Annotated in this window: 50 protein-coding genes, 1 pseudogene and 1 riboswitch; of the genes and pseudogenes, 29 read left to right on the forward strand and 22 right to left on the reverse strand. The window is 72.1% G+C overall.

Annotated elements, in window-relative coordinates; genetic code table 11:
• Nucleotides 1-56: 56 nt before the first annotated feature.
• The 3 genes from trpD to ACSIH6_RS27625 all read right to left on the reverse strand — a co-directional run bounded on the left by trpD (nucleotide 57) and on the right by ACSIH6_RS27625 (nucleotide 1,817).
• Nucleotides 57-1,169 carry an anthranilate phosphoribosyltransferase gene (gene trpD, locus ACSIH6_RS27615; protein ID WP_150254802.1) on the reverse strand — a complete coding sequence of 371 codons (1,113 nt, stop codon included), beginning with the start codon at nucleotides 1,167-1,169 and terminating at the stop codon, nucleotides 57-59.
• Between the two features lie 67 nt (nucleotides 1,170-1,236).
• Nucleotides 1,237-1,374 (reverse strand): hypothetical protein, encoded by a 138-nt coding sequence (locus ACSIH6_RS27620; RefSeq protein ID WP_435111264.1) that lies wholly within the window; start codon nucleotides 1,372-1,374, stop codon nucleotides 1,237-1,239.
• A gap of 5 nt (nucleotides 1,375-1,379) precedes the next feature.
• Nucleotides 1,380-1,817, reverse strand: a complete 438-nt coding sequence (locus ACSIH6_RS27625; protein ID WP_435111265.1) for a hypothetical protein — start codon at nucleotides 1,815-1,817, stop codon at nucleotides 1,380-1,382.
• A gap of 481 nt (nucleotides 1,818-2,298) precedes the next feature.
• Between ACSIH6_RS27625 and ctaE the strand changes: the two genes are divergently transcribed.
• Genes ctaE through qcrB form a run of 4 tightly spaced genes read left to right on the forward strand, consistent with a single transcriptional unit; the run spans nucleotide 2,299 to nucleotide 6,660 of the window.
• Nucleotides 2,299-2,925: an aa3-type cytochrome oxidase subunit III gene (ctaE, locus tag ACSIH6_RS27630; RefSeq protein WP_013154151.1), complete on the forward strand. Its 627-nt coding sequence runs from the start codon at nucleotides 2,299-2,301 to the stop codon at nucleotides 2,923-2,925.
• A 17-nt stretch (nucleotides 2,926-2,942) separates the two neighbouring features.
• Nucleotides 2,943-3,878, forward strand: coding sequence for a cytochrome bc1 complex diheme cytochrome c subunit (gene qcrC, locus ACSIH6_RS27635; RefSeq protein ID WP_435111266.1), 936 nt, complete (start codon nucleotides 2,943-2,945; stop codon nucleotides 3,876-3,878).
• Nucleotides 3,871-4,992, forward strand: coding sequence for a cytochrome bc1 complex Rieske iron-sulfur subunit (gene qcrA, locus ACSIH6_RS27640; RefSeq protein WP_435111267.1), 1,122 nt, complete (start codon nucleotides 3,871-3,873; stop codon nucleotides 4,990-4,992). The genes qcrC and qcrA overlap by 8 nt, the downstream gene beginning before the upstream one ends.
• A 3-nt stretch (nucleotides 4,993-4,995) precedes the next feature.
• Nucleotides 4,996-6,660: a cytochrome bc1 complex cytochrome b subunit gene (gene qcrB / locus ACSIH6_RS27645; RefSeq protein WP_435111268.1), complete on the forward strand. Its 1,665-nt coding sequence runs from the start codon at nucleotides 4,996-4,998 to the stop codon at nucleotides 6,658-6,660.
• Between the two features lie 654 nt (nucleotides 6,661-7,314).
• Here the strand turns inward: qcrB and ACSIH6_RS27650 are convergent.
• On the reverse strand, nucleotides 7,315-9,108 hold the full coding sequence (locus tag ACSIH6_RS27650; RefSeq protein ID WP_435111269.1) for an AMP-dependent synthetase/ligase: 1,794 nt from the start codon (nucleotides 9,106-9,108) through the stop codon (nucleotides 7,315-7,317).
• A gap of 335 nt (nucleotides 9,109-9,443) precedes the next feature.
• On the opposite strand from ACSIH6_RS27650, the gene ACSIH6_RS27655 reads away from it, so the two are divergent.
• Both ACSIH6_RS27655 and ACSIH6_RS27660 read left to right on the forward strand, forming a co-directional pair.
• Nucleotides 9,444-9,878, forward strand: a complete 435-nt coding sequence (locus ACSIH6_RS27655; RefSeq protein ID WP_150254796.1) for a hypothetical protein — start codon at nucleotides 9,444-9,446, stop codon at nucleotides 9,876-9,878.
• A gap of 148 nt (nucleotides 9,879-10,026) precedes the next feature.
• Nucleotides 10,027-10,974, forward strand: a complete 948-nt coding sequence (locus ACSIH6_RS27660) for an ROK family glucokinase (RefSeq protein ID WP_435111270.1) — start codon at nucleotides 10,027-10,029, stop codon at nucleotides 10,972-10,974.
• Nucleotides 10,975-11,046: 72 nt separating this feature from the next.
• On the opposite strand, the gene ACSIH6_RS27665 is transcribed toward ACSIH6_RS27660, so the two are convergent.
• Complete coding sequence (locus ACSIH6_RS27665) at nucleotides 11,047-11,874, reverse strand: lysophospholipid acyltransferase family protein (protein WP_435111271.1); 828 nt, start codon at nucleotides 11,872-11,874, stop codon at nucleotides 11,047-11,049.
• 387 nt (nucleotides 11,875-12,261) lie between these two features.
• Here ACSIH6_RS27665 and ACSIH6_RS27670 point away from each other — a divergent pair, with 387 nt between their 5' ends.
• Genes ACSIH6_RS27670 through macS form a run of 3 tightly spaced genes read left to right on the forward strand, consistent with a single transcriptional unit; the run spans nucleotide 12,262 to nucleotide 15,242 of the window.
• On the forward strand, nucleotides 12,262-13,059 hold the full coding sequence (locus tag ACSIH6_RS27670) for an alpha/beta hydrolase (RefSeq protein ID WP_435111272.1): 798 nt from the start codon (nucleotides 12,262-12,264) through the stop codon (nucleotides 13,057-13,059).
• Nucleotides 13,056-13,976 carry a hypothetical protein gene (locus ACSIH6_RS27675; RefSeq protein WP_435111273.1) on the forward strand — a complete coding sequence of 307 codons (921 nt, stop codon included), beginning with the start codon at nucleotides 13,056-13,058 and terminating at the stop codon, nucleotides 13,974-13,976. Before ACSIH6_RS27670 ends, ACSIH6_RS27675 begins: the two co-directional genes overlap by 4 nt.
• Before the next feature lie 3 nt (nucleotides 13,977-13,979).
• The gene (gene macS / locus ACSIH6_RS27680; RefSeq protein WP_435111299.1) at nucleotides 13,980-15,242 is read left to right on the forward strand and encodes a MacS family sensor histidine kinase; all 1,263 of its coding nucleotides are present in this window, start codon (nucleotides 13,980-13,982) and stop codon (nucleotides 15,240-15,242) included.
• 13 nt (nucleotides 15,243-15,255) lie between these two features.
• On the opposite strand, the gene ACSIH6_RS27685 is transcribed toward macS, so the two are convergent.
• Nucleotides 15,256-15,897, reverse strand: a complete 642-nt coding sequence (locus tag ACSIH6_RS27685; RefSeq protein WP_435111274.1) for a molybdopterin-dependent oxidoreductase — start codon at nucleotides 15,895-15,897, stop codon at nucleotides 15,256-15,258.
• A 350-nt stretch (nucleotides 15,898-16,247) separates the two neighbouring features.
• On the opposite strand from ACSIH6_RS27685, the gene aroF reads away from it, so the two are divergent.
• On the forward strand, nucleotides 16,248-17,294 hold the full coding sequence (aroF, locus tag ACSIH6_RS27690; protein ID WP_435111275.1) for a 3-deoxy-7-phosphoheptulonate synthase: 1,047 nt from the start codon (nucleotides 16,248-16,250) through the stop codon (nucleotides 17,292-17,294).
• A gap of 77 nt (nucleotides 17,295-17,371) precedes the next feature.
• Here the strand turns inward: aroF and thiI are convergent, their stop codons facing one another.
• The 5 genes from thiI to ACSIH6_RS27715 form a co-directional block, all read right to left on the reverse strand.
• On the reverse strand, nucleotides 17,372-18,661 hold the full coding sequence (gene thiI / locus ACSIH6_RS27695; protein WP_435111276.1) for a tRNA uracil 4-sulfurtransferase ThiI: 1,290 nt from the start codon (nucleotides 18,659-18,661) through the stop codon (nucleotides 17,372-17,374).
• Between the two features lie 335 nt (nucleotides 18,662-18,996).
• A complete protein-coding gene (locus tag ACSIH6_RS27700; protein ID WP_061080932.1) occupies nucleotides 18,997-20,022 on the reverse strand; it encodes a 6-phosphofructokinase in 1,026 nt (341 codons plus the stop codon).
• A 187-nt stretch (nucleotides 20,023-20,209) separates the two neighbouring features.
• Nucleotides 20,210-20,866: a response regulator gene (locus ACSIH6_RS27705; RefSeq protein WP_435111277.1), complete on the reverse strand. Its 657-nt coding sequence runs from the start codon at nucleotides 20,864-20,866 to the stop codon at nucleotides 20,210-20,212.
• A gap of 246 nt (nucleotides 20,867-21,112) precedes the next feature.
• Complete coding sequence (pknB, locus tag ACSIH6_RS27710; RefSeq protein WP_435111278.1) at nucleotides 21,113-23,155, reverse strand: Stk1 family PASTA domain-containing Ser/Thr kinase; 2,043 nt, start codon at nucleotides 23,153-23,155, stop codon at nucleotides 21,113-21,115.
• Between the two features lie 441 nt (nucleotides 23,156-23,596).
• A complete protein-coding gene (locus tag ACSIH6_RS27715) occupies nucleotides 23,597-24,355 on the reverse strand; it encodes a thiazole synthase (RefSeq protein ID WP_435111279.1) in 759 nt (252 codons plus the stop codon).
• 119 nt (nucleotides 24,356-24,474) lie between these two features.
• Here ACSIH6_RS27715 and ACSIH6_RS27720 point away from each other — a divergent pair, with 119 nt between their 5' ends.
• The gene (locus ACSIH6_RS27720) at nucleotides 24,475-25,707 is read left to right on the forward strand and encodes an RNA-guided endonuclease InsQ/TnpB family protein (protein WP_435111280.1); all 1,233 of its coding nucleotides are present in this window, start codon (nucleotides 24,475-24,477) and stop codon (nucleotides 25,705-25,707) included.
• 45 nt (nucleotides 25,708-25,752) lie between these two features.
• On the opposite strand, the gene thiS is transcribed toward ACSIH6_RS27720, so the two are convergent.
• Both thiS and thiO read right to left on the reverse strand, forming a co-directional pair.
• Complete coding sequence (gene thiS / locus ACSIH6_RS27725) at nucleotides 25,753-25,959, reverse strand: sulfur carrier protein ThiS (protein WP_017565075.1); 207 nt, start codon at nucleotides 25,957-25,959, stop codon at nucleotides 25,753-25,755.
• Nucleotides 25,960-25,964: 5 nt separating this feature from the next.
• Nucleotides 25,965-27,176: a glycine oxidase ThiO gene (gene thiO, locus ACSIH6_RS27730; RefSeq protein WP_435111281.1), complete on the reverse strand. Its 1,212-nt coding sequence runs from the start codon at nucleotides 27,174-27,176 to the stop codon at nucleotides 25,965-25,967.
• Nucleotides 27,145-27,256, reverse strand: a riboswitch (TPP riboswitch). Its footprint overlaps the gene before it by 32 nt.
• An 82-nt stretch (nucleotides 27,257-27,338) precedes the next feature.
• Between thiO and ACSIH6_RS27735 the strand changes: the two genes are divergently transcribed.
• Nucleotides 27,339-27,692: an Rv2175c family DNA-binding protein gene (locus tag ACSIH6_RS27735; RefSeq protein WP_150254784.1), complete on the forward strand. Its 354-nt coding sequence runs from the start codon at nucleotides 27,339-27,341 to the stop codon at nucleotides 27,690-27,692.
• Between the two features lie 123 nt (nucleotides 27,693-27,815).
• Nucleotides 27,816-28,484 carry a thiamine phosphate synthase gene (gene thiE, locus ACSIH6_RS27740; protein WP_435111282.1) on the forward strand — a complete coding sequence of 223 codons (669 nt, stop codon included), beginning with the start codon at nucleotides 27,816-27,818 and terminating at the stop codon, nucleotides 28,482-28,484.
• A 36-nt stretch (nucleotides 28,485-28,520) separates the two neighbouring features.
• On the opposite strand, the gene ACSIH6_RS27745 is transcribed toward thiE, so the two are convergent.
• Nucleotides 28,521-29,288: an ABC transporter permease gene (locus ACSIH6_RS27745; RefSeq protein ID WP_435111283.1), complete on the reverse strand. Its 768-nt coding sequence runs from the start codon at nucleotides 29,286-29,288 to the stop codon at nucleotides 28,521-28,523.
• Entirely contained in the window at nucleotides 29,285-30,184 is a 900-nt protein-coding gene (locus tag ACSIH6_RS27750; protein ID WP_435111284.1) for an ATP-binding cassette domain-containing protein, read from the reverse strand. The genes ACSIH6_RS27745 and ACSIH6_RS27750 overlap by 4 nt, the downstream gene beginning before the upstream one ends.
• Before the next feature lie 109 nt (nucleotides 30,185-30,293).
• Between ACSIH6_RS27750 and ACSIH6_RS27755 the strand changes: the two genes are divergently transcribed.
• A complete protein-coding gene (locus ACSIH6_RS27755; protein WP_435111285.1) occupies nucleotides 30,294-31,055 on the forward strand; it encodes a TetR/AcrR family transcriptional regulator in 762 nt (253 codons plus the stop codon).
• On the opposite strand, the gene ACSIH6_RS27760 is transcribed toward ACSIH6_RS27755, so the two are convergent.
• The 4 genes from ACSIH6_RS27760 to ACSIH6_RS27775 all read right to left on the reverse strand — a co-directional run bounded on the left by ACSIH6_RS27760 (nucleotide 31,052) and on the right by ACSIH6_RS27775 (nucleotide 34,826).
• Nucleotides 31,052-31,195: a hypothetical protein gene (locus ACSIH6_RS27760; protein WP_435111286.1), complete on the reverse strand. Its 144-nt coding sequence runs from the start codon at nucleotides 31,193-31,195 to the stop codon at nucleotides 31,052-31,054. The two genes, ACSIH6_RS27755 and ACSIH6_RS27760, sit on opposite strands and share 4 nt — an antisense overlap.
• A 107-nt stretch (nucleotides 31,196-31,302) precedes the next feature.
• On the reverse strand, nucleotides 31,303-32,196 hold the full coding sequence (locus ACSIH6_RS27765) for an SDR family oxidoreductase (RefSeq protein WP_435111287.1): 894 nt from the start codon (nucleotides 32,194-32,196) through the stop codon (nucleotides 31,303-31,305).
• Between the two features lie 106 nt (nucleotides 32,197-32,302).
• Complete coding sequence (locus tag ACSIH6_RS27770) at nucleotides 32,303-33,628, reverse strand: DUF418 domain-containing protein (protein ID WP_435111288.1); 1,326 nt, start codon at nucleotides 33,626-33,628, stop codon at nucleotides 32,303-32,305.
• Between the two features lie 115 nt (nucleotides 33,629-33,743).
• A complete protein-coding gene (locus tag ACSIH6_RS27775) occupies nucleotides 33,744-34,826 on the reverse strand; it encodes a polyprenyl synthetase family protein (RefSeq protein WP_435111289.1) in 1,083 nt (360 codons plus the stop codon).
• A gap of 285 nt (nucleotides 34,827-35,111) precedes the next feature.
• Between ACSIH6_RS27775 and metF the strand changes: the two genes are divergently transcribed.
• Nucleotides 35,112-36,041 carry a methylenetetrahydrofolate reductase [NAD(P)H] gene (gene metF, locus ACSIH6_RS27780; protein ID WP_435111300.1) on the forward strand — a complete coding sequence of 310 codons (930 nt, stop codon included), beginning with the start codon at nucleotides 35,112-35,114 and terminating at the stop codon, nucleotides 36,039-36,041.
• On the opposite strand, the gene ACSIH6_RS27785 is transcribed toward metF, so the two are convergent.
• Both ACSIH6_RS27785 and bldD read right to left on the reverse strand, forming a co-directional pair.
• Nucleotides 35,953-36,567, reverse strand: coding sequence for a GNAT family N-acetyltransferase (locus tag ACSIH6_RS27785; RefSeq protein WP_435111290.1), 615 nt, complete (start codon nucleotides 36,565-36,567; stop codon nucleotides 35,953-35,955). The two genes, metF and ACSIH6_RS27785, sit on opposite strands and share 89 nt — an antisense overlap.
• 394 nt (nucleotides 36,568-36,961) lie before the next feature.
• A complete protein-coding gene (gene bldD, locus ACSIH6_RS27790) occupies nucleotides 36,962-37,456 on the reverse strand; it encodes a transcriptional regulator BldD (protein WP_013154123.1) in 495 nt (164 codons plus the stop codon).
• Nucleotides 37,457-37,955: 499 nt separating this feature from the next.
• Here bldD and pyrR point away from each other — a divergent pair, with 499 nt between their 5' ends.
• From pyrR to ACSIH6_RS27860, 14 genes are all read left to right on the forward strand, one after another.
• Entirely contained in the window at nucleotides 37,956-38,585 is a 630-nt protein-coding gene (gene pyrR, locus ACSIH6_RS27795; protein ID WP_435111291.1) for a bifunctional pyr operon transcriptional regulator/uracil phosphoribosyltransferase PyrR, read from the forward strand.
• Nucleotides 38,585-39,493 carry an aspartate carbamoyltransferase catalytic subunit gene (locus ACSIH6_RS27800; protein WP_435111292.1) on the forward strand — a complete coding sequence of 303 codons (909 nt, stop codon included), beginning with the start codon at nucleotides 38,585-38,587 and terminating at the stop codon, nucleotides 39,491-39,493. Before pyrR ends, ACSIH6_RS27800 begins: the two co-directional genes overlap by 1 nt.
• A 204-nt stretch (nucleotides 39,494-39,697) precedes the next feature.
• Nucleotides 39,698-40,999 (forward strand): dihydroorotase, encoded by a 1,302-nt coding sequence (locus ACSIH6_RS27805; RefSeq protein ID WP_435111293.1) that lies wholly within the window; start codon nucleotides 39,698-39,700, stop codon nucleotides 40,997-40,999.
• A 53-nt stretch (nucleotides 41,000-41,052) separates the two neighbouring features.
• On the forward strand, nucleotides 41,053-42,189 hold the full coding sequence (gene carA / locus ACSIH6_RS27810) for a glutamine-hydrolyzing carbamoyl-phosphate synthase small subunit (protein WP_435111301.1): 1,137 nt from the start codon (nucleotides 41,053-41,055) through the stop codon (nucleotides 42,187-42,189).
• A gap of 16 nt (nucleotides 42,190-42,205) precedes the next feature.
• Nucleotides 42,206-45,508 carry a carbamoyl-phosphate synthase large subunit gene (carB, locus tag ACSIH6_RS27815; protein ID WP_435111294.1) on the forward strand — a complete coding sequence of 1,101 codons (3,303 nt, stop codon included), beginning with the start codon at nucleotides 42,206-42,208 and terminating at the stop codon, nucleotides 45,506-45,508.
• Nucleotides 45,509-45,660: 152 nt separating this feature from the next.
• Nucleotides 45,661-46,560, forward strand: coding sequence for a dihydroorotate dehydrogenase electron transfer subunit (locus tag ACSIH6_RS27820; protein WP_435111295.1), 900 nt, complete (start codon nucleotides 45,661-45,663; stop codon nucleotides 46,558-46,560).
• 53 nt (nucleotides 46,561-46,613) lie between these two features.
• Nucleotides 46,614-47,555: a dihydroorotate dehydrogenase gene (locus tag ACSIH6_RS27825; protein WP_061080911.1), complete on the forward strand. Its 942-nt coding sequence runs from the start codon at nucleotides 46,614-46,616 to the stop codon at nucleotides 47,553-47,555.
• A 318-nt stretch (nucleotides 47,556-47,873) separates the two neighbouring features.
• The gene (gene pyrF / locus ACSIH6_RS27830) at nucleotides 47,874-48,590 is read left to right on the forward strand and encodes an orotidine-5'-phosphate decarboxylase (protein ID WP_435111296.1); all 717 of its coding nucleotides are present in this window, start codon (nucleotides 47,874-47,876) and stop codon (nucleotides 48,588-48,590) included.
• Between the two features lie 408 nt (nucleotides 48,591-48,998).
• The gene (gene mihF / locus ACSIH6_RS27835; protein WP_017565056.1) at nucleotides 48,999-49,322 is read left to right on the forward strand and encodes an integration host factor, actinobacterial type; all 324 of its coding nucleotides are present in this window, start codon (nucleotides 48,999-49,001) and stop codon (nucleotides 49,320-49,322) included.
• A 477-nt stretch (nucleotides 49,323-49,799) separates the two neighbouring features.
• Nucleotides 49,800-50,387, forward strand: coding sequence for a guanylate kinase (gene gmk, locus ACSIH6_RS27840; RefSeq protein WP_017565055.1), 588 nt, complete (start codon nucleotides 49,800-49,802; stop codon nucleotides 50,385-50,387).
• 120 nt (nucleotides 50,388-50,507) lie between these two features.
• The gene (rpoZ, locus tag ACSIH6_RS27845; protein WP_013154112.1) at nucleotides 50,508-50,774 is read left to right on the forward strand and encodes a DNA-directed RNA polymerase subunit omega; all 267 of its coding nucleotides are present in this window, start codon (nucleotides 50,508-50,510) and stop codon (nucleotides 50,772-50,774) included.
• 108 nt (nucleotides 50,775-50,882) lie between these two features.
• Nucleotides 50,883-52,076 carry a bifunctional phosphopantothenoylcysteine decarboxylase/phosphopantothenate--cysteine ligase CoaBC gene (gene coaBC, locus ACSIH6_RS27850; protein ID WP_435111302.1) on the forward strand — a complete coding sequence of 398 codons (1,194 nt, stop codon included), beginning with the start codon at nucleotides 50,883-50,885 and terminating at the stop codon, nucleotides 52,074-52,076.
• Between the two features lie 288 nt (nucleotides 52,077-52,364).
• Complete coding sequence (gene metK / locus ACSIH6_RS27855) at nucleotides 52,365-53,558, forward strand: methionine adenosyltransferase (protein ID WP_435111297.1); 1,194 nt, start codon at nucleotides 52,365-52,367, stop codon at nucleotides 53,556-53,558.
• A 177-nt stretch (nucleotides 53,559-53,735) separates the two neighbouring features.
• Nucleotides 53,736-54,539, forward strand: a complete 804-nt coding sequence (locus ACSIH6_RS27860) for a hypothetical protein (protein WP_435111298.1) — start codon at nucleotides 53,736-53,738, stop codon at nucleotides 54,537-54,539.
• A gap of 49 nt (nucleotides 54,540-54,588) precedes the next feature.
• Here ACSIH6_RS27860 and ACSIH6_RS27865 read toward each other — a convergent pair.
• Nucleotides 54,589-54,764: pseudogene (locus tag ACSIH6_RS27865) on the reverse strand (DUF349 domain-containing protein); the annotation flags it as partial.

The raw sequence follows: 54,764 nt of genomic DNA on the forward strand, positions 1-54,764 counted from the left end.
CCCCCCCCCCCCCCCCCCCCCCCCCCCCCCCCCCCCCCCCCGCCCCCGCTTCGCGCCTACAGCGCCTTGGCGTACTGCTGGCTGGTCTCCACCCAGCGCTCCAGCGCGCGCTCGGCGGCGCCGCTGTCCACCGCCGCCGCGGCCCGCTCGTAGCCGGTGCGCACCGCCTCCAGCAGGGAATCCCCGACTCCGTCCACGGCGGCCAGTGCGGCGCCCGCGTTGAGCAGCACGGCGTCGCGCACCGGGCCGGTGTGGCCCGCCAGCAGGTCGCGCACGGCCTGGGCGTTGAACCCGACGTCGCCGCCGCGCAGGTCCTCGGGCCGGGAGCGGGCGATGCCCAGGTCGGCCGGGTCGAGCGTCTCGCGCCGGGCCCCGCCGTCGCGCACCACCCACACCGTGGAGGTGGTCGTGGTGGTCAGCTCGTCCAGTCCGTCGTCGCCCCGGAACACCAGCGCCGAGGATCCGCGGCGGGCGAACACCCCGGCGATCACCTCGCACATGCGCTCGTCGAACACCCCGATGGCCGAGGTGGTGGGCTGGGCCGGGTTGGTCAGCGGGCCCAGGAAGTTGAACACCGTGGGCACCGCCAGCTCGCGGCGGGGCTTGGCGGTGAAGCGGAACGAGGGGTGGAAGACCGGGGCGAAGCAGAAGGCGATGCCCGCCTCCTCGGCCACCCGCACGGTCAGCTCCGGCGGCAGGTCCAGGACCACGCCCAGGCGCTCCAGCACGTCGGCGGTGCCGCAGGAGGAGGACGCCGCCCGGTTGCCGTGCTTGACCACGCGGGCGCCCGCGGCCGAGGCCACGATCGCCGCCATCGTCGACACGTTCACGGTGTGCGCGCGGTCGCCGCCGGTGCCGACGATGTCCAGGGTCGGGCCGGGGACGTGGATGCGCACGGCGTTGTCGAGCATGCCCCGGGCCAGCCCGGTCACCTCCGACACGCTCTCGCCCTTGGCGCGCAGCGCGATGGCGAACCCGGCGATCTGGGCGTCGGTCGCGGCCTCGGACATGATCTCGTTCATCGCCCACGCGGTGTCGTCGGCGCTCAGGGTCCGTCCGCCCAGCAGGGCGGTGATGAGGCTGGACCAGGTCCGCTCGGTGACGGCGGACCGCTCGTCGGAGCCCGCGGCTCCGGAGTCGGCGGGGGAGTTCGCGGCGGGGACGTTCATCTCGGTTGCTCCACGGTGAAGGAACGGGCACGGAGGGGCCTGGGCGCGGCGCGCGGGCGGACCGCCCTCAGGCGCTGGGAGGGAGGGGCGTGGCGTGCGTGCGCCATCGCCCGATGTCGGCGCCGTGGTGCAGGGCCGCGCCCACCGCGCGGCGGCGGCGCGGCTCCACGTCGCCGTGGTGCCCCGTTCCGAGACCGTGTCGCACCCGTGTCACCCGCTCAGGGCCGCGACCCGCTGGCGCATGAGCTCGGCCAGGGCCTCGGCGAGCGCGACGGGGTCGATCGGGTGGCTGACGACCTGCTCGGCCTGGGACCAGGTGGCCAGCCAGCCGTCGTCGCGCCGTCCCACCAGCAGCAGGACCGGCGGGCAGCGGTAGATCTCGTCCTTGACCTGGCGGCACAGGCCCATCCCGCCGACGGGGGAGGTCTCGCCGTCGAAGATGGCCACGTCCACGCGCGCGGCGGGGTCGGTGTCCTCCAGCCTGCGCAGGACCATGGGCGCGGTCGCGCACTCGACGAACTCCACGCGGGGGACGTCGAGGGCCGGGCGGCGGCCGACCGCCAGTCGCACCTGCTCGCGGGTGTCGGCGTTGTCGCTGTAGACCAGCACGCGCATCCTGGCACCCGTGTCCGTACCGCTGACCACCATCGCGCAACCGTCCCATCGCGTCTGTCCGCGGCCGCCGCCGTGGGGGTGCGGCCGAGGCGTTCGTTGGCTGTATGCCCTCTGACTGTATTGCCTCGCGGCCCCGCTGCACAGAAGCGGCCCGGAGACCGTGCCCTGCACTGAGACCTTCGACACCAAGGATGCCAGCACCCCGGGGCCGCTCGTTCACCCGCCCCCGGTCCGGCGTTATGCAACGGTGATGCTTTCGATGCCTGGGCGTTGACCGACGGAGGTTGAGGCGTCATCCGCGGGGGTACAGAAGGCCTCAGCCGCCCCGGATCGCGATTTTCGGTCCTCCCCGGTGCGCCACGGGGCCCGGCGGGGCCGCCAGGCCGCTACAGTAACGTCCCAGTCACGGCGAACAGGACGTCAGCGGCGTCGGGAGCACCTCGAGACGGTGCCGATCCGCCGCGTTACGGGGGGTCGGGTACGGCCCTCCGCGAGATGCCGTAATAATGCTCCCGTGGCGACAGCAACCGCGAACCCAAAATCAGCACCGACACCAGCACATGGTGCGGCAAAGCGTCCTGACCTGGTGAGCGTTGGCACCATCGTTTGGTTGGCCAACGAGCTCATGTTCTTCGCTGCGCTGTTCGCGATGTACTTCACCATCCGATCGGTGACCAACGGAAACCCCGACCTGGGGCAGTGGCCCGACACCCACCTGAACGTGCCGTGGGCGTCGGCCATCACCGTGGTCCTGGTGGCTTCCAGCTTCACCGCGCAGGCAGGCGTCTGGGCCGCCGAGCGCGGCGACGTCAAGAAGCTGCGCATGTGGTTCTTCATCACGTTCTTCATGGGCCTGTTCTTCGTCCTTGGACAGGCCTACGAGTACTACGAGCTCATCTTCCACGGGGGCCTGACTCTCCAGTCGAGCGCCTACGGGTCGATGTTCTACCTGACCACGGGCTTCCACGGACTCCACGTCATCGGTGGGCTGATCGCGTTCCTCATCATGCTGGGACGCACGTACGCCGCGAAGCGCTTCACCCACCAGCAGGCGACCAGCGCGATCGTCGTGTCCTACTACTGGCACTTCGTCGACGTGGTCTGGATCGCTTTGTTCTTCACCATCTACTTCATCCAGTAACCCGAAACGGGGAAACCGTGAAATGGATTACCGCGCGGCGGCGGCATCCCCTTGCGGGGTATGTCGTCGTCATCCTCGCGCTAGCCCTGTTCGGGGTGGGGTACGCCGCCCTGGCGCCCACCGCCGACCAGGCCCAGGCGCAGACCCTCGCCGCTGACACTCCTCCGTCGCCGGACGACGTCGACGTGGCCAACGGCGAGGACATCTTCAACCAGACGTGCGCGACCTGCCACAACTACGACGGCAGCGGCACGTACGGCGAGGACGGGGAGTACACCCGGGGTCCGGACCTTCGTGACTCCGGCGCCGCGGCCATCGACTTCCAGGTCAGCACCGGACGCATGCCGTCCATGAACCCCGACGCGCAGATGCCGCGCAAGCCGATGGCGATGTCGGAGGAGGACCTCCAGGACCTGATCGCGTACTACAACGCGGAGATCAGGACCGGCGGGCCCGACGTTCCCTACGACGTCCCCGACGAGGCGCCCGAGCGCGACCAGTTCGAGGACGAGGCCGCCTACGAGGCCGCGCTCGAGGAGTACGAGACCGAGTACGACGCCTACATCGAGGGCGCCGACGACACCGACATGGGCATGCGCCTCTACCTGACCAACTGTGCGCACTGCCACGGTTGGTCCGGCGGCGGCGGCGCGCTCACCGACGGCCGCTGGGCCCCCGAGATCCACGACGCGTCCCCGCGCCAGATCTACGAGGCCATGGTCAGCGGCCCCGGCGCCATGCCGATGTTCAGCGACACCGTCATCGAGCCGGAGGAGAAGCAGGAGCTCATCTCCTACATCAAGACCCTCCAGGCGGAACCCAACGCCGGAGGCATCTTCGACCTCGACCGTGTCGGCCAGGTCGCTGAGGGCTTCATCGGCTGGGTCGTCGGCCTTGCCCTGATCATTGCCTGCGCGATCTGGATCACCGCGAAGCAGCGAGCCCATGACTGAGAACAACACCAACGACAACAACGGGGGGGACCCCACGCCCGAGCGCGTGGTTGGAACCCCCAAGGCCGGGGACCCCGTGGTCTCCGGCGCCTCCACGACTTCGGAGGGGGGCCACGAGGGCCCGTACAAGGCCTCCGAGACGCACGCGCGGCCGGAGGAGATGCAGCGCCGGGGTGAGAAGGTCGCCTCGGTGTGGTTCGTGATCGCCTTCCTGGCCGGGGTCGGCTTCCTGGTCTCCTACTTCCTGTTCGGCCCCAGCGAGATCGCCGACCCGCAGATCGGCCAGTACTCGAACATGCTGCTGGGCGGCACGCTGACGCTGGCGATGTTCGGCATCGGCGCGGGCATGACGGTCTGGGCCCGTCAGGTGATGCCGCACTACGAGGTGGCCTCGCCCTACGACGAGCTGCCCTCGGACGAGAAGGAGAAGGGCTCCTTCAGCGCCTTCTTCATGCAGGGCGCCGACGAGAGCGGCTTCACCAAGCGTCCGCTGATGCGCCGCACGCTCATCCTGGCGATGCTGCCGCTGGGCCTGGCCCCGATCGTGCTGCTGCGCGACACCGGCCCGCTGCCCGGCGACAAGCTCAAGACGACGCCGTGGCAGAACGGCCGCCGGATGTACGTCGAGGGCACCCACCGCGCCATTCGCGCGGAGGACTTCGAGAACGACCCCAACGGGATGGTCTCGGCGCTGCCAGCGGTCGACGACGAGCACCACCCGCACGGGATCAGCCTCAACGACCAGGCCAAGTCCGTCATCCTCCTGATCAAGATCCCGGAGGAGGACTGGCAGGAGCGGATGACCGAGGAGGTCGAGGGCACCGACGGCCAGACGCGTCTGAACTGGACGCACAACGGCGTCGTCGCCTACTCCAAGATCTGCACCCACGTGGGCTGCCCGGCGGCCCTGTACGAGCGCACGACGCACCGCATCCTGTGCCCGTGCCACCAGTCGACCTTCGACGCGGCCAACGCCGCCGAGGTCGTGTTCGGTCCGGCGCACCGGCCGCTGCCGCAGCTGCCGATCGGTGTCGACGACGAGGGTTACCTCATCGCGACCGGCGACTTCGTCGCGCCTCCCGGTCCGACGTTCTGGGACTACGCGAAGGACTAGTCGATGAGTAAGACCACGCAAGCACCCAAGGCGCTTCGCGGCGTCGGCAACTTCATCGACGACCGCTTCCACCTGGCCAAGACCGGTGAGAAGAACCTGCGCAAGGTCTTCCCGAACCACTGGTCGTTCATGCTGGGCGAGATCGCGCTGTACTCGTTCATCATCCTGCTGCTCACGGGTGTCTTCCTCACGCTCTGGTTCAAGCCGAGCATGGTGGAGGTCATCTACGACGGCTCCTACGAGCGCCTCCAAGGTGTTCCCATGTCGGAGGCCTACGCCTCCACGCTGTACATCGACTTCGAGGTGCGCGGCGGGTTCCTGGTCCGCCAGATCCACCACTGGGCCGCGCTGATCTTCGTGGCCTCGCTGGTCGTGCACATGCTCCGGGTGTTCTTCACCGGTGCGTTCCGCAAGCCGCGCGAGATCAACTGGCTGATCGGCGTCGCGATCTTCACCCTGGCGATGCTCGAGGGCCTCTTCGGTTACTCGCTGCCCGACGACCTGCCTTCGGGCATGGGCGTGCGCATCCTCCAGGGCGTGATGATGGCGCTGCCGCTCATCGGCCCGTACGTGTCGATGTTCCTCTTCGGCGGGGAGTTCCCCGGCGAGGACATCATCACGCGGCTGTACATGCTGCACGTGCTGGCGATCCCGGCCCTGCTGCTGGGCCTGATCGTGGCGCACTTCATGATCCTGTGGCACCAGAAGCACACCCAGTACCCAGGTACCGGGCGCACGGACAAGACCGTGGTCGGAACGCCCATGTTCCCGGCCTTCGCGGTCAAGGCCGGCGGGTTCTTCTTCTTCACGTTCGCCGTGATCGCGGGTCTGAGCGCGTTCGTCCAGGTCAACCCGATCCACCTGTTCGGGCCCTTCACCCCGACGTCCATCACCTCCGGGCTCCAGCCCGACTGGTACATGGGCTTCATGGAGGGGTCGCTGCGCATCTTCCCGAACTGGTTCGACATCGCGCCCTTCGGTTACGCGATCCCGACCGGTGTGCTGGTGCCGGGCCTGATCATCCCGGGTCTGGTCTTCGGCGGCCTGGCGGCCTGGCCGTTCATCGAGCAGTGGATCACCGGTGACAAGCGCGCGCGCAACGTCGCCGACCGTCCGCGCAACGCGCCGGTGCGCACCGGCGTGGGCGCCATGGGCATCACCTTCTACGGTCTGCTCTGGCTGGCCGGGTCCAACGACATCCTGTCGGAGACCTTCTCGATCAACCTGTACCTGACCACGTACATCTTCCGTGTGCTGGTCATCGTCGGTCCGATCGCGGCCTTCTTCATCGCCAAGCGGATCTGCCTGGGGCTCCAGCGCCGTGACCGGGAGACCCTGGAGCACGGTTACGAGAGCGGCACGATCCAGCAGCTGCCCAGCGGTGAGTTCGTGGAGGTGCACAAGCACAGCTCCCCGGAGACGGTCCACGTCCTGGAGAGCAAGCCGGTCATCACCTCGACGGCGCTGGCCGACGACGCCGACGTCGACGACAAGGGTGTGGAGAACCCCGGGGCCCGCAAGGGCAGCGGCAGGTTCCGCAAGGCCCTGGCGCGTTGGTACACCAAGGACGACGTGTCCCTGGAAGGGGTGGAGGCGCACAACGGCCACCACCTGCACCACTCCGCTTCCTCCTCGGAGTCGGAGGTTGAGAAGGAGGCGGCCCACTAGGGCTTTTTTCTAGGGTTTTCGCCTAGGGCTTCCTCCCTCTTGTCGACGGACCCGGTCGCGGTGCGGCCGGGTCCGTCGTGTTGCGGCGGGGTTTGCTGGAGGTTCTACGCCAACCCCCGAGGCCTTCCCGCCAGCCCGGGCCCTACGGGTGCGTGGTTGCTGACGCAGGGATGCTCTACAACGTGCGGATCCCCTACGGTGTGCGGTCACGTGCGGGGCTTGGTGGCTGATGTTGGTCTGGACCGTGTTGACCTCCCTTTCCGGGTGGCTGAGGGGTCACTCCCGGTGGGCGCTCCACCCGGCACTCTTCCGAACCCCTGAGTGGCGCCCACCAGACCCCTGGAGTGACCGGAGTGAAGGGATCTCCTTCGCCAAGTTCGCTAGGCGAACTTGCCCTCAGTCGGTCCCCGCCCCCAGCGCTGAACCTTGAAGCCAGAACCCACCACGGCCGCTCACCCCCCAGGGGCGGATGGGGAACCCGCACGCTCTACGGGTGCCTGGCTGAGGCCGCTTGTAAAGGGTCACCCTCTGGGGCGGAGCGCCGCTGGGGGCTCTACGCCAACCCCCCGGGGGTTCAACCCCACGGGCGTGTGGGTTCTGCAAACGGCGGGAGCCGGTCACCCCGAGGGGGACCGGCTCCTGTGGGCTCGGTGATCAGCCGGCGTAGATGTCGTCGATCTCCCTGCTCCACTGCTTGCTCACCACGTGGCGCTTGACCTTCAGGGAGGCGGTCATCTGACCGCTCTCCTCGGTGAAGTCGCTGGGCAGGATCTTGAACTTCTTGATCCCCTCGGCCTTGGACACCGCGTTGTTGGCGTTGTCCACGGCCTCCTGGATGGCGGCGTTCAGGTCGGCGTCCCCGGTCAGGTCGGCGATCTCGCCGCTCTTGCCGTTGGCCTCGCGCCACTGGACGAAGGACTCGGGGTCGATCGTGATCAGCGCGGCGATGAACTTGCGGTTGTCGCCGACCACCATGCACTGGCTGACCAGGGCGTGGGCGCGGATGCGGTCCTCCAGGACGGCCGGGGCGACGTTCTTGCCGCCCGCGGTCACGATGATCTCCTTCTTGCGGCCGGTGACGCTCAGGAAGCCGTCGTCGTCCAGCGCGCCGAGGTCGCCGGTGCGGTAGAAGCCGTCCTCGGTGAAGGCCTCCTTGGTGGCCTTCTCGTTCTTCCAGTAGCCGACCATGATGTGGTCGCCCTTGAGCAGGATCTCGCCGTCCTCGGCGATCTTGATGGTGGTGCCGGGCAGCGGCTGGCCCACGGTGCCGATCTTGTTGAACTCGGGGCTGTTCACCGACGTGGGAGCGGTGGTCTCGGTGAGGCCGTAGCCCTCGATGATGGTGAAGCCGATGCCGCGGAAGAAGTGGCCCAGGCGCGCGCCCAGCGCGGAGCCGCCGGAGACGGCGTACTCGGCGTTGCCGCCCAGGGCGGCCAGGAGCTTGCCGTAGACCAGCTTGCTGAACAGCGCGTGTTTGAGCTTGAGGCCCAGGGGGATCCGGCCGGTGGCCAGGGCCTTGCTGTAGGCGACGGCGGTCTCGGCGGCGGCGTTGAAGATCTTGCCCTTGCCCTCGGCCGTGGCCTTCTGTTCGGCCTTGGTGTAGACCTTCTCGAACACGCGGGGGACCGCGAGCAGGAAGGTGGGCCGGAACGCCGAGAACTGCTCGATCAGCTCGGGGCCGGTGGAGGGGAAGTGGCCGAGGGTGGCCTTGGCCTCGATGACCATGACCTGGACGAAGCGGGCGAAGACGTGGGCCAGCGGCAGGAACAGCAGCGTGGAGGGGTTCTCCTTGCTGCGCAGGACCTGGCGGGCCGGGCCCTCCAGCGCGTTGCGGGAGATGAAGAGGAAGTTGCGGTGGGTGAGCTCGCAGCCCTTGGGCCGGCCGGTGGTGCCCGAGGTGTAGATGAGGGTGGCGATGTCGTCGGCCTTGACCGCGGTGCGGCGCTTCTCCAGCGCCTCGTCGTCCACCTCGGAGCCCGCGGAGCGCAGCGCGGCGTACTCGGGGTCGTCGAACCGCCAGACGGGGCCGAGGTCGGTGGTGCGGACCGACTCGACGCGCTCGGCGTGGGCGTCGTTCTCCACGAACGCGGCCTTGGCGCCGGAGTCGGCGAGGATCCACTCGATCTGCTCGGCGGAGGAGGTCTCGTAGATCGGGACGGTCACGCCGCCGACGGACCAGATGGCGTAGTCGACGACCGTCCACTCGTAACGGGTGCGCGACATCAGGGCGACGCGGTCGCCGTGCTCGATGCCCGCGTCGATCAGGGCCTTGGCGTACGCGGCGATGTCGGCGTGCAGCTCCGCCACGGTGACGTCGTGCCACTGGCCGGACTCCTGGCGACGGGCGGTGACGACGTTGGGCTCGCTGGCCGCGCGCGCGTAGGGCGTGTCGGTCAGTCGCGCGTCGTCGGAGATCTCAGCCTTCGCGGGAGAGCTGTATTCGCGCACGTGGTGCTCCTGGACGTGTACGGGTTCGGGTAGTACGGGACGTGATGACCGTAACAACACCACCCTACTCATGAGTAGAACACGTTGTCGTTCGGTATCCAACGGTGACCCTGGGTCGTGGAGGCGAGAATTCGGGTCACTCCCCGTACGCACGCGAGACTATACGCCCGACGTAGTGTTTGCGCACGTCGTGAGGGCTATGTGCTGTATGTGCGCTTTAAGGGTTGTTGCGGCCGCATCCCTGGTTCGCCCCTGAACCTGCCCTGAGAAACCTCCCCGGCGCCTGGGCGGCCGGTTACCGTGAAGCAGAACGCGGCGCGAAGGAGGAAGCTGACATGACGGAGAACACCGGTCGCAACGGCGGTCCGGGTGCGGGCAGGGGTGAGGACCCCGACCTCATCGACGACGCGCTGAAGCTGGTGACCACGCTTCAGCGCAGGCTGCTGACGGCCGGGGTCAAGCGCGGGGTGAGCGCGGTGACCTCGCCGCCCCCGAGCAAGGGCGACGTGTGGGAGGAGGCCATCCGCCTGGAGACGGGCGACCGGCGCCCCCCGCTGGAGGAGCTCCTCGACATCGTGCGCACGTCCGGCCCCGAGGTCGTCGGACACCTCGGCCGCGCCGGGCTGGCCGCGGTCGGCGCCCTGGGTCGCACCTGGGACGTGGTCGAGCGCTCCCTGGAGCAGACCCGCGCCGACGACGCCGCCGGGCGCCGTCCGCAGGGTGGCGAAGGCAATGCGGAAGGTGAGGAACGCCAGGTCACCGCAGGGTGAACGGGGGAGATCACGGTTCGACTCCGGGGGTGTCGGGGGTCGCCTCACGCCTGGTTTAATCAGATGGCATACATCATCTGAAAACACTTTGCCATGAACCTTGAGACTTATGTCAGAGTTCGGGCGTAAGTACGAAGGAGCTGCCCCCATGCTGACCATCGGCGTAGACATCGGCGGGACCAAGGTCGCCGCCGGGGTCGTCGACCCCGAAGGGCAGATCCTCGACAAGGTCAAGTACCCCACCCCCTCCAACGACCCGCAGGCCCTGGCCGACGTCGTGGCCAAGGCCTGCGCGGAACTGCGCGGCCGACGGGACGCCGACGCCGTCCAGGCCGTCGGGGTGGGTGTGGCGGGGTTCGTGGACGAGGACCGCGCCACCGTCCAGGTCGCCGTCAACCTCGGCCTGCGCGACGAGCCCCTCCGGGACCACGTCCAAGAGCGCGTCGGGCTGCCCGTGGTCATCGAGAACGACGCCAACGCCGCCGCCTGGGCCGAGGCCAGGTTCGGCGCCGGGCGCGGCAGCGACCACATCGTGTGCATCACCCTGGGCACCGGTATCGGCGGCGGCCTGGTCATCGGCGGCGCCCTGCACCGCGGCCGCTACGGCGTGGCCGCGGAGGTCGGGCACTACCGGATGGTCCCGCACGGGCGCCGCTGCGCCTGCGGCAACCACGGCTGCTGGGAGCAGTACGCCAGCGGCCGCGCCCTGGTCGCCGAGGCCCAGGACCTGGCGCTGACCGACCCCGTGGCCGCCGAGCGCATGCTCAAGCTCGCCGACGGCGTCATCGACCAGGTCGAGGGCCACGTCATCACCCAGGCGGCGCTGGAGGGGGACAGGGCCGCCCTGGAGTGCTTCGCCAAGGTCGGGGAGTGGGCCGGACACGGCCTGGCCGACCTCGCCGCCATCCTCGACCCCGAGTGCTTCGTCCTGGGCGGCGGCGTCTCCGACGCCGGGTCCATCCTGCTGGACCCGGTCCGCGCCTCCTTCGCGCGCAACGTCCCGGGCCGCCCAGGGCGCCGCATGGCCGAGGTGCGCCTGGCCGAGCTCGGCGGCGAGGCGGGCATCGTCGGCGCGGGAGACCTCGCCCGGCACTGACCCGGCCACCGGAGAACGGACGGCCCCCGCGACCTCCACAGGGAGGACGCGGGGGCCGTCCGGTGCGTCGGGCTACTCCTGGGCGGTGTCCGCGTCCTTGTCCTTGCGCGCGGCCCGCTTCTCCTCGCGTCGGGTCCGGCGGTCCTCCTTGCGCCGCTCGCGCTCGCTCCGCCTGCGGTCCTTGTCGCTGGCGTGCTGCTCGCGCCTGGCCTCCTTGGCCTCCGCCTCCAGCTCGGCCTTGACCGACTGCGCGTAGCGGTCCACGTACTCCTGGCCGGACAGCTCCATCAGCGCGTACATGATCTCGTCGGTGACGGCCCGCAGCACGCGCGGGTCCTTCTCCATGCCGTGGTAGCGGGAGAAGTCCAGCGGCTTGCCGAACTTGACCTTGGGGCGCACGCCCAGCTTGGGCACGGTGCGGCCGGGGGGCATGATCTTCTCCAGGTTGATCATCGCCATCGGCACCACCGGGGCCTTGGCCTCCAGGGCCAGCCGCGCCACACCCGTCCGGCCGCGGTAGAGCTTGCCGTCGGGGGAGCGTGTGCCCTCGGGGTAGATGCCCAGGAGCTCACCGCGCTTGAGCACCCTCAGGCCCGTGCGCAGCGCCGCCTCGCTGGCCTTGCCGCCCGAGCGGTCGATGGGGATCTGCCCCACACCGGTGAAGAACGCCCGGCTCAGCAGGCCCTTGACGCCCGTGCCGGTGAAGTACTCGGACTTGGCCAGGAAGGTGATCCTGCGCGGCAGCGGCAGCGGACCGAAGAAGTGGTCGGAGAAGGACAGGTGGTTGCTCACCATGATCGCCGGGCCGCGGCGCGGCACGTTCTCCACACCCTCGGCCCGCGGTTGCCACAGCACGGCCAGAACCGGCCCCAGGATCGCCTTGACCACCCAGTAGAACATCGCTCAGATCACCCCTGCACACGCGGGGAGCACTGGGCAGGGTCTGCCACGATTCACCGTCCCGCTCTGCCGACATTGCCAGGAGGGCTCGCGCCCGGAGAGTGGGGGAGGAGTCGCCGCCTGACGTGCGCCATCCTCCCACCGTGCGAGCGCAAGTGCCAAAGCGCCCCCGGACGGGCCGTCGGCCCGACGCAGAAGAGGATACTCAGTCGGCCCGCGTGGCGGGTGCCTGCCTCCGGTCGCGGAGGACGGGGACGTTACTGTGCACTCATGGCGAACGGACCGCCGAACGGCTAGCCTCACGGCAGGAGCCAGGGTTTCCCGTGCCTCCGCTCCTGTCACCGCAACCCCCTTTCCCGCGCACCGCACGATTCCTGGAGCCGCTCCGTGAGACCGACCGACGCCCCGCCCCTGATCCCGGGCGCTGAGCCGTTCAGTCACCGCGGGTCGGGCACGGGCGTCCTGCTCTGCCACGGTTTCACCGGCTCCCCGTACTCGATGCGCCCCTGGGGCGAGCACCTGGCCGCCGCGGGGCTCAGCGTCGAGGCGCCCCTGCTGCCCGGCCACGGCACGGTCTGGCACGACATGAACCTCACCACCAGCGACGACTGGCTCGCCGAGGCCGAACGAACCCTGCTGGACCTGGCCTCGCGCTGCGAGGAGGTGTTCGTCATGGGACTGTCCATGGGCGGCGCCCTCAGTCTGCGCCTGGCCCAGAGGCACCCCGGCCTCGTGCGCGGGGCCGTACTCGTCAACCCCTCCCTGGCGGTGGAGGACCGGCGCCTGCCCGTCATCGCCCCGGTCCGCCGCCTGGTCTCCCGGGTCATGCCCTCCACGCCCGGTCTGGGCTGCGACGTCTCCAAGGACGACACCACCGAGGGCGGGTACGACCGCGTCCCCACCGCGGCCGCGGCGACACTCCCGAAGCTGTGGCGCGAGGTTCAGGAGGGCATGTCCGGTTTGCGAGCGCCGATCCTGGCCTACCGGAGCACCCAGGACCACGTTGTCGGACCGCGCAGTCTGCGTATCCTCGCTAGGAGAGCGGTCAACACCGGGCTGACGATCCACCTGCTCCACGCCAGCTACCACGTGGCGACCCTCGACCATGACGCCGCCGTCGTCTTCGACGGGAGCCTCGCCTTCGTGCGAGAGCACAGTAGAAGCGGGGAAGGAGCCGACCGATGACGCAACGTCGGGGAAACGGCCTGCTCGCCGACGCCTACGTTCCGCTGATCCTGCTCGCGCCCTCGCACGCCGACCTCATGCTGGAGGCGCTCCGGCGCAGCGGTATCGCCGCCTACGCCGTGCCGCTGGACGAGGACGTCCTGGAGCCCGCGGGCAGCCAGGCCGACGACCCGCCCACCGACCACCTGTACGTGGACGCGGAGGAGCGGACCGCCGCCGAGAGGGTCCTGGGCACCGAGTTGCCCGACCTGGACGGAGAGCCCGGGACGGCCCCCGACCTGCTGGCGTCGCGCGGCGAGCCCCGCTCCGACGCCGACGCCGAGGAGGGCGGGGAGGCCGCCGCCGCGCACGAGGCCTCCGACGCGCCGGTCGGCGGCGACCTGCTGGACGGCCCGCCCGCCAACGTCGACCCCGACGCCGCGCCCGCCCGGCCCGCGGACGAGGACGATGTCTGGAACGACCTGGTCGCCCGCTTCTACGACGACGCCGACACCCGGGGGCAGCGCCGCCGTGCCGCCTGGCCCGACGCCGAGAACCTCAGCGCCTCGGGAGGGGACGCCTCCTCCGGCGGCGACCTCCTGGCCGGAGGGGCCGTCGACGCCGGGGACGGGGAGGACCGCGACACGGAGGGGGAGGAGGCCCGCCGCCGGGCCGAGGCCGACCTGGAGGGCCACTACGAGCCGCCACCGCCGCCGCCCCTGCTCCAGGGCGACCGGGTGGGCATCGCCGCCTGGCTGTGCCTGCTGGGCGCGCCGGTGCTGGTGTTCGGGGCCGCCTTCGTCGGCGTCACCCTGCCCAACTGGCTGATGTTCGTCGCGGTGCTGGCCTTCCTGGTCAGCTTCGTCGTGCTCATCCTGCGCATGACCGACTCCCGTCCGCCTGGAGACGGCGGGCCCGACAACGGGGCGGTGGTCTGACCCCTGGGCTTCGACTTCCCCCTCTGGCGCGCCTTCGCCGTCTTCCGCGCAGCGTCCCTGGTCTACGCCCTGCTCCTCCTCGTCCAGCACCATGAGCACCTGACCCGGCCCTGGCTGGCCTGGACGGTTCTGGCGGTCATGGTCGTGTGGACGGTGTTCACCACCCGCGCCTACGCCCGTCCGCACCTGCGCGACTGGCGCCTGCTCACCGCCGACCTCGCGGTGGCCTTCGCGTGCCTGTTCGCCACCGCGCTGGCGGCCACGCCGTTCTACCTCACCCAGGCCCCGCCGCTGAGCGGCTACTGGTTCGCGGGCACCGCGCTGGCGGCCAGCGTCATCTGGGGCGGGCGCGCCGCCGCCGCCGTCGCCGTGCTCTACGGCGTCGCCGACCTCACCCTGCGCACGGTCATGGACGCCGCCGTCACCGCCGCGACCGCACGCGGGGTGGTCCTGCTGCTCCTGGCCGGACTGGCGGTCGGGTACATGTCCTGGATGTCGGAGCGGGCCGAACGGCGTTTCGCGCAGGCGGTCGCGCTGGAGGCGCGCACCCGCGAGCGCGAGCAGCTGGCCCGCTCGATCCACGACTCGGTGCTCCAGGTGCTGTCCCTGGTGAGCAGGCGCGGCGCCGAGGCCGGAGGAGAGGCCGCCGAACTGGGTCGGATGGCCGGTGAACAGGAGGCGCGTCTGCGCGCGCTGGTCGCGATCGGGCTGTCGGAGGGCGCCTCCGCCGGGGCGGACGGGACCAGCGGGACCGGTGGTGCGGCGCTGCCTCCTGCGGGGCGGGCTGTGGGGCGGGCCGCTTCGGGGCGCAGGGGCTCCGGACGCGCTGCCGCGGGGGCCGGGAGTTCCGGACGTGCGGCCGCGTCCGGGACCGAGGACGCGGTGGACCTGCGCGAACCGCTGCGCCGCGCCGAGTCGGTCCGCGTGTCGGTGTCCGCGCCCGCCACACCCGTCACCCTGCCCGCGCACACCGCCGACGAGCTGGCCGCCGCCGTCCTCGCCGCCCTGGACAACGTGGAGCGGCACTGCCCCGAGGGCACGCGCGCCTGGGTGCTGGTGGAGGACGAGGACGACGCGGTGACCGTGTCCGTGCGCGACGAGGGCCCCGGCATCGAGCCCGGCCGTCTGGAGCGGGCCCGCGCCGAGGGGCGCATCGGCGTGGCCCAGTCCGTGCTCGGCCGTGTGCGCGACCTGGGCGGCACCGTCGAGTACGTGTCGGTCCCCGGCCAGGGCACCGAGGTGGAGATGCGCGTTCCGCGCCGCTGAGGCCCCGCACGGTTCACCGCCGCGGGCTCCGGCCCGGCTCCTCCTCTTCCTCCTGGTAGGAGAACCGCTGCTCCCGCCAGGGGTCGCCCCGGTTGTGGTAGCCGCGCTCCTCCCAGAAACCGCGGCGGTCCGCGGCCATGTACTCCACCGCACGCAGCCACTTCACGCTCTTCCACCCGTACAGGTGCGGCACCACCAGGCGCACCGGCGCGCCGTGCTCGGGGGCGAGCGGCTCGCCGTCGCGGTGGGTCGCCAGCAGCACCCCCTCCGCCAGGAAGTCGTCCATGCGCAGATTCGCGCCGTAGCCGTACTCGCCCCAGGCCATCACGTGCGTGGCCTCCGGCGCGGGCGGGGCCGCGGCGACCAGGTCGACGGCGCGCACCCCGCGCCAGGGCACGTCCGGGGCGCTGAACCGCATCACGCAGTGGAAGTCGCTCACGGAGTCCGTGCGCGGCAGCCGCGCGAACTCCTCCCAGGTCCAGCGGTAGGCCCCCAGGTCCTCGGTCGCCCCCATGACCCGAAGGTCCCACCGCTGCGGGCGGAAGGCGGGCACCGGCCCGTAGTGCAGCGGCTTGTGCTCGTGGCGCACCGCCTGCCCGGGAGGTATCCGGGGCCGGGCCCCGCCCGTATCGTCCTCGTCCGTTCCCTCGGACACTTCCGTCCCCCTGCTCGTCTCTGGGCCCCCGCGGCGCGCCCGACCGGCCGGGCGGAGCGAACGCCCTCCCCGTGGGGAGAACGTGCGCCCGGACATCCTGTCAGGCGCCGACGAGAGGCAGGTCACTCACCCCGGATGTGCGGACACGCGGTGACCGTGCGCTATAGTTCCAGCCATGCAGCGGAACTTCTGGCGCTTTTATGGCTACCGGCCCGACACCCCGGTCGCCTGTAAAGCGCTGCGCTGACACAGACGACTTGAGCCCCGGGCCGGTAGAGCCCGGGGCTTTTCTCGTTCCGGGCGCCGGTCGGCTCGTTCACCCAACCGACAAGCAGCTAGGGACAACGCACATGGTCATCGTGATGGCGCCGGACGCCACCCCCGAGAACATCGACGATCTGGTCGAACTGGTCTCCTCCGTCGGAGGCGAGGCCTACGTGACGCGCGGCGTGAGCCGCACGATCATCGGCCTCGTCGGTGACGTCGAGCGGTTCCAGGACCTGGGTCTGGCCGCCAAACCGGGCGTCAGCGACGTCCTGCGCATCTCCGCCCCCTACAAGCTCGTCAGCCGCGAGAACCACGACAGCCGCACCGTCGTCAGCGTGCGCGGCGTGCCGATCGGCGGCGACAACGTCACCGTCATCGCCGGGCCGTGCGCCGTCGAGACCCCCGAGCAGACCCTGGCCGCGGCCGAGATGGCGCTGGCGGCGGGGGCGTCCCTGCTGCGCGGCGGCGCCTACAAGCCCCGCACCTCCCCCTACGCCTTCCAGGGCCTGGGCGAGGAGGGTCTGAGGATCCTCGCCGACGTGCGCGAGGAGACCGGCCTTCCCATCGTCACCGAGGTCGTGGACGCCGCCGACGTCGAGCTCGTCGCCTCCTACGCCGACATGCTCCAGATCGGCACCCGCAACATGCAGAACTTCGCCCTCCTCCAGGCCGCGGGCGACGCGGGCAAGCCGGTCCTGCTCAAGCGCGGCATGAGCGCCACCATCGAGGAGTGGTTGATGGCCGCCGAGTACATCGCCCAGCGCGGCAACCTCGACATCGTCCTGTGTGAGCGCGGCATCCGCACCTTCGAGAAGGCCACCCGCAACACCCTGGACATCAGCGCCGTCCCGGTCGCCCAGAACCTGTCCCACCTGCCGGTGATCGTCGACCCGTCCCACTCGGGCGGCAAGCGCGAGCTGGTGCTGCCGCTCTCACGCGCGGCCGTGGCGGTCGGCGCGGACGGCGTCATCGTCGACGTGCACCCCCACCCGGAGAACGCCCTGTGCGACGGCCCGCAGGCCCTCCTGGGCGAGGACCTGGCCGAGCTGCGGGACCTGGCGGGTACCCTGGCCGCCCTGACCGGCCGCACCCTCACCCCGGCACCCGGCCGCGAACTGGCCGGTCTGTGAGACCGGGGGGCTGAACACGACGGTGCCCCGGCCCCGCCCCGCGTGCGGGGAGTGGCCGGGGCACCGTCCTCGTGCCTCTAGGCGGTGGCGGCCACCGACGCGGACGCGGGCGCCACGCGCTTGGGCGCGGCGTCGCCCAGGAAGCTGGGCTTGTGCACCTGCGCGGTGGTGACCAGGTGCTCGGCCAGCTCCTCGGCGTCCAGGCGCTTCTCGATCTGGCGCAGGTCCGGGATCTTGGCCGCGGTCTCCACCTGGCGCGGGGTCAGCATGGTGCAGCAGTCCTCGTCGGGCAGCTCCGAGATGGCCAGGGTCCCGATCCGGCGGGCCTGGTCCATGATCTCGGTCTTGTCCATGCCGATGAGCGGACGCAGGATCGGCAGGTCCACCGCGTCGTCCAGGGCGGTCAGGTTGGTCATGGTCTGGCTGGACACCTGGCCCAGCGCGTCACCGGTGACCAGGCACTCCGAGCCCAGGTCGTCGGCCAGGGCCTCGGCGGTCTTGAGCATGAGGCGGCGCTGGGCGACGATCTGGAGTCGCTCGATCCCCGAGCTCTTCAGTTGCTGCTGGGCCTTGCCGAAGGGGATGACGAACAGCCGCGAGCCCACCTGGTAGCGGTCCAGCTGGCGGACGAGGCTGTAGGCCTTGTAGATCGACTCCGGGCCGGTGAACGGCATGCCGGAGAAGTGCAGGAAGTCGACCTTGAGCCCGCGCCGGATCATCCGGTGCGCGGCGACGGGGGAGTCGATCCCGCCCGACATCAGCACCAGGCCGCGGCCGCTCATCCCGGCGGGCAGGCCGCCCTGGCCGGGCACGCCGTCGGTGAACACGAACGCCTCGTCCTTGTCCACCTCGACGAACAGGGTGTTGTCGGGGCGCTTGAGGTTGACCTTGTAGCCGTGCGCCTCGATGATCTTCGAGCCCAGGTACCCGGCCAGCTCCGACGAGGTCATCTCGAAGCGCTTGTCGCGGCGCCGGGCGCGCACGGCGAAGGTGCCCTCGCGGCCCTCCATGACGCGCACGCCGATGTCGGTGACGGCGTCCAGGTCCTTGGGCACGCGGCGCACCAGGTGCACCCAGACCACGCCCATGACGTTGGCCATGCGGTCGGCGATCTCGGCGACCTCCAGGTCGGAGGCGCCGGGCTTGCGCACGATGATCACGCCCGCGCCGCGCTGGGAGAGGCGGACCTCGCCCAGGTCGCGCACGGAGGAGCGGATGTTGTTGTGCAGCCGCCGCTCGAACAGTTTGCGGTTGGAGCCCTTGAGGACGATCTCGCCGAGCTTCATGAGCACGCAGAGCTCGCCGAGCCCGGCGTCGGCCCCGGCCAGGGCTGCGGGGGGCGGCGCGGACTCAAGCGACGCGGACATGGTGCTACCTCCGGTGGATACCTTCGTGTCCCGGTGTGAGGTGGGAGTGGCGGTGACGGGGCCGGGAGCGTTCATCGCCACCCTCCAGTATCGAACATCCCGTCCACCGCTCCGTCCGTTTCCGGACGGGACGGGTGGGAGGCGGTGGGCACACGGCGGCCGCTCCCCGAACGCGGTGCGCCCCCCTCCCTGGGAGCTGGGAGGGGGGCGCGGACCGTTCCGGCAGGGGCCGGCGCACGTGGCCGGCGTCCGGGGGAGCCCCGGGAGAATCCGGTTCCCGGGGCTCCGGGTCCTCAGGCCGCGTGGTCCGCGGCCGTGCCCGGCCGGAGCCGTGCCTAGCCGAAGAAGACCTCGGCCTCCTCGTAGCGCGCGGAGGGCACCGTCTTGAGGGTGTCGGTCGCCTCGGCCAGGTTCACGCGGACGATGTCCGTGCCCTGGAGGCCGACCATCTTGCCGAACGCCTTGTCGTGCACGGCCTCGATGGCGTTCACGCCCAGACGGGTGGCCAGCACGCGGTCGAACGCGGTGGGCGTGCCGCCGCGCTGCACGTGGCCCAGGACCACCGAGCGGGCCTCCTTGCCGGTGCGCTTCTCGATCTCTTCGGCCAGCCGCTGGCCGATGCCGCCCAGGCGCACGTGGCCGAAGGAGTCCGTCTCCCCGGTGGCCAGTTCCATCTGGCCCTCCTTGGGGTGCGCGCCCTCGGCGACCACGATGATCGGCGCGTACTGGGTCTCGAAGCGGCTCTCGACGTGCTTGACGACCTCGTCGATGTCGAAGGGCCGCTCGGGGATGAGGATGACGTTGGCGCCCGCGGCCATGCCCGAGTGCAGCGCGATCCATCCGGCGTGGCGGCCCATGACCTCCACCACCAGCGCGCGGTGGTGCGACTCGGCGGTGGTGTGCAGGCGGTCGATCGCCTCCATCGCGATGTTCACGGCCGTGTCGAAACCGAAGGTGTAGTCGGTCGCGTTGAGGTCGTTGTCGATGGTCTTGGGCACGCCGACGACGTTGACGCCGCGGTCGTGCAGCTGGCGGGCCACGCCGAGGGTGTCCTCGCCGCCGATGGCGACCAGGGCGTCGACGCCCAGCCCGGCCATGTTGTCCTTGACCCGCTCGACGCCGCCCTCGATCTTCATGAGGTTGGTGCGCGAGGAGCCCAGGATCGTGCCGCCCCGGGGCAGGATGCCGCGCACGGCGGTCACGTCCAGCGGCATGGTGTCGCCCTCCAGCGGACCGCGCCAACCGTCCCGGAAGCCGACGAACTCGTAGCCGTAGTCCTTGATGCCCTTGCGGACCACTGCGCGGATGACCGCGTTCAGACCAGGGCAGTCCCCACCGCCGGTCAGCACCCCGACTCGCATACGAATTCTCCTCGACGTTGTGTGTTTTTACGACGCATGGCGCCATATGGTCTAGACCATAGTGGGAGCGGTGATCCGGGGCCAACCCGGGGAGGCGAATAGGACGTGAACGCGCCCGGCGCGTACGGGGCAGACGGCGCGAAGCGGACGTGTGGGCGCGGCGCGGGAGGGTGCGGACGGGCGAGCGTCAGTCGTCCAGACCCCGGTCGATGGCGTACCGCACCAGCTCCACCCTGTTGTGCAGGTGGAGCTTGGTGAGGGTGTTCTGCACGTGGTTCTGCACGGTGCGGTGGGAGATGCCCAGCCGCTGCGCGATCTGCTTGTAGGCCAGCCCCTTGGCGACCAGGCGCAGCACCTCGGTCTCGCGGGGGGTCAGCTCGGGCGCCTCCGGCTCCCTGGAGTGGTCCGCCGACGAGAGCCTGCGGTACTCGCCCAGCACCAGCCCGGCCAGGCCCGGGGTGTACACGGCCTCGCCCACGTGCACCCGGCGCACCGCGTCCAGCAGTTCCTCCCGCCCCGCCGACTTGACCAGGTAGCCGGTCGCCCCGGCCTTCACCGCGGCCAGGACGTCGTCGCTGGCGCCGCTCGCCGACAGCACCAGCACCCGCGGGGGCGGGGACAGGGCCACCAGGCCCGCGGTCAGTTCGACCCCGCTCATGTCGGGCAGGTGCAGGTCCACGACGGCCAGGGTGGGACGCGCGGCCGGGGCGATGCGCAGCGCCTTGGCGCCGTCGCCCGCGGTGCCCACGACCTCGATCCCGGCCTCGCCGAGGTCGCGCGCGACCGCGTCGCGCCACATGGGGTGGTCGTCCACCACCAGTACCCGGATCGCCTCGCTCGCCATGCAGGTGACCTTATCCCGGGCGGGCGGCGCCCACGGCACGGGCTGACGGGCTGGGGCGGTGGAGCGGGTCGGGGCGGGTGGGTCGTGCTCACCTCGCCGGGCGGACGGCGCCCAAGGAACGGGTCGACGGGCTGGGGCGGGTGGATCGCGCCGACCCCGCCGGGCGGGCGGCGCACACCAGGAGGGGGCGGGACCGGACCCGGTCCCGCCCCCTCGCTCGTACCTCAGGCGCCGGGCCCGGGCAGGTCAGTCGTCATCGTCGTCACCACGGCCGTTGCCGTTGCCGTTGCCGAAGTCGCCCAGGTCGATGCCGCCCGGAGTCGCGGTGATCGTGATCTCCGTGTCCTCGGGCGCCCTGCCGGTGTGCGACTGGTGGGCCACCTCGCGGCCGCCGAGGACGCGCTCGACCTTGACCTCGAAACCGGCCTCCTCCAGCGCCTCACGCGCCTCGTTCACCCGCATGCCGACCACGTCGGGGATGTCCACGCCGGGCGGGCCGGTGGAGACGGTCAGGGTGACGGTGCCGCCGGAGCCGATGCTGGAACCGCTGTCGGGGCTCTGCTGGATGACCTTGCCCTCCTCGACGTCCGCGCTCTCCTCCTCGACCACCTCGACGGACAGGCCCTCGCCCTCCAGCATCTGACGGGCGGTGTCCAGGTCCTCGCCGACCACCGCGGGCACCGGGACGCCCTGGCTGACGGTGATGGTGACCGGTTCCTCCCGGTCGGCCTCCGCACCCGCCTCGGGAGAGGTGGAGACCACCGCGCCGGGCTCGAACTCGGTGGAGCTCACGTCCTCCTGGACGATGTTGTCCGGGTCGAAGCCGAGGTCCTCCAACTCCTTGAGGGCGTTGGCGGCGTCCATCTCGACCAGGTCGGGCATCTCCACCGTCTGCGGGCCCTTGGACAGGTACACGGTGACCACGTCGTCGGGGGACAGTCGGGCGCCCACCTCGGGGTCGGTCTCACCGACCGTGCCCGGCTCAGCGTCGCTGTAGACGGCCTCGGAGGACAGGTCGTAGCGCAGACCCTCGTCGCGGATCATCTGGCTCGCGGCCTCGGGGTCGCGGCCCACCACGTCCGGGACGTTCTCGTACTGGCCGACGAGGAACCACCAGCCCGCGCCGAGCAGGACGATCGCCAGGACCGCCGCGCCGATCCCGATCAGCAGGTTGCGGCGGCGCCGGTCGTCGGGACCGTCCCGGTAGTCGTCGTACCCGTCGTCGCCGTCGTACCCGTCCTTGTCACGGTCGTAGTCGTCGTAGCGGTCGCCGTCCAGGCCAGCGGAGGCCATGTCCACGACCATGGTCGCGTTCTCGGTGCCCGGACCGGCGCCCCCGGCGATGAGCTGGGGCGCGGTCACCGAGGCCGTGGTCGCCGCGGCCGGGGCGACGGGCGCCAGCGGGGCCTGGTCCGCGGCGGAGGCGGCGGGAGCCTCGGGCAGGCCGTTGAGCACAGCCAGGACCTTGGCCAGGTACTGGCCCGCGTTGCTGGGACGGTACCTGGGGTCGCGCTCGGTGGCCTTGGTGACCAGCGCGTCGACCTCCGCGGGCAGGCCGGGCAGGAAGTGCGAGGGACGCGGGACGTCCTCGTTGACGTGCTGGTAGGCGATCGCGATGGGCGTCTCGCCGGTGTGCGGCTGACTGCCGGTGAGCAGCTCGTAGAGCATGATGCCCGCCGCGTACACGTCGCTGCGGGCGTCGGCGACACCCTTCTCGATCTGCTCGGGGGCCAGGTAGGCGGCGGTGCCCATGAGGGTGCCCGTGCGGGTCAGCCCCTGGTTGGACTGCTCCACGGCGCGCGCCAGACCGAAGTCGGCGACCTTGACCCGGCCGTCCTCGGTGATGAGGACGTTCTCGGGTTTGACGTCGCGGTGCACCATGCCCGCCTGGTGGGCGGCGCCGAGCGCGGCCAGCACCGGGGCCATGGCGTTCAGGGCGTCGCGGGCGCCGAGCCTGCCCCGGGACTTGAGCAGGTCGCGCAGGGTGCGTCCGGGCACGTACTCCATGGCCAGGAAGACGTGCCCCTGGTCCTCACCCTGGTCGAAGACCTGCACGACGTTGGGGTGGGAGAGCTTGGCGACGGAGTGCGCCTCGTTGATGAAGCGCTGCACGAAGGTCGGGTCCTGGGCCAGCGAAGGGTGCATCACCTTCAGGGCCAGCCGTCGGTCCAACCTCAGGTCGTGGGCGACGTAGACGGTCGCCATCCCGCCTCCGGCGATCCTGGACTCCACGAAGTAACGTCGGTCCAGGGTGGCGCCTACGAGCGGGTCGGAAGTCGTCATGTCCACGGCGGAGTAGTGTCCTTGCTGCGGGGAGCGCGGGCTGTCGCGGCCGGTGGCGCGTACCCGACACCGGGTGTCGAACCGACACGATAGCGGAAGCCCACGCCAGGTCTGCCCCGCGGTTCGCGGTCGCGCCGTCCCGTTCCAGTGTCGGTGGGGCCCGTGGGGCCCGGGGATGCCTGCCCGGCCTCCCGAGGGGTGGGTCCGGTCCCCGGCCGGGGCTTTCCCTGTCCGGGTGGTGTGTGCTTCACCGGTCGGTGGGTCGCCCCGTTCCCGGTGAGGCCCGCTCTGTTCGCGGTGGGACGCTCGCGCCTGGGTTGTCGTGGTGTGTGGGGTGTTCCCTTCCGGGCCGCACACTCGTTCCACGGTAGAGGACGGCACCAAACGCCCCAGGTGGGACGCACCGGTCCGCGGGGATCCGGGAGCGGGACGCGGGATCGAGGTGGCCTAACTCACGGACGGCGAGGAGGCCTGGGCGTGGCGCCGCACCGGGATGCGGCCCGCCAGGCGCGCGCCGCGGCCCGCGCGTACGGCGTCGCGCATCGCGGCGGCCATGCGCACCGGGTCCTGGGCGCGGGTCACGGCCGTGGCCAGCAGGACCGCGTCGCAGCCCAGCTCCATGGCCAGGGCGGCGTCGCTGGCGGTGCCGATCCCCGCGTCCACGATGACCGGCACGCCGGCCCGCTCGACGATCAGCTCCAGGTTGTGCGGATTGCGGATGCCCAGCCCCGAGCCGATCGGGGCGGCCAGCGGCATCACCGCGGCGCAGCCCACCTGCTCCAGCCGCCGGGCCAGCACTGGGTCGTCGTTGGTGTAGGGCAGCACGGTGAAGCCCTCGTCCACCAGCTGTTCGGCGGCGTCCAGCAGCTCGACGGGGTCGGGCAGCAGTGTGTGCTCGTCCGCCACCACCTCCAGCTTCACCCAGTCGGTGTCCAGCGCCTCGCGGCCCAGGCGGGCGGTGCGCACCGCGTCGACGGCGGTGAAGCACCCGGCGGTGTTGGGCAGCGCCCGGATCCTGTTGCGGGTCAGGATGTCCCACACCGATCCCTGGGTGCCGGGGGAGACCCGGCGCATCGCCACGGTGGTCAGCTCGGTGCCGGAGGCGATCAGGGCCTCCTCCAGGACCTCCAGGGAGGGGGCCCCTCCGGTTCCGGTGATCAGCCTGGACCCGAAGGAGGTTCCCGCGATCACGAGGTCGTCGTTCATCTGTTTGTTGGGCGTGAATACCCCGTCCTTCAGGGCGGGGAGGACACGCCCTCTCCTTCCTGTCGCTTTCTGTTGCATTCCCATCACGCGACCGCAGAGTGGTCGCTACGGTGTGGTCCATGACCAGCACGAGCGTGAAGCGGGCGTTTCGGTACCGCTTCTACCCCACTCCCGTGCATGCGGCTGAGCTGTCGTGCACGTTCGGGTGCGTGCGCCTGGTCTACAGCCGCGCCTTGGCCGAACGCACCGCCGCCTGGCAGCAGCGTCAGGAGCGGGTGGGCTACTCCCACACCTCGGCCATGCTCACCGCGTGGAAGAGGACCGAGGAGCTGTCCTTTCTCACCGAGGTCTCTTCCGTCCCGCTCCAGCAGGCGCTGCGCCACCTGCACACCACCTTTCGCAACCTCTTCGACCGCCGCGCGAGGTACCCGCGGTTCAAGTCGAAGAAGAGGCCCCGGGCCTCGGCGGAGTACACCCGGTCCGCCTTCCGCTACCGCCAGGGCCGCCTGACCCTGGCCAAGCTGGCCGAGCCCTTGGACGTGGTGTGGTCGCGTCCTCTGCCCGAAGGGGCACGGCCGTCCACGGTGACGGTCTCGCGGGACGCGGCCGGGCGCTGGTTCGTCTCGCTCCTGTGCGAGGACATCGTCGAGCAGACCCCGGCCGCCAACAAGGCGGTCGGTATCGACGCCGGAATCACCTCCGTGGTGGCGTTGTCCACGGGGGAGAAGGTCGCCAACCCCCGCCACGAGCACCGCGACCCAGCCAGGCTGGCCCGAGCCCAACGGACGCTGGCCCGCAAGGCCCAGGGCAGCGCGAACCGGGACAGGGCCCGCCGCAAGGTCGCGCGGGTGCACGCCCGCATCACCGACCGGCGCCGGGATTTCCTGCACAAGCTCACCTCTCGACTCGTCCGCGAGAACCAAGTGGTCGTGATCGAGGACCTGACCGTGCGCAACCTGGTCAGGAACCGTCGGTTGTCCCGGGCGATCTCGGATGTGGCCTGGCGTGAGCTGCGCACCATGCTGGAGTACAAGTGCGCCTGGTACGGACGCGATCTGGTCGTGGTGGACCGGTTCCTCCCCTCCTCCAAGGCGTGCTCGACACCCGGGTACGGGTACGTGCACGTGTCGCTGCCGCTGCACGTACGCACCTGGACGTGCCCCAGTTGCGGGGTGGCCCATGACCGTGATGTGAACGCGGCGAACAACCTCCGGGCCGCCGGGCTGGTGGCATCTGCCTGCGGAGCTGGTGTGAGACCTCAACGGGAGTCCTCCCGGACGGGGCGACCGGCGACGAAGCAGGAAGGCCACGGGGCGGCCCGTGACGAGGCCCTGGCCTCGAACCACCGGTAGGTGGTTCCGCGATCTCCTGACTTCAGACAGGAGAGGAAGTCAAGTTCAGCCTCCCTGCACTGCGGTGAGGACGTCCACGCGGTCGCCCTGGTTGAGCGGGCTCGCGGCCCACGCGGCCCGGCGCACCACCTCGTCGTTGACGGCCACGGCGATACCGCCGGGGACCTCGGTGCCGGTCAGGTCGCGTACGACCGCTTCCACGGTCGTGTCGTCGGTGAACTCTCGGCGGTCGCCGTTGATGATCAGTTCCACTGCTACTACCTACTTGCGCGTCGTGCCGTGAAGCGGCGGGCGTACTCCGGCAGGTCTCCGTCGGTCAGGGCGCGGGCCATGGCCTCACCGGTCACCGGGGTCAGCAGCACCCCGTGCCGGAAGTGCCCGGCGGCCAGGTGCAGTCCCGGGACCCGGGTGGGCCCCAGGAGGGGTTCGTTGTCGGGGGAGCCGGGGCGCAGCCCGACGCAGGTCTCGGTGACCTCCAGCTCGCTCACCCCGGGGACGAGCTCGCGCGCGTCCCGCAGCACCTGCCAGAGCCCCCCGACGGTGAGGGAGGTGTCGTGGCCCAGCTCCTCCTGGGTGGCGCCGATGACGATCTCGCCGTCGGCGCGCGGCACCAGGTAGGTCGGAAAGCCCCGGACCAGGCCGCGGACGGTCCGGCTGACGAGCGGCGGCCCGCCGTCGGGCACCCGGGCGCGCAGCAGCTGGCCCTTGACCGGGCGCAGCGGCGGGACCACGGGTTCGGGGACCCCGACGGCGTTGCCCCAGCAGCCCGCGGCGAGCACCACCTGGTGCGCGGGCAGGGTCTCCCCGGCCGTGGCGCCCGCGGTCGGGGTCTCCCCGGCCAGGAGCACGCCCAGTCGGGCGCCCCCGGGGCCGGGGGAGAGGACCTCCCCGACCCGCCCGCGGACCTCGGTGACGCCCGCGCGCTCGCCCGCCGCGGCCAGGGCACGCAGCAGCCGCCGCGGGTCCACGGAGTGGTCGTCGGGCGCCAGGACGCCGCCGCGCACGGACGGGGCGAGCATGGGCTCCAGACGGCGGCACTCGCGGCCGGTGAGGCGCTCGGCGGCGATGCCCAGCCGCTGCTGGAGCGCGTGCAGTTCGGTGAGGACGGCCAGGTCGTCGCGGTCGAAGGCGACCAGGAGCGTGCCGGTGGCGCGGTGGCCCACGTCCAGGCCGCTGGCCTCCTCCAGCTCGGCGACGAAGTCCGCGTACATGCGGGCCGAGCGGATGCCCAGCTCCATGAGGGGCTCCTCACCGAACACCGCCTCGGTGGCGGGCGTGAGCATGCCCGCCGCCACGGTGGAGGCGGAGCGGGCCGGGTCGGACTCGACCAGGGTGACGCGCAGTCCGCGTTGGGCGGCGCGCCAGGCGGTGACCCGCCCGACGAGGCCGCCGCCGACCACGACGACGCGGTCGCGGTGGGAATCGTTGGAGGTGCGCACGGCTGTGGTTTCCACTCCCTTCGCCGGCATGATCCGGATCAGGTTCGTGCGGTCGGAGGCTCACAGCCTCCCTCTCAGCCGGGTCCCACCCGGCTCCCGCGGGATGTAGGGGTCTGTCCCCATTCTAGGACCCGTACCCGACGCGCCCCGTGCCGGGGGGAAGGAGGTGCGCGGATGTGGCAGATTGGTGGTGTGACACAACGCGACATCGACACGCTCATCGGCGACTGGCTGACCCTCAAGGAGGCGGCTGCGCCGCTGGGCGTGAGCCCGAACCGGATCAAGACGCTGATCCGCGAGAACCGCATGATGGGTGTGGTCCGCGACGGCGAACTGTCCATCCCCGCCGCCTTCATCGACGGTGACGACCTGGTGAAGGGCCTGCCGGGGACACTGCTACTGCTCACCGACGCGGGCTTCTCCTCCGAGGAGGCCCTGCGCTGGCTGTTCACCCCCGACGACTCCCTGCCGGGCACGCCGATCCAGGCCATGCGCGAGAACCGGGGCACCGAGGTGCGCCGCCGGGCCCAGAGCATGGCCTTCTAGTCCGCGAGCTCCAGCCCGCGACCTCGCGAGCCCGGTCGGGGTCCGGGTGGGAAACGGGGGAGGGGCGCGCCGCCGCGTCCCTCCCCCTTGGGCCCGAACGCGCCAGGGCCTAGGGTGGACTGTGTGAGGACCAGCCACGGAACCAGCCTGCGCAAGCGCCTGGACGCATCGCTTCTGTACCTGTGCACCGACGCCCGGACCGGTCGGGGCGATCTCGCCGAGTTCGCCGACGCCGCCCTGGCCGGGGGAGTGGACATCATCCAACTCCGGGACAAGGGCCTGGAGGCGCGCGAGGAGATCGCGGCCCTGGAGGTGATGAAGGAGGCGTGCGAGCGGTACGGCGCCCTGCTCGCGGTCAACGACCGCGCCGACATCGCCCGCGCAGTGCGCGCCGACGTCCTCCACCTGGGCCAGCGCGACCTGCCCGTGCCCATGGCCCGCGACATCATCGGCGCGGACCCCGTGATCGGCCGCTCCAACAACGACGTCGCCGCCGCGGCCGCCTCCGCCGAGGAGCCCGGCAGCGACTACTTCTGTGTCGGCCCGACCTGGGCGACCCCCACCAAGCCGGGCCGCCCGGCCGCCGGGCTGGAACTGGTGGAGGAGGCGGCCGCGCTGGGCACCGACCGCCCCTGGTTCGCCATCGGCGGGATCGACGCCGACAACATCGACCGCGTGCTGGACGCCGGGGCCCGCCGGGTCGTGGTCGTGCGCGCGATCACGGAGGCGGAGGACCCCCGGTCCGCCGCCTCCGGTCTGCGCCAACGCCTGGCGGCCCGCGCCGGGGACTGACCGGCGGCCGGGCACCGGACGCCCGCCGGGGGCCGCTCAGCGCCGCCCGGCCGCCCGGCGGAACAGCCACCCCGTCAGCAGCGCCGCCGCCGCGCCCAGGCCGCACAGCCACAGAGCGGCCGTCCACGCCTGCCCGCCGACCGGCTCCCCGGAGGTGAGCGCGCGCAGCGTCTCGATCGCCGGGGTCACCGGTTGGTGCTCGGCCAGCCCCCGCAGGAACGGCGGCAGGCTCTCCACCGGCACGAACGCCGTGGACAGGTAGGGCAGGAACAGGGCGACGAAGGCGAACGTGGCCGCGGTGTCCGCCGAACGCGAGGCCAGGCCCCACGCGGCGGCCACGGTGGTCAGCACCAGGACGTACCCGGCCAGCAGCGCGAGCGCTCCCAGCCACTCCAGCGGCCCCGCCTCGGGTCGAAAGCCCAGCGCCACCGCCACCAGCAGCACCACCAGGGTGGAGACCAGGTTGCGCACGACGCTGGCCGCCACGTGTCCGGTGACCACGGCCGACGCCCGCACGGGCATGGTCCGCAGGCGCTGCACCACCCCCCGAGACAGGTCGGCGTGCACGGCGGTGGCGGTCATCGCCGCGCCGAAGCCCGCGCACAGCAGCATCACGCCGGGGGTCACGTAGTCCACGTACGAGCCGCCGGTCACCCCCTCCACGGCCGAGCCGAAGACGGTGACGAACAGCAGCATCACGGCGACCGGGGCGACGATCGCGGTGATCATGCTGTCGGCGTTGCGCAGAGCGTGGGTGAGACTGCGCCGGGTCAGCACGCGTTCGGCGCGCAGGGGGGCGGTCACCGTTCTCCCCCCTTCCCGGTGAGCGCGAGGAAGACGTCGTCCATGGTCGGCCTGCGCACCTCCACGCCCGCCACGCGCACGCCGTCGTGGTGGCGGTCGACGAGCACCTCCCGCAGGCGGTCGGCGGTGCCGTCGCCGGGCACCCGCTCCACGCGGCCGTCGGCCAGGGTCAGCTCGATCCACTCACCGCCCACGCGTCCCTTGAGTTCGGCGGCGGTGCCCGAGGCCGTGATCCGCCCGCGGTCGATGACCGCGACCCGGTCGGCGAGCACGTCGGCCTCCTCCAGGTACTGGGTGGTCAGCAGCACGCTGGTGCCCGCGGCCGCCAGTTCCCTGACGGCGTCCCACAGCGCCTGCCTGCTGCGCGTGTCCATGCCTGTGGTCGGCTCGTCCAGGAACACCACCGCGGGGTCGCCGACCAGGCTCGCGGCCAGGTCGAGGCGGCGGCGCATCCCGCCGGAGAACTCGGCCGTGCGGCGGTCGGCCGCCCCGGTGAGGCCGAACCGCTCCAGCAGGTCCGCGGCACGGTCCGCGGCGGCCCGGCGCCCGGACCCGAGCAGGCGGGCGACCATGACCAGGTTCTCCCGGGCGGTGAGCTCCTCGTCGACGGTGGCCTGCTGACCGGTGACGCTGATCTGGCGGCGCACCAGCCGGGCCTGGCGCACGACGTCCAGGCCCAGGACGGTCGCGGTGCCCGCGTCGGGACGTACGAGGGTGGTGAGGATGTTGACCAGCGTGGTCTTGCCCGCCCCGTTGGGGCCGAGCAGGGCGAGGACGCCGCCGCGCGGCACCTCCAGGTCGACCCCGTCCAGGACGGTGACGTCTCGGTAGCTCTTGCGTAGTCCCTCGGCCCTGACCGACGCCGTGTCGGAGGCGGGGGGTGACAGTGTTCTCATGCTCTTCAGCGTAACACTTACGCAGTACCATTGCGCAACCCCTACGCAGTAGCGGCGCGCGACCCCGCGCGGTCAGGTCCCACCTGCTCCGCCCCATACGCTTGTCGGCATGGACGGACAGGACCCGGCGCTCACCATTCCCAAGGCCCTGCTCTCCGCGTGGGGAGTCGAACCGGCCACCCGCAAGGGGCCGCGCCCCCGGCTCACCGTGGCCCGCATCCTGGAGACCGCCGTCGCCCTGGGCGACCGGGACGGGGCCGAGGCCGTCACCATGAGCCGCACCGCCGCCGAACTGGGCGTGGGCACCATGTCCCTGTACCGCTACGTCGAGTCCCGCGCCGACCTGCTCCTGCTCGCCGCGGACGCGGCACTCGGGGAGCCCCCGGCCGTCGGCGGCGCCACCTGGCGCGAGCGCGTGCGCGACTGGACGCTGGCCCTGCGCGGCGTCTACCGGCGCCACCCCTGGGCCGCCGAGGTGGCCGTGGCGGACGAGCCCCTCACGCCCGCCTCCGTGCGCTGGTCCGAGCAGGGGCTGGCCGCCCTGGAGGACAGCGGCCTGCCTTCGGACGAGGGGATCCAGGTCCTGATCATGCTCTGGACCTACGTCCGCGCGGAGGCCGGTCTCACCGGGGACCTGGAGCGGGCCCGCGCGGCGGACGGCCTGGACGAGGCCGGGGCCGAGCGAGCCCTCGCCCACCGCATCGCGACCCTGGTGCCGGCCGACAGGTACCCGCGGGTACGCGCGCTCCTGACCGGCGGCCTGTTCGGGGGCGCCGCCGCGAGCGGACCCGGGGGCGCGGAGGACGCCGACTTCGACCTGATCATCGGCCTCGTCCTGGACGGCGTCGCCGCCCGCGCCGCACGGTCCTAGGGGACCAACAGGACCTTGCCGAGCACCGTGCGCCCCTCCAGCGTCATCCGCAGGGCGTCCTGCCGGTCGCCGTCGGCCGTCTCGAGGTCGAACAGGCCCAGGACCTCGATCCCGCGGCGCCCGGCCTCCTCCGCGTCCACCTCGGTGAAGCTCCCGCCCGCGGAGCCGTAGCCGACGAACCGGCCGCCGTCGGCCAGGGTCTCGAAGGCCGCCGCGCACGGGGCACGGCGGCGGGGACGGGACGCGGTCAGACCGCGACGTGCGACAGGGCGCTGGGATGGCGTCGCAGGAAGCCCTCGATGGACTGGGCGGGATGGCCGGTCAGGTCGGGTACGGCGGGCGAGACCACGTCGAGCTCCCCGGCGGCGATCGCGGCGTAGGAGGTCACCCAGCCCTCGACCGCCCAGTCGGGGGCGCCGCTGGAGCGGCGCGACTCCAGCGCCTCCTCCCGGGTCTGGGGCACGTAGCGCACCGAGCGCCCGGTGAGCACGCCCAGTCTCTCCGCCGTCGCGCCCAGGGACAGCGCCTCCGGACCGGTGACGTCGTGGCTGGTGTTGTGCGAGGCGAGCGCGGCCGCCGGGTCGGTCAGCACCGCCGCGGCCACGTCCGCCACGTCGTCGCGCGAGACCCACGCGATCCGGCCGTCACCGGCCGGGCCCCGTACCGCGCCCCCGTCGTCCACCCAGTCGGGCAGCAGGTCCAGGTACAGGCTGGGTCTGAGGAAGGTGTACCGCACCCCCGTCGAGCGGATGTGCGCCTCGGTGAAGAAGTGCGTGCGCGCGAACGTGAAGGTCGACGCAGGTCCCGCCCTCAGGAAGGACAGGTAGACGATCCAGGACACCCCCGCCTTGACCGCCGCGTCCACCGCGCTCACGTGGACGTCGATCCGGTCCTCGGACTCGGTGGCCGAGACCAGGAACAGCGTGTCGACCCCCCGGCACGCCCGCTCGAAGCCCGTCGAGTCCTCGTAGGCCGCCATCGCCGCGCTGCTGCCGGGATACTCGGGAGCGCGGTTGATGTCGCGTACGATGAGCCGCTGGGGCCTGCCCAGCCGCGCGATCCGCGCGGCGACCCGCCCGCCCAGCGCCCCGGTCGCCCCCGTCACCCCTATGGTGTGGTTTGTCGTGTGATCGTCGCCCATGACACCCCATCCTGCGTTACGAGGGCCTGCCGGACGCTGAGCGGCACGCGCCTTTTTGCGCCGCGGGGCCAGGCGCGGTGCGGTCGGCGCTGTGGTGGCGCCGAGGTCAGGGCGTGGGGCGCTCGCCGCCCGCGGGTCCCCGGGCCGGTCCGTGCCCGACCCCCTGACCCGGTCCGCGTCCGGGCTCCTCCGCCTCCCGAGCCCCCCGTGCGACCGGGCGGCGGTAGGCCAGGCGGCGCAGCAGCACCTCGGCCGGTCCGCGCCTGCCCGCGCGCTCCAGCGCGTAGGACGCCACCACGGTCACCAGCCACACGCCCACCGCGAACAGGGCCATCGACCACGAGGTGAGTTCGCCGCCCAGCCCCAGGCCCCAGGCCGCCAGGACCGGCGCGCACAGCACCGACTGGGCCAGGTAGGCCGACAGCGAGCGCTTGCCGGTCGCCGACAGAGCGCCGACCACCGCGCCCGGTTCGCGCCCGCGCCCCTGGATCCGGTGCGCCGCCAGCGCGATCAGCGCCACGTAGCCCAGGCCGCAGGCCAGCCCGGTCACCATGTGCGGCATGCTCAGCATGCCCGCCTGCGCGGGGGACAGGTCCCAGACCCCGATCTGGGTCAGGGCCAGGGGGAGCCCGCCCAGCCAGCCCACGCCGATGCCCAAGGCCGCGGTCCAGCGCAGCAGCCCCAGGTGCCTGCCCGGCTCCTCCAGGATCCGGCGGCGCGCCGCCCAGTAGCCGAGCAGGATCGCCGCGGGCACGACCATGCCCACCAGCCCCTGACCCACCGTGATCAGCGGCCAGGCCATGACGCGGCCCAGCGCGGCGCCCAGGATCGAGGCGTCGCCGATGTTGGCGGCCGTCTGGTCCATGCTGAACGCGGCCGAGGAGGAGGCGTCCGCGGGCGTGAAGGCCAGGCCCAGCAGGCTGAACGCCGCCAGCAGAGCGGCCAGCCCGGTGAACACGCCCGCCCATACCAGCAGCGTGGCGTCCCTGCGCCGCAGGAACAGCCAGCCCAGCAGCAGTCCGGCCAGGCCGTAGGCGCCCAGGATGTCGCCCATCCACAGCAGCAGGGCGTGGACGAACCCGAACGCGAGCAGCCACAGGCTGCGGCGGCGCAGCAGCGCGTTCACGTCCCGCACGGACGAGCCCGCGGCCTCCTGGCGCCGGGCCAGCTGCACCATGCCGTACCCGAACAGGAAGGCGAACATCGGATAGCTGCGCATGTCCACCGCCATGACGACGACGAACTGCGCGATCCGGTCCAGCGCGCCGCCCGGCTCGGGGTGGACGCCGCCCCCGCTCCCCGGAAGGGCCCACAGGTACCAGACGGTGTTGGCGAGCGCGATGAACAGGAGCATGAACCCGCGCGCCAGGTCCGGCGCGAGGGCTCTCTCGCCCGCGCCGACCGGACCGCGGGAAACGGTGTGCCCAGACATGGGAGACTCCCCGGTTTCGCGATATGTCGTGTCAGCGATTCAACCGGAGCGGGCATTCGAGCACAATACGCCCCCGGCGGGCGCGGACCCGGGAAAGTCCCCTAGGGAGGGACCCTCAGAAGGAGCGCGAGGTGGCGGCCACGGCCAGCGCGCGCAGCGGCTCGCGGGCGGAGGCGTCCAGTTCGGGGCTCTCCAGGGCCGCGACGGCCCGGTCGGTGTACTCCGCGATCAGCTCCTCGCACACGGCCAGCGCGCCCGACGCCTCGATCAGGGAGCACATCCACTCCACCGAGGCCACCGACAGGTCCGGCGCCCCCAACAGCGAGCGGAACCGCTCGGCGTCGGCCGCCCCCGCGCGGGCCAGGGTCTCGGCCACGACCAGCGTCCGCTTGCCCTCGCGCAGGTCGTCCCCGGCGGGCTTGCCGGTGGTGGACGGGTCGCCGAACACGCCCAGCACGTCGTCGCGCAACTGGAAGGCGATCCCCAGCGGGATGCCGTAGGCGGTGTACACCCCGGCCAGCTCCTCGTGGCGGCCCGCCAGGGCCGCGCCCAGGTGCAGCGGGCGCTCCACCGTGTACTTGGCGGACTTGTAACGCATCACGCGCAGCGCGGCCTCGCGGGTGCCGGTGCCCCGCACCTGCTCCAGGGTGTCCAGGTACTGCCCGGCCATGACCTCGGTGCGCATCGCGTCGAAGGGGCGCCGCCCCCGGCCCAGCACCTCGGTCGGGAAGCCGCTGGCCTGGTACATCTCGTCCGACCAGGCCAGGCACAGGTCGCCGATGAGGATGGCCGCGCCCTGGCCGAAGCCCTCGCTGTCGCCGCCCCACCCCTGGTCGGTGTGCAGCTTGGCCAGCCGCTTGTGCGTGGCGGGCAGCCCGCGCCGGGTGTCGCTGTTGTCGATCACGTCGTCGTGGACGAGCGCGCACGCCTGGAGGAACTCCAGGGAGGCCGCCGCCCGCACCACCCGCTCGTCGTCGGCCGCGCCGCCCGCGCCCCGCCAGCCCCAGTAGCAGAAGGTCGGGCGCAGGCGCTTGCCGCCGGAGACCATCGCCTCCAGCGCGTCCATGGCCGGGGCCAGCTCCTCCCCGATCTCCAGCAGCTGGGCGCGGTGGTCGGCGCAGAACGAGGCCAGCTCGCGGTCCACGCCGGAGCGGACCGCGGAGACGGCGGGGGCGGACGGGGAAGAGGAAGGCACCATGACCCGCAGATTATCGGCTGTCGGGCACGGTCCGGTCCCGGTCCGCCCGACCGGGCCGCTTCCAGCCGGCCACCAGCACTGATGACACCGTCACCAGCAGCTCCCACGCGCCCGGCCCGCCGGCCGGGGCCATGAGGCGTCCTCGCACGTCGCGCCGCGCGCGTTCGGAGCGGGAGTGGCGCGGGAGTGGCGCGCGCCACGGATCTCACAGGATGGGACGCCGCCCCCACCGCGTGGAGTGTCTGACCTAAGCTGGTGCGCATGCTGGCTGCACCGACACTCCCTGTGGCGCCCCGAGGCCCGGCCCCCAGGCCGCGCCATATCCGCGAACTCCTCGACGCGGGCGAGCCGATGTTCTCCTTCGAGTTCTTCCCGCCCCGCACGCCCCAGGCGCAGGAGCGCCTGTGGCGGGCGATCAGGGAGATCGAGGCCCTCGGCCCCGCCTTCGTCTCGGTCACCTACGGCGCGGGCGGCAGCACGCGCGGGCTGACCGTGGAGACCACCGAGCGCATCGCGACCGACACCACACTGCTGCCGGTCGCGCACATGACCCTGGTCGACCACTCCGTCGCCGAGCTGCGCCACCTCGTCGGCCGCCTCGCCGACGCGGGTGTGTCCAACATGCTCGCCGTGCGCGGCGACCCGCCCGGCGACCCCGACGGGGAGTGGATCTCCCATCCCCAGGGGCTGACCTACGCCGAGGAACTGGTGCGCCTGATCAAGGACAGCGGCGACTTCTGCGTGGGCGTGGCCGCCTTCCCCTTCAAGCACCCGCGCTCGGCCGACGTCGAGACCGACACCGACCACTTCGTGCGCAAGTGCGAGGCGGGCGCCGACTACGCCATCACGCAGATGTTCTTCGACCCCGAGGACTACCTGCGCCTGCGCGACCGGGTGGCCGCGCGCGGCTGCGAGGTGCCGATCATCCCCGAGGTCTTCCCGGTGGTGCGCACCTCGTTCATCCCGCGCTCGGAGCAGCTCTCCGGCGCGCCCTTCCCCGCCGACCTGGCGGAGAGGTTCGCCTCCTTCGGCGACGACGCCGAGTCCGTGCGGGCCTTCGGCATCGAGCACGCCCAGCGCATGTGCGAGCGGCTGCTGGCCGAGGGCGCGCCGGGCATCCACTTCATCACCTCGAACCGGTCCACGGCCACCAGGCAGATCTACCGGGAGGTCTCCGGCCACCGGAGCCCGTCAGAGGGAGCCGGGCGGCCATGATCGAGAAGGGCTGACCGGGGCTGCCGGGGAAGCGGAAGTCCTCCAGCACCTCGGTGAACCCGCACGAGCGGTACAGGTGGCGCGCCGCGGAGGGTCCCGAACGCGTGGACAGCACCGCGGTGCGCTCCGGCCTGCCCCGACACAGGGCGTGGAGCAGGGCACGGCCCACGCCCCGGTTCTGCGCGTCCGGGTGGACGTGCACCTCGGCGACCTCCAGGGCGTCGGACAGGCAGCGGCGCGCCTGGTGGGCCCCCGCGCCCGCGCGCAGCCCCTCCGCCACCGTGTCGTGCCACCACTGGCCGCCGCGCCCGTGGAAGCCGTAGGCGAAGCCGACCGGGAGGCCGCCGCGCACGGCCACCACAGCGCGAAAGCCCGGGTTGCGGGCGTGGCCGTTCATGACGGAGGCGCGCCCGGGCAGCTGCTCCGGGGGCGGCCGCATGGCCGCCTCGTACACCTGGAGCAGCGCGGGGACGGCGTGCGTGAAGGCGGGTGGGGCCAGCTCGCGCAACTCGGTATCGGCTACCACGGGCCAAGGGTAGTTCCCCGGCGTCCCTGCGTCCCGGGATTTCGGCGCGGACGGGGTGCGCGCAGTGCCGCGCGGGGTTCTTGACGGGTCCGGCGGCCTGGGGTTAACTGGATCGTGTCGAACAGGAGTTCGACGAACTCCGTCGGACCCCCCTCCGGCGGGAGGGCGGCGCGGCCGGGTTGGGGAGGGGAAGCCCCATGTCCGGTCGCGCCGCTCCGGGGAGTGTTCCGCTGGAGGCTTTCGAGCCCGAGATGTTCCGGGGAGCACGACCCGGCCCCGTCCGCCGGCCAGTCCCCGGCCTGTCGGACACGACGAGAACCGGCGCCCCGCCGGGGCCGCCGGTTCTCGTCGAGCGGGTGTGGATCTCTTCGGTTGTCCCGGTGTCGGGTACCGGTCAGAAGGCGTCGACCGCGCGGCGCGCCTCGGGGTCGAGGACGCCCCAGTTGATGAGCTCCTCCGTCAGGTCGCCGGGCGACTTGTCGTAGATGACCGCGAGTGAACGCAGGTCCTCCTGGCGGATGGAGAGCACCCGCCCGTTGTAGTCACCCCGCTGGCTCTGGATCGTGGCGACGTAGCGGGACAGCGGCCCGGCCTTCTCCTGCGGCAGCTGCTGCATGCGCTCCAGGTCGATGACCAGCTTGGGCGTGGGGCCCAGCGGGGTGGGAGCCGCGCCGCCCGGCAGCAGCTCCGACATCGGCACGCCGTAGAAGTCCGCCAGCTCGGCGAGCTTCTGGACGGTGACGGCGCGGTCGCCGCGCTCGTAGGAGCCCACCACGACGGCCTTCCAGCGACCGTGGGACTTCTCTTCCACCCCGTGCAGGGACAGGCCCTGCTGGGTGCGGATGGCACGCAGTCGCGCACCGAGGGACTTCGCGTATTCGGATGGCATCTTCTTGTCGCTCCCGGCCGTGACAGTGGCTGGCGTGGTGGGGGGACGTCCGCTCGTACTCGGCGGGCCGCCTGAGCGGTCCAGCGGATGGTCACGGGATGCAACCCCACCCGGCAGTGGTTACAGACAGTGACGGTAGGGGGGTCTGCCTTCCAGGTCAAGCCGTTGGTGTGAAACGCGACTAATCAGTGGCCAAACCGTACGTAAGTGAGACACCTCTCATGTCCGGACCGAACGGGGCGAGTCGTGCGTCACGATGGCATGAAAAGCCCGCTCCTCCTGGGTATTTCAGGTTTCATCCCCTTCGTTGCCGTATCCACTGGGTGACGACATGACCACATTTCAGAGGATACATGTTCGCTTGAGGTGTGACCAGAGTCACATTTATAACCTCGGGTCATCGACCGCCTCACGGGGGTCGCGGGCACCGCTGGTAGCGTGGATCCGATCGGCATCCTTTAACGACCTGTTCAGTGAGGCAGGGAAGGGGGTCACTACTTTGCGTGCACAAAAACCGACGTCCGGTGACGCCGGTGGCGGTTCCTCCGCACCCGAGGTGCCCGAGGGCACCCGCGCCGTCCTCGACGGCAACGAGATCAACCGGGCGCTGACCCGCATCGCCCACGAGGTGCTCGAACGCACCAAGGGCGGCCGGGGCGTCACACTCCTGGGCATCCCCTCGCGCGGGGTCCCGCTCGCCCACCGCCTGGCACGGCGCATCGAACGGGTGGAGGACCTCACCGTCCCCGCGGGCTCCCTCGACATCACCATGTACCGTGACGACCTGCGCTCCGCCCCCGTCCGCGCCCTCGGCCGGACCGAGATCCCCCAGGGCGGTCTCGACGACCGCGTCGTCGTCCTCGTCGACGACGTCCTCTTCTCCGGCCGCACCGTCCGCGCCGCCCTGGACGCCCTCGGCGACCTGGGGCGCCCCCGCGCCGTCCAGCTCGCCGTCCTGGTCGACCGGGGCCACCGCGAACTGCCCATCCGCGCCGACTACGTGGGCAAGAACCTGCCCACCTCGCTGCGCGAGAGCGTCACCGTGCGCCTGGAGGAGACCGACGGACACGACGCGGTGCTGCTCGGCCCGGCCCGCCCCCGCCCCGGCGCCAACGAGGGGAACGACTGATGCGCCACCTGCTCTCCGCCGGCGACCTCTCCCGCGACGAGGCCACCCTCGTCCTGGACACCGCCGCCGAACTCGCCCAGGTCGGCGACCGCTCCGTCAAGAAGCTGCCCACCCTGCGCGGGCGCACCGTGGTCAACCTCTTCTACGAGGACTCCACCCGCACCCGCACCTCCTTCGAGCTGGCCGCCAAGCGCCTGTCCGCGGACGTCATCAACTTCTCCGCCAAGGGCTCCAGCGTCTCCAAGGGCGAGAGCCTCAAGGACACCGCGCTGACCCTCCAGGCCATGGGCGCCGACGGCGTCGTCATCCGGCACAGCGCCTCAGGCGCCGCCCACCGCCTCGCCAACTGGGTGGACGGGTCCGTCCTCAACGCGGGCGACGGCACCCACGAACACCCCACCCAGGCCCTGCTGGACGCCTTCACCATGCGCTCGCGCCTGGGGCGTCTGGAAGGGTTGCGGGTGGCCGTCGTCGGCGACATCCTGCACAGCCGGGTCGCCCGCTCCAACGTGCTGCTGCTCACCACCCTGGGCGCGCACGTCACCCTGGTCGCGCCGCCCACCCTGCTGCCGGTCTCGGTGCACACCTGGTCGTGCGAGGTCTCCTACGACCTCGACGACGTCCTGCCCAAGTCCGACGTCGTCATGATGCTGCGCGTACAGGCCGAGCGCATGCACGAGTCCTTCTTCCCGTCCACGCGCGAGTACAGCCGCAACTACGGCCTGGACGGCGAGCGCCTGTCCCGCATGCCCGAGGACGCGATCGTCATGCACCCCGGCCCGATGGTCCGCGGCATGGAGATCTCCGCCGAGGTCGCCGACTCGCCCCGCTGCACCGTCACCGAGCAGGTCGCCAACGGCGTCAGCCTGCGCATGGCCGTGCTCTACCTGCTGCTCAGCGGCTCCTGACTGTGCCTGCCTTCGGGCTCCGCTTCGCTGCGCCCGGTGTTCGGGCGCCCAAAAGGCCGGGAACCTTCGGATCCTTCGGCGGGACGGCTCGTTCCTCGCAGTCCCGCCTACGAATCCTCCAGAACCCCGGCGGCGCCCGAACCGCCCGGCCGTAGCCCCGCGCCGCCCCTCCCCATCCCAGAACACGAGGAAGCCAACACCGCGATGCCCGACACCCACGGACCGCACCTGATCCGCGGCGCCCGCCCGCTCGGCGGCGACCCCGTCGACCTGCTCCTGGCCGACGGCCGCATCGCCGCGACCGGCCGGGACCTGGACGCTCCCGAGGACGTCCGGACCGTCGACGCCACCGGCCTGATCGCCCTGCCCGGCCTGGTGGACCTGCACACCCACCTGCGCGAGCCAGGCCGCGAGGACGCCGAGACCGTCGCCACCGGCTCCCGCTCCGCCGCCATGGGCGGCTACACCGCCGTCCACGCCATGGCCAACACCGACCCCGTCGCCGACACCGCCGGGGTCGTCGAACAGGTCTGGCGCCTGGGCCGCGAGGCCGGGTACTGCGACGTGCGCCCCGTCGGCGCCGTCACCGTCGGCCTGGCCGGGGAGCGCCTCTCCGAGATCGGTGCCATGGCCGACTCCGCCGCGGGCGTGCGCGTCTTCTCCGACGACGGCGTCTGCGTCTCCGACGCCCTGCTCATGCGCCGCGCCCTGGAGTACGTCAAGGCCTTCGACGGCGTCGTCGCCCAGCACGCCCAGGAGCCGCGCCTGACCCAGGGCGCCCAGATGAACGAGGGCCGCGTCTCCGACCGTCTCGGCCTGCCCGGCTGGCCCGCGGTCGCCGAGGAGGCGATCATCGCCCGGGACTGCCTGCTCGCCCAGCACGTGGGCTCGCGCCTGCACGTGTGCCACGTCTCGACCAAGGGCTCGGTCGACATCATCCGCTGGGCCAAGGCCCGCGGCTGCGACGTCACCGCCGAGGTCACACCCCACCACCTCCTGCTGACCGATGAGCTGGTGGAGGGCTACGATCCCGTCTACAAGGTCAACCCGCCCCTGCGCACCGCCGAGGACGTCCAGGCGCTGCGCGAGGGCCTGGCCGACGGCACCATCGACATCGTCGCCACCGACCACGCCCCCCACCCCGCGGAGGCCAAGGAGACCGAGTGGTCCACCGCCGCCATGGGAATGGTCGGGCTGGAGACGGCGTTGGCGGTCGTGCAGCGCACGATGGTCGACACCGGTCTCCTGACCTGGGCCGACGTCGCCGACCGCATGTCCGCGGCACCGGCCCGCATCGGCCGCGTCCACGACCACGGGCGTGACCTGGCCGTCGGCCAGCCCGCCAACGTGGTCCTGTACGACCCGGCCGCCGCCGTCGACGTGGACGGCGCGGCCATGGCCAGCAAGAGCGGCAACACGCCCTTCCGGGGCATGACCCTGCCCGGTCAGGTGCGCGCCACGTTCCTGCGCGGCGCCCCGACCGTCCTGGAGGGGAAGATCCAGTGAGCACAGAACAGAACACCCGGGCCGCCGACGGCCCGGCGGAGGAGGGGGCGAACGTGTCCGAGAGCGGACCCGCGATTCTGGTACTCGAGGACGGCCGGGTCTTCCACGGCCGCTCCTTCGGCGCCACCGGGGAGACCTTCGGCGAGGCGGTCTTCAACACCGGCATGACCGGCTACCAGGAGACCCTCACCGACCCCTCCTACCATCGCCAGATCGTGGTGATGACCGCCCCCCACATCGGCAACACCGGCGTCAACGACGACGACCCCGAGTCCGGCCGCGTCTGGGTCGCCGGGTACGTCGTGCGCGAGCCCGCCCGCATCACCTCCAACTGGCGGGCCGAGCGCACCCTGGACGAGGAGCTGCGCCGCCAGGGCGTGGTCGGCATCTCCCTCACCGGCACCCGCGCCCTCACCCGCCACCTGCGCGACAGGGGCGTCATGCGCGCCGCCATCAGCACCACCGAGACCGACCCGCGGGCCCTGCTGGAGCGCGTGCGCCAGCAGCCCGCCATGGCCGGGGCCGACCTGGCCGCCGAGGTCAGCACCCGCGAGCCCTACGAGGTCCTGCCGCCCGAGGGCGTGCCCGCCCGCTTCCACGTCGCCGCCGTGGACCTGGGCATCAAGGCCATGACCCCCCAGCGCCTGGCCGAGCGGGGGTGCCGGGTCACCGTGCTGCCCTCCACCGCCACCACCGAGGACATCCTCGCCCTGGACCCGGACGGGGTGTTCTTCAGCAACGGCCCCGGCGACCCCGCCACCGCAGACGGACCCGTCGCCGCCATGCGCGGCGTCCTGGAGGCGGGCAGGCCGCTCTTCGGCATCTGCTTCGGCAACCAGATCCTGGGCCGCGCCCTGGACCTGGGCACCTACAAGCTGCCCTTCGGGCACCGGGGCGTCAACCAGCCGGTGATCGACACCCGCTCCGGCAGGGTCGCCATCACCAGCCAGAACCACGGCTTCGCCGTCGACGCCCCCCTCGACACGCCCTTCGACACCCCCTACGGCCGGGCCGAGGTCAGCCACATCGGCCTCAACGACCGCGTCGTCGAGGGCCTGCGGCTGCTGGACCGCCCCGCGTTCAGCGTCCAGTTCCACCCGGAGGCCGCCGCCGGCCCCCACGACGCCGCCGAACTCTTCGACGCGTTCGTCGACCTGATGTCCGCCCAGCCCGCTCCGGCTGCCAAGTAGCAAGAGGAAGCAGAGCATGCCGCGCCGTAGTGACCTTTCATCCGTCCTCGTGATCGGCTCCGGTCCGATCGTGATCGGGCAGGCGGCCGAGTTCGACTACTCGGGCACCCAGGCCTGCCGGGTTCTGCGGGCCGAGGGCCTGCGGGTCATCCTGGTCAACTCCAACCCGGCCACGATCATGACCGACCCGGAGATCGCCGACGCCACCTACGTGGAGCCGATCACCACCGAGATGATCGAGAAGATCATCGCCAAGGAGCGCCCCGACGCGCTCCTGCCCACCCTGGGCGGCCAGACCGCCCTCAACGCCGCCGTCGCCCTGGACGAGGCGGGCATCCTCGCCAAGTACGGCGTCGAGCTCATCGGCGCCAACATCGAGGCCATCCAGTCCGGCGAGGACCGCGAGAGCTTCAAGGGCATCGTCGAGCGCATCGGCGGCGAGTCCGCCCGCTCGCGCATCTGCCACACCCTGGAGGAGTGCCTGGCCGCGGCCGAGGAGCTCTCCTACCCCGTCGTCGTGCGCCCCTCCTTCACCATGGGCGGCGCGGGCTCGGGCTTCGCCCACGACGAGACCGAGCTGCGCCGCATCGCCGGGCAGGGCCTGGCGCTCTCCCCGACCACCGAGGTGCTCCTGGAGGAGTCCATCCTCGGCTGGAAGGAGTACGAGCTGGAGCTGATGCGCGACACCAACGACAACGTCGTGGTCGTGTGCTCCATCGAGAACCTCGACCCCATGGGCGTGCACACCGGCGACTCCATCACCGTCGCCCCCGCCATGACCCTCACCGACCGCGAGTACCAGAAGCTGCGCGACATCGGCATCGCCGTCATCCGCGAGGTCGGCGTGGACACCGGCGGCTGCAACATCCAGTTCGCCGTCCACCCCACCACCGGCCGGGTCATCGTCATCGAGATGAACCCGCGCGTGTCGCGCTCCTCGGCGCTGGCCTCCAAGGCCACCGGCTTCCCGATCGCCAAGATCGCCGCCAAGCTCGCCGTCGGCTACACCCTGGACGAGATCCCCAACGACATCACCCGGGAGACCCCGGCCAGCTTCGAGCCCACGCTCGACTACGTCGTCGTCAAGGTGCCCCGCTTCGCCTTCGAGAAGTTCCCCGGCGCCGACCCCGGCCTGACCACCACGATGAAGTCGGTGGGCGAGGCCATGGCCATCGGCCGCTCCTTCCCCGAGGCCCTCCAGAAGGCCATGCGCTCCCTGGAGAAGAAGGGCGTCGGCCTGACCTGGGAGGGCCAGCCCGGCGACAAGGACGAGCTGCTGCGCCTGGCCGCCACCCCCACCGAGCACCGCCTGCGCCAGGTCCAGCAGGCCCTGCGCGCCGGGGCCACCGTCGAGGAGGTCCACGAGGCCACCCGCATCGACCCCTGGTTCGTGGACCAGATGCTGCGCCTGGAGGAGGCGGCCCGCGTCCTGGCCGACGCCCCCAAGCTCGACGCCGACCTGCTGCGCCAGGTCAAGGGACTGGGCTTCTCCGACCTCCAGATCGGCCAGATCACCGGACGCAGCGAGGACGTGGTCCGCGAACTGCGCCACGCCCTGGGCGTCCACCCCGTCTACCTGACCGTGGACACCTGCGCCGCCGAGTTCGAGGCCCGCACGCCCTACCTGTACTCCAGCTACGACGAGGAGACCGAGGTCCCCACGGGCGACCGCCCCAAGATCATCATCCTGGGCTCGGGACCCAACCGGATCGGCCAGGGCGTGGAGTTCGACTACTCCTGCGTCCACGCCTCCTTCGCCCTCTCCGACGCCGGGTACGAGACCGTGATGGTCAACTGCAACCCCGAGACGGTCTCCACCGACTACGACACCAGCGACCGGCTCTACTTCGAGCCGCTCACCCTGGAGGACGTGCTGGAGGTCGTGCGCGCCGAGCAGGCCGCCGGACCGGTCGCCGGGGTCATCGTCCAGCTGGGCGGCCAGACCCCGCTCGGCCTGGCCCGCCGCCTCAAGGACGCCGGGGTGCCCATCATCGGCACCAGCCCCGAGGCCATCGACCTGGCCGAGGACCGCGGCGAGTTCGGCAAGGTCCTGGCCGCCGCCGGGCTGCCCGCGCCCAAGTACGGCACCGCCCACTCCTTCGCCGAGGCCAAGGCCGCCGCGGACGAGATCGGCTACCCCGTCATGGTCCGCCCCTCCTACGTGCTGGGCGGCCGCGGCATGGAGATCGTCTACAGCGAGACGATGCTCGCCGACTACATCGAGCGCAACGCCGAGGTCAGCCCCGAGCACCCGGTGCTCATCGACCGCTTCCTCGACGATGCCATCGAGATCGACGTCGACGCCCTCTACGACGGCCGCGACCTGTACCTGGGCGGGGTCATGGAGCACATCGAGGAGGCCGGGATCCACTCCGGCGACTCGGCGTGCACCCTGCCCTCCATCACCCTGGGCCGCGAGGACATCGAGCGCATCCGCTACTCCACCGAGGCCATCGCCCGGGGCACGGGCGTGCGCGGGCTGATCAACGTCCAGTACGCGCTCGCCTCCGGCGTGCTCAACGTCCTGGAGGCCAACCCGCGCGCCTCGCGCACCGTGCCGTTCGTGTCCAAGGCCACCGCGGTGCCGCTGGCCAAGGCCGCCGCCCGCGTCATGGCCGGGAGCACCATCGCCGAACTGCGCGAGGAGGGCATGCTGCCCGCCAGCGGCGACGGCGGCGACCTGCCCGCGGACGCCCCGGTGTCGGTGAAGGAGGCGGTGCTGCCCTTCAACCGCTTCATCGACAAGGAGGGCGAGGGGGTCGACACCATCCTCGGCCCCGAGATGCGCTCCACCGGTGAGGTCATGGGCCTGGACACCGAGTTCGGCGCCGCGTACGCCAAGTCGCAGCTGGCCGTCAACGGCTCCCTGCCCGAACGGGGCCGGGTGTTCGTCTCGGTGGCCAACCGCGACAAGCGATCGATGATCTTCCCGGTCAAGCGCCTGGCCGACCTCGGCTTCGAGATCCTGGCCACCGAGGGCACCGCCGTGGTCCTGCGCCGCAACGGCGTGCACGCCACCGTGGTGCGCAAGCACAGCGAGGGCAGCGGCCCGGCGGGCGAGCCCACCATCGTCCAGCTCATCCACGCCGGGGGCGTCGACCTCATCGTCAACACTCCCTTCGGCAGCGCCGGGCAGGCAGGTCCGCGCCTGGACGGCTACGAGATCCGCACCGCGGCCGTGGTGCGCGGCGTGCCCAGCGTGACCACCGTGCAGGGCCTGGCCGCCGCGGTCCAGGCCATCGAGGCGCGGGTGCGCGGAGACGTCGGCGTGCGCTCCCTCCAGGAGCACGCGAGCACCCTCACCGCCAGCCGGGCCTAGCTGGGCCGCCTGGGACGGGGCGCCGTGGACGGTGTGTCCACGGCGCCCCCGCCTATACGGTTGGCGCACAGGACGACGCAGGAATCCCAGAGGGGGGAGGGCGGCGCCGACGCCCCGGTGTCCGCGACATCGGGCTCGGGCGCCACGACCTGATGAGCGACAACGGACCGGTGCAGACCAGGTGCCCCGTGCTGAACGTGCGCAGGGTGGACGCCTACTACGCCATCACCGTGGTCGCCCCGGGCATAGCCGAGCGGTTCCGCTCCGGGCAGTTCGTGTCGGTGGCCGTCGGCGGCGACCACTCCAGCACCCTGCTGCGCCGCCCCTTCGCCATCCACGACGTCAAACCCGACTACGGCGGCACCGTCGAGTTCCTGTTCTCGGTGCGCGGCGCCGGCACCGCCTGGCTGTCCGAGCGCCGCTCGCGCGACCTGCTGGACGTGGTCGGCCCCCTGGGCCGCCCCTTCCCGCTGCCCCGCGAGCCGGTCAACTGCGTGCTGGTGGGCGGGGGCTCGGGCAGCGCCCCGCTGTTCCCGCTCGCCCAGTCGCTGCGCAGACGCGGCTGCCGGGTGGACTTCGTGCTGGGCGCCGCCTCCGCCGACCGGGTGTTCAGCGCCATCACCGCCCGCCGCATCGCCGAGACGGCCGCCTTCACCACCGACGACGGCTCCTTCGGCACCCACGGCCGCGTCACCGACGTCCTGGGCAGGGTGATCGAGGACTGCCGCTCCGACGCCGTCTACGCCTGCGGCCCCATGCCGATGCTGCGCGCGGTCACCTCCGTGGCGGCCAGCCACGGCATCCCCGTCCAGGTGGCGGTGGAGGAGACCATGGCCTGCGGCACCGGGATCTGCATGACCTGCGTCATCCCGGTGGTGGGCGAGGACGGCATCACCCGCATGGTGCGCTCCTGTGTGGACGGCCCGGTCTTCCGGGGCGAGCAGGTGCGCTTCGACGACGTGGGCACGATCCCCTTCGACGCCCTGGGCGCCCCGGGCTGGAAGGGCTCCAGCGCGGCCCGCGCCGCGGAGACGGCCCGCGACATCGCCTGAGGGTCCCCCGGCTCCGCCCCGGGCCCGACCACCACCAAACAATGGGTGAGAGAGTGAACGCAGACCTCAGGACCCGGCTGGGCGGCTGGGAGCTGCCCAACCCCGTGGTGACCGCCGCCGGGTGCGCCGGAGCGGGCCGCGAGCTGGCCCAGTTCTTCGACATCGCCTCGATCGGCGCCGTCACCACCAAGTCGGTGATGCTGGAGCCCCACGCCGGGCGCCCGTCCCCGCGCATGGCGGAGACGCCCAGCGGGATGCTCAGCACGACGGGTATGCAGGGCCCGGGCGTGGACGTGTTCCTCCAACGGGACCTGCCCTGGCTGCTCTCCCGCGGCGGCCGGGCGATCGTCTCCGTCGCGGGCACCGGCATGGGTGAGTTCGGCGAGCTCGCCAGACGCGTCTCCGCCGCCGAGGGGGTCAGTGCGATCGAGGTCAACCTCTCCAGCCCGGACCCGTCCGACCCCGCGGGGCGCCGCTACGTCGACGACGCCGCCCAGGCCGCGGCGGTGGTGCGCACGGTGCGCTCCCACACCCGCTCGGGGCTGCCGGTGCTGGCCAAGCTCGCCGCCGACGTCCCCGACGTGGTGGAGTTGGCGGCCGCGTGCGTGGAGGCGCGCGCGGACGGGCTGTCCATGGTCAACACCGTGCGCGGCATGGCCGTGGACACCCGCACGCTGCGCCCGGCGGTCGCCGGGGGGATGGGCGGGCTGTCGGGACCGGCGATCCGCCCGCTGGCGGTGGGGTGCGTCTACCGGGTGCACGAGGCGATGCCGGACGTGCCCATCATCGGGATGGGCGGGGTCCGCACGGGCGCCGACGTGATGGAGTTCATGGCGGCCGGGGCCTCCGCTGTGGCGGTCGGCACGGTCAACTTCTCCGACCCCTCGGCGTGCGCCCGCGTGCTCCGCGAGTTCACCGAACTGCTGGAGGCCCGCGGGCTGAGACGGGCCGCCGACCTGGTGGGCGCCGCCCACCGGACGGGCGTGGGGGCGTGACAGGCCGGGTGCGCGGCGCACAAGGGCCCTGACCGGCCTGAACGGCGTTCAGATGGCGCTGTGCGACCAAACGCGCGCAATTGGTCTCTACCACTGCTCTGGCGACTACGACCCGCCTGCGGCCGCCTGGGAGGCCGTTACGGGGAAGTGACACGGGTGGGGCGCATGAAGCGGCTCATCCGGGGAACCGCACACCTTGATGGTGTGCACATGACAACGAACGTGCATTCTCAGGTGCCGCGGTAAGCACGTCCGCAAGTACGTCCGTGCCTTGCACGCGCCGACTCCGGTCGGCGGCACACGATGGGAGATACCGACATGACCGAGACCACCGCGCCCTCCGCGCCCATCGCCGTGGCGCTCGATGCCAGGAACCTGGAGACCGCGGCCACCTGGGCCTCCGCGGTCGCGCCGCACGTGAGCACGGTCAAGGTGGGCCTGGAGCTGTACCTGCGCTACGGGCCCGACGTGGTCAGCGCGGTGCGCGGCGCCAGCCGGCTGGGGGTCTTCCTCGACCTGAAGCTGCACGACATCCCGGCCACGGTCGCCGGTGCCGCGCGCAGCGTCGCGGGCCTGCGGCCCTCGATCCTGACCGTGCACGCCGGGGGAGGGGCGGACATGATCCGGGCCGCGGTGGAGGCCGCGGCGGAGACCAGGATCGCCGCCGTGACGGTGCTCACCTCGATGGACGAGGACGACCTGGAGCAGGTGGGGCTGCTCGGTCCGGCCCGCGACGCGGTGCGGCGCCTGGCGGTCCTGGCGGTGGGCGCCGGGGCCCGCGCGCTGGTCTGCTCGCCGCAGGAGGTGGCCCTGCTCCGCTCCGAGGTCGGGCCGGACGTCACCCTCATCACGCCGGGAGTGCGCCCGGCGGGGGCGGACAGGGGCGACCAGTCGCGCGTGGCGACCCCGGAGGAGGCCGTGGCGGCCGGTGCGGACCTGTTGGTCATCGGCCGTCCCATCACCCGCGCGCCGGACCCGGGCGCGGCGGCGGCCTCCCTCGCGGCGGCCGTGCGGAGGGCGGGTGTCCGCGTCTAGGGAGCGAAGGGGAAGGGGGCCGCGCGGGTGCCCTTCGACGGTGTCGGAAGGTGCTGGGCGAAGGGATCGACGGAACAGGGAGACGAACCAGTGCACGGGGTCCCACGGGTCCGATTATGTGTCACTGTCGGTCACTAATTTGGTGTGTCCGAAATTCGTCGAGCACTGCCGAGAGTGACCCGCGTCACCCCTGCGTGACCTGCGCTGGTGACACCCTCCACACCTCCTCCAATCGGGACCAAAGTCCTGGTTTTCGTCTCCGAATGCAGTCGGTTAACAACTCTCAGTAGTTAGTTCGACGAAATAGCCGCTGAAAGGGCACTTTGCGTTGCCTAACAGGGGTCAGACCTACTAACTTGCGCAGGCGTCCGCCCTCTACAAACGAGTAGAAAACCGAGGTGACCCGGCGTGGCCCTTCCTCCCCTGACACCCGAACAGCGCACCGCGGCTCTGGCCAAGGCCGCCAAGGCCAGAAAAGAGCGCGCGGAGGTCAAGAACAAGCTGAAGAACGGCGGCATCTCGCTGTCCGAGGTCCTTTCCAACGGCCTCAAGGACGACGTCATCGGCAAGATGAAGGTTTCGGCTCTGCTCGAATCCCTTCCCGGCGTCGGCAAGGTCCGGGCCAAGCAGATCATGGAGCGGCTCAACATCGCTGAGTCGCGCCGTGTCCGCGGTCTGGGAACCAACCAGCGCGCCGCCCTCGAGGCCGAGTTCGGCGACCTCACCAAGTAGCACCAGGCAGTACCCGCAGCACCGAGCAGTACCGAGCAGCACCTGAACGCAGTGCACCGGTCCGCCGCGTCCCCCACAGTCGCGGCGCACACCACGCCGCGACAGCGGCCGACCCCCGGTGAGCTCTGGCCGGGCCGCGGCCGGCGGACGGGTGGCCCCAGGCCACGACCGTCCGTCGCGCCGCGGCCCCGCACTTACCCCGGGCGCGGTGCGTTTTGAGGTGGGTCATGACCGTTCGCCGCACCGCGGCCCCGCACTTACCCCGGGCGCGGTGCGTTTTGAGGTGGGTCATGACCGTCCGCCGCACCGCGGCCCGGTGGTATAAAGGAAGCTTCCCGCGACCGTACGCGGACACCCCGCACACCAGACCGCCCGCACGGTGACGGCGCCCGGACCTGTTCCGGCTCGCCGGAGCGCGACGCGAGGGCCACGGCCCCGCCCGTGGCGGACGGGCCCGAAGGGAAGCCTCGAACACACATGCCCGATCCCGGATCCCAGTCCCGCCCGGCGCAGAAGCGGTTGACCGTTCTGTCCGGACCCTCGGGTGTGGGCAAGAGCACGGTGGTGGCCCACCTGCGCCGTGAGAACCCCGACGTGTGGCTCTCGGTCTCGGTCACCACGCGCGGGCCCCGCCCGGGCGAACAGGACGGCGTCCAGTACCACTTCGTCACCGACGAGGAGTTCGACCGCCTCGTCGCCGAGGACCAGCTCCTGGAGTGGGCCCAGTTCGCGGGCAACCGCTACGGCACCCCGCGTCGACCCGTCGAGGAGCGCCTGCGCGCCGGAGTGCCCGTCCTGCTGGAGATCGAACTCCAGGGCGCCCGCCAGGTGCGCGCTTCCATGCCCGACGCCCTGCACGTCTTCCTCGCTCCGCCCTCCTGGGAGGAGCTGGTGCGCCGCCTCACCGGACGCGGCACCGAGTCCGACGAGGTCATCCAGCGCCGCCTGGACGTGGCCAGGGTCGAGCTGGCCGCCGAGAAGGAGTTCGACACCACCCTCGTCAACACGTCCGTGCAGGAAGTGGGCGACGAGCTGCTAGCGTTGATCACCGCGCCCAAGGTGTGATAGCGGCCGGGCCCGAGGCCCGCGCCACCCGCGCCGCGCCGGGAACCGTCCCGACGGCGCCCCAACGTCCGTCCACCGCGGCTCCGCGACGAGCCGCGGACCATTCCTGGGGGTAATGAAGTGGCTGGTACCGAGCCCGTCGCCGAAGGCATCACCAACCCGCCGATCGACGATCTGCTGGAGCTGGTGGACAGCAAGTACAGCCTGGTCACCATGGCCTCCAAGCGGGCCCGCCAGATCAACGCCTACTACGCCCAGCTGGGCGAGGGCCTGCTGGAGTACGTCGGCCCGCTGGTGGAGACCCAGGTCCAGGAGAAGTCGCTGTCCATCGCCCTGCGCGAGGTCAGGTCGGGCCTGCTCACCGCTGAGCCCTACGAAGGTTCCTGAGGCCCTGTCGCCGCGTGCCCACAAGCCCGCCCGCCGCGCCCCCGGCGCGCGCGGGGCGGCCGGGGGCTGGTAGAACTCCTTTCTGTGAGTGACACAGACGTTCCCCGCGTGGTCCTCGGCGTCGGCGGCGGCATCGCCGCCTACAAGGTCTGCGAACTGCTGCGCCGCCTGACCGAGTCCGGCCACCGGGTCCGGGTCGTGCCCACCGCCGAGGCCCTGCGCTTCGTCGGTGAGCCCACCTGGGCCGCCCTGTCCGGCCAGCCCGTCGCCACCGGAGTGTGGGACGGGGTCCACGAGGTCCCGCACGTGCGCATCGGCCAGGAGGCCGACCTGGTGTTCGTGGCCCCGGCCACCGCCAACATCCTGGCCAGGGCCGCCGCGGGCCTGGCCGACGACCTGCTCACCAACACCCTGCTCACCGCGCGCTGTCCGGTGGTGTTCGCGCCCGCGATGCACACCGAGATGTGGGAGCACCCCGCCACGCGGGCCAACGTGGCCACCCTGCGCTCGCGCGGCGCCGTCGTCCTCGACCCGGCCGTGGGCCGCCTGACCGGTGCCGACACCGGACGAGGGCGCCTGCCCGAGCCCTCCGAGCTGTTCGAGGCCGCCCGCCTCGTGCTGCGCCGCGGCGCGGCCGCCCCCGACCTCGCCGGACGGCGCGTGGTGGTCTCCGCGGGCGGCACCCGCGAGGCCGTCGACCCGGTCCGCTTCCTGGGCAACCACTCCTCGGGCAAACAGGGGTACGCCCTGGCACGCACCGCCGCCGCCCGCGGGGCCGACGTGACCCTGGTCGCCGCCAACGTCTCCCTGCCCGACCCGGCCGGGGTGCGCGTGGTGCGCGCGGGCTCGGCCGTGGAACTGGCCGAGGCCATGGAGGCCGAACGCGTCGGCGCGGACGCGATCGTGATGAGCGCCGCGGTGGCCGACTTCCGTCCGGTCGCCAGTGCCGCCTCCAAGATCAAGAAGAGGCCCGGCGCGGCGCCCGCGCCCATCGAACTGGCCGAGAACCCCGACATCCTCGCCGGGCTGGTCGCCTCCCGCGACGCCGAGGGACTGGCGCAGACCGTCGTGGGCTTCGCCGCCGAGACCGACGACGTGATCGCCAACGGCCGCGCCAAACTGGCCCGCAAGGGCTGCGACCTGCTCGTGGTCAACCAGGTCGGCGGCGGGCGCGCGTTCGGCACCGAGGACAACCAGGCCGTCATCCTGGGCTCGGACGGCACCGCGGTGGACGTGCCCACCGGCCCCAAGGAGGACCTCGCCGACCGGATCTGGGACCTGCTCCTGCCGCGCCTGGGCTAGGTACCGCGGGTCCCCGGCGCCCCGGAGCGGGCGGCGGTCGCCGGGGCCCGGCCTGGTGGAACCACGTGTGCCCAGGACTGGATTCCCACCGCCGAGTACGTCAGACTTCAACGTGCACCCGTGACGACCGGGGAGGTCGGCCGCGGGGTGCCCGCCCCCAGCGGTCCCGTTACAGTGGACCAATAACCAACCCCGTCGGTCGGTATTGGCCGCCCCGGCAGGCAGCCGGGGGCGCCCGTGCCGCACCGGTACATGTCAGCCAGCAGCCGCTGCAAGGAGTCACGCAACGTGTCCCGCCGCCTTTTCACCTCCGAGTCGGTCACCGAAGGCCATCCCGACAAGATGGCCGACCAGATCAGTGACGCGATCCTCGACGCGATGCTCACCCATGACCCGCGCAGCCGGGTCGCGGTCGAGACGCTGATCACCACCGGTCAGGTCCACATCGCGGGCGAGGTCACCACCCAGACCTACGTCGACATCCCCGCCATCGTGCGCGGAAAGATCCTCGAGATCGGCTACGACTCCTCCGCCAAGGGGTTCGACGGTGACTCCTGCGGGGTCAACGTCTCCATCGACGCGCAGTCCCCCGACATCGCCCAGGGCGTCGACACCGCCTACGAGGCGCGCGTCGACAACGAGGACGACGTCCTCAACCGGCAGGGGGCGGGCGACCAGGGCCTGATGTTCGGCTACGCCAACCGCGAGACCCCCGAGCTCATGCCGCTGCCGATCAAGCTGGCGCACTCCCTCTCCGAGCGCCTGGCCGGGGTCCGCCGCAACGGCACGGTGCCCTACCTGCGCCCGGACGGCAAGACCCAGGTCACGGTCGAGTACGACGGCCAGACCCCGGTCCGCCTGGACACCGTCGTGGTCTCCAGCCAGCACTCGGCCGACATCAACCTCGACGAGATGCTCGCCCCCGACATCCGCGAGCACGTCATCGAGCCGGTCGTGGCCGCCTACGGCCTGGAGTCCGACGACTACCGGCTCCTGGTCAACCCGACCGGCCGGTTCGAGATCGGCGGCCCCATGGGCGACGCCGGGCTCACGGGCCGCAAGATCATCGTGGACACCTACGGCGGCTACGCCCGCCACGGCGGCGGCGCCTTCTCCGGCAAGGACCCGTCGAAGGTGGACCGCTCGGCCGCCTACGCCACCCGCTGGGTCGCCAAGAACATCGTCGCGGCCGAGATCGCCGAGCGCGTCGAGGTCCAGGTCGCCTACGCCATCGGCAAGGCGCACCCGGTCGGCGTGTTCATCGAGACCTTCGGCACCGAGAAGGTCGCCCCGGAGCTGATCGAGAAGGCGGTCAAGGAGGTCTTCGACCTGCGTCCGGCCGCCATCGTGCGCGACCTGGACCTGCTGCGTCCGATCTACTCCCGGACCGCCGCCTACGGCCACTTCGGCCGTGAACTGCCCGAGTTCACGTGGGAGAGCACCGAGCGCGCCGCCGCGCTGCGCTCCTTCGTGGGCGCCTGACCCGCACCCGTAGCGCCGGTCCCCGCGGGGACCTCCAGGGCGCGTACGGCCGTCACCGGCCGTGCGCGCCCTCGTGCGTGTTCCGGGTTCCTCCGCATGGCGCACGATCGAAGTGACTACTCCGTGTTATTCCATATAGACGTAATGTCATTTCTGTGCTCGTACGCGGAGGAGACCATGGCCGTAGCAACGGCGGTGTCTGCGATGGGGCTGGTGGCCCTGCTCGCCCTGCCCGGCGCCCACCACGCACCCGGCGAGCCGGGAGGCGGCGGAGGGGAGGTCGTGCCCGGCGCGGACAGCCTGCACGTGGCCCTGGAGTCCCGCGCCGACGCGCAGCGGCCGGGTCCGGGCGACCGGATCCACTACACGGTCAACGTGCGCAATGCCGGTGGGAAGGCGGTGTCCGGCGCCGAGATCGTGCAGTTCCTCCCTCCGACGGTGCGCTACGTCTCGGGGACGTCCGGGGCCGAGGCGGGGGAGGGGCGGGTAACCTGGTCGCGGTCCCTGGAACCCGGCGACCGCGCGACCATGCGGTTCACCGGCGAGATCACCGCGGTCCGCGGCGGGGGACTGCACCCGGTCGCCACGGTCTGCGCGCGCCCGGAGCCGGGAGCGGTGCTGGTCTCCTGCGACGCCGCCGTGCACCGGGTCCACGGTGTGGTGCCGCCGGTGTGGGTGGTCACGGCACTGGCCTTCGCGGCCTCCGTGGCGCTGTGCGTCGGCGGCCTGGTGCGCCACCGCGACACCCGGGCGCGGTGGGAGCGGGAGCCCGGGCAGGAGACGGTCCTCGCGGCTGCGGAGAAGCCCGAACCGCGAGAGGCGCCCGAGGCCGTCCGCGTACCCGCCCTCGGGACGGAGCCGGAGCCCGAGGCCGGTCCCCGGACCGAGCGGGAGCGCGTACCCGCCGAGTCCGCACCCGAGCCCGCGGAGGAGCCCGAGTCCGCGGAGGCACCCGAACCGGTCGCCGGACCGCGCGCCTGACACGCGGACGGGCCGCGCCCCCGCCGGGGAGCGCGGCCCGTCCGGGGGCTCAGCTCAGCTCGTCGAGGGCCTTCTCCGCCTCGGCCAGCCACGAGCGGCGGGCCTCCAGCGCGTCCTCGTACTCCCTGACCCGGCGCTCGTCACCCTTCTCCCTGGCCTTGTCCAGCTTGGCCTCCAGGTCGGCGATCGCCGACGCCAGCTGGGCGGCCGTGTCCCTGGCGCGGG

The sequence above is a fragment of the Nocardiopsis synnemataformans genome (assembly GCF_965343085.1).
Taxonomy (GTDB): Bacteria; Actinomycetota; Actinomycetes; order Streptosporangiales; family Streptosporangiaceae; genus Nocardiopsis; species Nocardiopsis alborubida.

Coding starts and splice junctions, on each gene's coding strand:
- ACSIH6_RS27665 (WP_435111271.1), bottom strand. CDS start 11,874: ATGTTCTACTGGGTGGTCAAGGCGATCCTGGGGCCGGTTCTGGCCGTG.
- ACSIH6_RS27675 (WP_435111273.1), top strand. CDS start 13,056: ATGACGCAACGTCGGGGAAACGGCCTGCTCGCCGACGCCTACGTTCCG.
- ACSIH6_RS27755 (WP_435111285.1), top strand. CDS start 30,294: ATGGACGGACAGGACCCGGCGCTCACCATTCCCAAGGCCCTGCTCTCC.
- ACSIH6_RS27700 (WP_061080932.1), bottom strand. CDS start 20,022: ATGCGAGTCGGGGTGCTGACCGGCGGTGGGGACTGCCCTGGTCTGAAC.
- ACSIH6_RS27805 (WP_435111293.1), top strand. CDS start 39,698: ATGCCCGACACCCACGGACCGCACCTGATCCGCGGCGCCCGCCCGCTC.
- trpD (WP_150254802.1), bottom strand. CDS start 1,169: ATGAACGTCCCCGCCGCGAACTCCCCCGCCGACTCCGGAGCCGCGGGC.
- thiI (WP_435111276.1), bottom strand. CDS start 18,661: ATGTCCGCGTCGCTTGAGTCCGCGCCGCCCCCCGCAGCCCTGGCCGGG.
- pyrF (WP_435111296.1), top strand. CDS start 47,874: ATGACCGAGACCACCGCGCCCTCCGCGCCCATCGCCGTGGCGCTCGAT.
- ACSIH6_RS27770 (WP_435111288.1), bottom strand. CDS start 33,628: ATGTCTGGGCACACCGTTTCCCGCGGTCCGGTCGGCGCGGGCGAGAGA.
- ACSIH6_RS27720 (WP_435111280.1), top strand. CDS start 24,475: ATGACCAGCACGAGCGTGAAGCGGGCGTTTCGGTACCGCTTCTACCCC.
- qcrB (WP_435111268.1), top strand. CDS start 4,996: ATGAGTAAGACCACGCAAGCACCCAAGGCGCTTCGCGGCGTCGGCAAC.
- ACSIH6_RS27705 (WP_435111277.1), bottom strand. CDS start 20,866: ATGGCGAGCGAGGCGATCCGGGTACTGGTGGTGGACGACCACCCCATG.
- ACSIH6_RS27765 (WP_435111287.1), bottom strand. CDS start 32,196: ATGGGCGACGATCACACGACAAACCACACCATAGGGGTGACGGGGGCG.
- ACSIH6_RS27655 (WP_150254796.1), top strand. CDS start 9,444: ATGACGGAGAACACCGGTCGCAACGGCGGTCCGGGTGCGGGCAGGGGT.
- bldD (WP_013154123.1), bottom strand. CDS start 37,456: ATGCCATCCGAATACGCGAAGTCCCTCGGTGCGCGACTGCGTGCCATC.
- ACSIH6_RS27660 (WP_435111270.1), top strand. CDS start 10,027: ATGCTGACCATCGGCGTAGACATCGGCGGGACCAAGGTCGCCGCCGGG.
- ACSIH6_RS27820 (WP_435111295.1), top strand. CDS start 45,661: ATGAGCGACAACGGACCGGTGCAGACCAGGTGCCCCGTGCTGAACGTG.
- ACSIH6_RS27750 (WP_435111284.1), bottom strand. CDS start 30,184: ATGAGAACACTGTCACCCCCCGCCTCCGACACGGCGTCGGTCAGGGCC.
- carB (WP_435111294.1), top strand. CDS start 42,206: ATGCCGCGCCGTAGTGACCTTTCATCCGTCCTCGTGATCGGCTCCGGT.
- thiO (WP_435111281.1), bottom strand. CDS start 27,176: ATGCCGGCGAAGGGAGTGGAAACCACAGCCGTGCGCACCTCCAACGAT.
- ACSIH6_RS27800 (WP_435111292.1), top strand. CDS start 38,585: ATGCGCCACCTGCTCTCCGCCGGCGACCTCTCCCGCGACGAGGCCACC.
- ACSIH6_RS27860 (WP_435111298.1), top strand. CDS start 53,736: ATGGCCGTAGCAACGGCGGTGTCTGCGATGGGGCTGGTGGCCCTGCTC.
- aroF (WP_435111275.1), top strand. CDS start 16,248: ATGGTCATCGTGATGGCGCCGGACGCCACCCCCGAGAACATCGACGAT.
- qcrA (WP_435111267.1), top strand. CDS start 3,871: ATGACTGAGAACAACACCAACGACAACAACGGGGGGGACCCCACGCCC.
- ACSIH6_RS27625 (WP_435111265.1), bottom strand. CDS start 1,817: ATGGTGGTCAGCGGTACGGACACGGGTGCCAGGATGCGCGTGCTGGTC.
- ACSIH6_RS27775 (WP_435111289.1), bottom strand. CDS start 34,826: ATGGTGCCTTCCTCTTCCCCGTCCGCCCCCGCCGTCTCCGCGGTCCGC.
- gmk (WP_017565055.1), top strand. CDS start 49,800: ATGCCCGATCCCGGATCCCAGTCCCGCCCGGCGCAGAAGCGGTTGACC.
- ACSIH6_RS27715 (WP_435111279.1), bottom strand. CDS start 24,355: ATGAACGACGACCTCGTGATCGCGGGAACCTCCTTCGGGTCCAGGCTG.